Here is a 54,237-nt window from a genome sequence, read left to right as displayed (position 1 = left end):
ACGCCTTCACGGATTTTCGGGTGACGGTCACCGCTCTCTTTACCGGTTCCGCCCAGGGTGACGTTCTGCAGAATAGAAACATCATCTTCAATCACACAGGTTTCACCGATCACAATACCGGTCGCATGATCGAACATCACGCCCCGACCAATCTTGGCCGCTGGGTGAATATCAACCTGAAACACCTGACTGATACGGCTTTGCAGATAGAGCGCCATGGAGCGACGACCATGGCACCACATGCAGTGCGCCACACGATAGGCCTGTAGGGCATGAAAGCCTTTCAGATAGAGCAGCACTGTTGAAAGCTGCGTAATCGCGGGATCACGTTCACGAACGGCAACAATATCCTGACAGGTGGAACGGATAATCTGACACTCACTGGTGAACGCCTCTTCGATCAGTTCACGCAGACTGACCGCTGGCATCACATCATCTGCCAGTTTAACCGCCAGCAGATAGGACAGGGCGCTGGCAAAGTCGTTGTGACCGATAATGGTGCTGTGAAAATAACTCGCCAGAAAAGGTTCACGCTCCGCTTCCAGACGCGCTTCCTCTTGAATCTCGCGCCACAGAGCCTGTGAATCCAGTTGAACAGGTGCCATAACTCACCTCAAATCAGATATCCCGTCAGGGGAAGTAAAACGCTGATGGACCATCACCAAGCCAAAAACGGTTTAATGATTCAGAAATAAAAACAGGAAGCGGCCCAACAAGTGGTAACAGATGGCTATCGCTTAACGGGCATCGCTTCCTGCTGAAGGCTGATTCTAACGCTTAGCTCTTGAAGTCTTCAAAGAACTTTTTCACCGAATCAAACCAGCTATTGGTTTTGGGTGAATGGCGGCCTTCGGTATCTTCCATACTGCCCTGAAATTCCTTCAGCAGCTCTTTTTGGCGATCGGTCAGATTCACCGGCGTTTCCACCAGAACCTTACACATCAGATCGCCCTGAGCACCACCGCGAACCGGCTTAACGCCCTTACCGCGCAGACGGAACATCTTACCGGTCTGAGTTTCCGCAGGGATCTTCAGGTTTACACGGCCATCCAGCGTCGGCACTTCCAGCTCACCGCCTAAAGCCGCATCAACAAAGGATACCGGCACCTCGCAGTACAGATCACGACCATCACGCTCAAAAATCGCATGCTGACGCACACTGACCTGAACATAGAGATCGCCCGCCGGACCACCATTAGCACCCGCTTCGCCCTCACCGGACAGGCGGATACGATCACCGGTATCAACACCCGGCGGAATCTTAACGGACAGGGTTTTCTGTTCCTGAACACGACCATCGCCATGGCACTTACGGCATGGGTTTTTAATCTGCGTACCTCGACCGTGACAGGTTGGGCAGGTCTGCTGCACTGAGAAGAAGCCCTGCTGCATACGTACCTGACCGTGACCACCACAGGTGGAACAGGTGACAGGCGCAGAGTTATCTGCAGAGCCGGTTCCGTCACAGGAATCACACTCAACCAACGTCGGCACTTTAATGCTGACCGTGGTGCCATGTACCGCTTCTTCCAGATTCAGATCCAGACGATAACGCAGGTCGGAACCACGCTGCGGTGCATTCGGATCATGCTGACGACCACCGCCGCCACCAAAGATATCGCCGAATACATCGCCAAAAATATCACCGAAACCACCGGCACCGCCGCCGAAGCCGCCACCACCGTAGCCGGCCTGACCATCAACACCCGCATGACCATACTGGTCGTAGGCCGCACGCTTATCTGCGCTGGTCAGTACATCGTAAGCCTCGGTTGCTTCACGGAATTTTTCCGCTGCTTCTTCATCATCCGGGTTACGGTCCGGGTGGTATTTCATCGCCAGACGACGATAAGCCTTTTTAATAGCCTTCTCATCATCGCTCTTGGAAACACCCAGAACTTCGTAATAATCACGCTTTGACATTGCTAGCTAACCATAGGTTATGAAAGAGGGAAGGGTCTGAAAAAGGTTCGGATACAAGAACGCGGGAGAGTCTCCCGCGTTCCTGCATTCCTTAGCTTAAGGCGACTTATTTTTTGTCGTCTTTCACTTCTTCAAACTCAGCATCTACCACGTCGTCTGCTTTAGCAGAACCCTGTGCATCTGCCTGCTGGCTACCTTCACCCTGCTGTGCTTCAGCAGCTTGCTCGGCGTACAGTTTCTGCGCCAGCTCACCGGATGCTTCAGTCAGAGCGTTAGTCTTAGCTTTGATCTCTTCTGCGTCATCGCCTTTCAGCGCTTCTTCCAGATCTTTGATCGCCGCTTCGATCTTCTCTTTTTCTTCAGCAGTGGCTTTGTCGCCCGCTTCTTCCAGAGTTTTCTTGGTAGCGTGCAGCATGGTGTCACCCTGGTTACGGGTTTGTACCAGCTCTTCGAACTTCTTATCCGCTTCAGCGTTAGCTTCTGCGTCCTGAACCATCTGCTCTACCTCATCATCCGACAGACCGGAAGATGCTTTAATCACGATGGATTGCTCTTTACCGGTCGCCTTGTCTTTCGCGCTTACGTTCAGAATACCGTTCGCGTCGATGTCGAAGGTTACTTCGATCTGTGGTACACCGCGTGGAGCCGGTGGGATATCAGCCAGATCGAAACGGCCCAGAGATTTGTTCTGAGTCGCCTGCTTACGCTCACCCTGAACCACGTGAATAGTTACCGCAGTCTGATTGTCGTCAGCGGTTGAGAACACCTGAGATTTCTTAGTCGGAATCGTGGTGTTCTTATCGATAACCGGAGTCGCAACGCCACCCATAGTTTCGATACCCAGAGTCAGAGGGGTTACGTCCAGCAGCAGAACGTCTTTAACGTCACCGGCCAGTACACCACCCTGAATAGACGCACCGATGGCTACCGCTTCGTCAGGGTTAACATCTTTACGTGGCTCTTTACCGAAGAACTCAGCAACTTTCGCCTGAACCTGAGGCATACGGGTCTGACCGCCCACCAGGATTACGTCGTCGATCTCAGACGTGGACAGGCCAGCATCTTTCAGAGCGATTTCACATGGCGCAAGAGAGCGCTGTACCAGATCCTCAACCAGAGACTCCAGCTTCGCACGGGTCAGTTTTACGTTCAGGTGCTTAGGACCGGTCGCGTCTGCAGTGATGTACGGCAGGTTAACGTCAGTCTGCTGGCTGCTGGACAGTTCGATCTTCGCTTTCTCACCGGCTTCTTTCAGACGCTGCAGTGCCAGAGGATCGTTGTGCAGATCGATACCGGACTCTTTCTTGAACTCGTCTGCCAGATAGTTGATGACTGCCAGGTCGAAATCCTCACCACCCAGGAAGGTGTCACCGTTAGTCGCCAGTACTTCGAACTGGTGCTCGCCGTCTACCTCAGCGATTTCGATGATAGAGATATCGAAAGTACCACCACCCAGATCGTATACCGCTACAGTGCGGTCACCACGGGCTTTGTCCATACCGTATGCCAGTGCAGCAGCGGTTGGTTCGTTGATGATACGTTTTACGTCCAGACCTGCGATCTTGCCGGCGTCTTTAGTCGCCTGACGCTGAGAGTCGTTGAAGTATGCAGGAACAGTAATGACCGCTTCAGTCACTTCTTCACCCAGGTAGTCTTCTGCAGTTTTCTTCATTTTCTTCAGAACTTCTGCAGAGATCTGTGGTGGCGCTTTCTTGTCGCCTTTTACTTCAACCCAAGCGTCACCGTTGTCCGCTTTAACGATGGAGTAAGGCACCATTTTGATGTCTTTCTGTACAACATCGTCTTCAAACCGACGACCAATCAGACGCTTAACAGCGAACAGAGTGTTGTTCGGGTTAGTCACAGCCTGACGTTTAGCCGACTGACCAACCAGAATCTCGTTATCCTCAGTAAATGCGATAATCGATGGAGTGGTGCGATCGCCTTCAGCGTTCTCGATCACCTTAGCTTTTTCACCATCCATTACAGCAACACAAGAGTTGGTTGTACCTAAGTCAATACCAATAATACGGCCCATAATCTTCTCCGATCTTTCAATCTAATTCTGTAGACTTAGCGGCTTTAGCTGCGCTTTTCGCCACTTTTCTTTGCATTTAACTGCTATATGCGGCCTTTACATTTTCTTTCAAGGCCTGCCATTTAATTTTTTTGCAGATTTATAAAGCGCTATGCAGCCTTAGAAACCATTACCATTGCCGGGCGAACCAGGCGACCATTCAGCAGGTAACCTTTCTGCATAACTGCAATCACGGTATTCGGCTCTACTTCCGGATTAGGCACCATAGACATCGCTTCATGGAACTGCGGATCAAACGGCTCGCCCTGCGGGTTCAGCTGCTCAACATTGAATTTACCCAAGGTGCTGACAAACATACTCAGGGTCATTTCAACACCTTCGCGCAAGGCTTCCGGTGTTTCATTCTGATCAAAGGCTTCGACGGCACGCTCAAGACTGTCCAATACCGGCAGCAGCTCTTTAGTGAACTTCTCCAACGCAAACTTGTGCGCTTTCTCCACATCCTGCTCTGCTCGACGGCGGGCATTCTGAGCATCCGCATGAGCACGCAATACCTGATCTTTAGCCTGTGCCAGCTGCTCCTCAAGGGCAGCTACTTCGCTGGCAGCAGCATCAGACTCTGCGGCGTCATCTACCAGATCACCTTCAACAAGATTCTCCTGAGCAGCCTGCGCTTCTTCGGCGGTCTGCTGAGCCTGATCCAGCTCTTCCTGTGCGGTCTTTTTCTGCTCTTCAGTAGTCATTGCGTCTGTATCTCTCGCTTCAGATCTGTTATCACCAATTGCTTGGCTATATTGGGTTAGCCGCTTTTTTTTCAACCCTTTTTCAGGGCTAATTCCCTATAAACGGTGTTTTTGATTAAAAAAAGCGACTAAAGCGGGTTCCGCTACGCCTCAAGCAGCATGAATACGGCTACTCAGGTGATTCACAGCATTTGCCCCTTGCCGTAAAAATACTGTATAAATAGCCATGTTCGTTTTAGCGACCACAATTGCTAAGACAATATTTTCTCAAGCAACGCCTGAACAGCGAGACCTGAAACGTCTTTTTATTACCGGCAGAAACGACCGGCGCGAGGATGCATTGATGCTGACCTATTTAGCGATCACCAATCTGGCTATTGTTGAACATCTTGAACTGGATCTTCCTCCCGGTATGACCGTGATCACCGGTGAAACCGGTGCTGGCAAATCGATTCTGCTGGATGCTCTGGGTCTGGCCCTTGGGGATCGTGCTGATGCTGACAGCGTACGGCACAGTGCCGCCAAAGCAGAGATTCATGCACACTTTGATATCACCGCCCTTACTCAGGCAAAACACTGGCTTGAGAATCAGGAACTGACCGATGATGACCATGAATGCGAGTGCGTACTCCGCCGGGTAATCCATGCCAATGGTCGCTCCAAAGCCTGGATCAACGGCCAGCCCTGCTCCGCCCAACAGCTGAAACAGCTGGGTAGCCACCTGATTGATATCCATGGACAGCACGAACACCAATCTCTGCTGCGAAAGGAAACCCATCTGGTACTGCTGGATGAATTTGGTCATCTGACATCGGAAGTCGATAAGCAGCGCCTCATCTACAAAGAGTGGCAGCAGGTTCGTAAACAGCTGGAACAACTGAAAACCCAGGACAGCGAACAGCAGGCACGCCTTGAGCTGTTGCGCTATCAGGTGGAAGAACTGGAACAACTGGGTCTACAGGAAGGCGAGCTGCAGGAACTGGAAAATGAACAGCAGGAACTGGCGAATGCCGAAACCCTGATATCTGAAGGTCAGGCGACTTTGGATCTTTGCGATGGCGATGATGGCGGAGCCCGCCAGGCACTGAACCACGCCTGCCAGCGACTCAGTCAGATTCCCTCTCAGGACCCGCGCCTTGGGGATATCGGCCAGATGCTGAACGACGCCCTGATTCAGGTGGAAGAAGCCTCCCGGGAACTCAGCTTCTTTATAGAACGCTGTGAACTTGACCCGGAACGCCTGCAGTTTGTCGAAGAACGTCTTTCTGCTATTTACCAGCTTGCCCGGAAACACCACATCACGCCGGAAGAGCTGTACAGCCACAGCCTTGCCCTGCGTGATGAACTGGACAATATCGAAAGCGGCCCACAAAACATCGACCAGCTGGCAGAACAGCTGGATACCCTGACCACCCAATACCGTGAACATGCCGCAAAACTGAATCAGAAGCGCCATCGCTTTGGTCAGAAACTGAACAAGAGCATCAATGAACAGCTGGCTCAGCTAGGCATGAGCAACGCCCGTTTTGAGGTCGCAATTAAGAACAGTGAAAGCTTCCAGCCCACCGGCACCGATGATGTGGAATTTCTGATCAGTACCAACCCCGGCCAGCCAGCTAAGCCGATGATCAAGATCGCATCCGGTGGTGAACTGTCGCGAATCAGTCTCGCCATTCAGGTGGTCACCGCCCAGACATCGACCATCCCGACACTGGTCTTTGATGAGGTGGATGTCGGTATCAGTGGCGGCACTGCCGAGATTGTCGGCAAACTACTGCATAATCTGGCGAAGAAAGGTCAGATTCTGTCCGTGACTCACTTGCCTCAGGTCGCGGCACAAGGCGACCAACACCTGCATATCAGCAAGCACAGCACCAAAGACACCACAAAGTCTCAAATGAACTGGCTGGCGGATCCGGACAGAACCACAGAGCTGGCCCGAATGCTCGGCGGTGTCGATCTGACCGAACAAACATTGGCTCACGCTGCTGAGATGCTGGCAATAAGCAAAGAGAAAGCGCAGGCCTGACGGCTGTCGACACGACGCTTTCTAATGATTACCTTAGAAGCCCATCCGATAGCCTCAGCGATCGATACGATAGATTTTATCCGGATTAGGCTTGCTGCCCCACGGCAAGCCTGAGTTCTGCCAGCCGTTCTTAATCCGCATCCCCTTGTGCTCACCGTCTTTCAGTGAACCGCCCTGAAAACCGTTCACCACGTAGTGAGCATTTTTAAACCCCATCTCCCGTAGATATGCGGCACTAGGCAGGCCGCGCTCACTGCCGGAACGACACATAGTAATCACCGTTGCATTCTTATCCAACCCGCGAGTCTGTAACGCCTGTTCTACCTGGGCAGCAAAATCCGGATTACGGTACAAACGGAAACGTTTCTTCTGCTCATCCCACTGTGACCGATCCACCATCAGGTAAGGAATATTCAGATCCACCTCATCGGTAAAACCGACAAACATGATTTCGACCGGATCACGCACATCGATCAACAGAACCGGGGCACTCACATCCTTATTCATCTCATAGGCCTGAACAGGCGTCAGTCCTAATTCAGACGCCTGCAACCCACCCGAAAATACCAATGATGACGAAACGACAGCCAGAGCTGCCAGTATGTTTTTCATACTCAACCTCTTGTAGCGCGCCGCACCCAGTAGCAGGTGCGACAAAATGACTAAGCGGAAAGCTTGCGATTTCGATTCAAGCTTCCATAATCTAAATCTATTAAAACAAATTCTTATAAAGATATAACTAAATAAAATATAAACGTCAACGGAGGAGCTACAATGCCCCCATTGAAACACCGCACCCACAACCCCAAGCGTCGGCAATTTATTAAATGGGGACTGGGCACCGCTGCAGCTTCAGCCCTACCCTTTGGTATTGCCTTTGCCCGGCAAAAAACTCAGGCCCGGATTTTGATTCTGGGGGCCGGAGCAGCCGGAACCGCCATGGCCAACCGTCTGAATAATGCGCTATCCGGTGCTCGCATCACCATCGCGGGCAAGCGACCAAAGCATCACTACCAGCCAGGTTACACCCTGGTTGCCTCAGGGCTTTGGACTGCAGAACAGGTGATCACCCCTACGCAGGACTGGCTACCCTCTGCGGCCCACTGGATTCCATCAGATGCCGCGGAGTTCTTTCCGGATAAACGTGCCGTCAGGCTGGAAGACGGACAGATGATCCAGTATGACCTACTGGTGATCGCCACCGGTTGCCAGCTCAACTACGCCGATATTGAAGGTATGAGTCCGGATCTGGTCGGACAAAAGGGAATCGGCAGTGTCTACGCCGGTGCGGAAGCCGCTACAGCAACCAACCGCCAGATTGAATCCCTGATCGACGCTGGCGAGGGTCGCGCGATCTTTACCCTGAGCAATACCCCGATCAAATGTGCCGGGGCACCGCTGAAAATGACTTTCACTACACTTTCCCGACTGGAAGATACCGACAGAAGGGATAACTTTCAGGTCGATTTCTTCACGCCATACCCGAACAAAGTTTTCTCCGTACCGGTTTACAACGATTTTGTTCTTAACCGCTGGCAGGAGCAAAAAGTAGGATTTCATGATCAGCGCGTACTGACCGCGATTGATGCTGAAGCCAAAAAAGCCACCTTCACAACAACAGATGGCCAGCGTCAGCAGGAAGCCTATGACTTTATCCATGTGGTGCCACCAATGAGTGCGCCCGATGCGATCCGCCACAGTGAACTGGCCTGGCAGGAAGGCGGCATGGCTCATCAGTGGCTGGAGATCGATCAGTACAGTCTTCAACATCGTCGCTATCCCGAAATTTTCGGTGTCGGCGATGTGATCGGCACCCCCTTTGGCAAGACCGCAGCCAGTGTAAAGAAACAAGCTCCGGTTGCTGAGACCAACATTCTCAACTATCTGGCCGATCGTCCGCTAACCGCTGCATATGATGGCTACACGTCATGCCCACTGATCACTTCTGTCGGCAAAGCAATACTGGCTGAGTTTGGTTATGGCGGTGAACTCATGCCCTCTTTCTCCTTTATCGATCCGACAGAAGAGTCGTGGGCAGTCTGGGTAATGAAAGAAAAGATGCTGCAACCGGCGTACTACGCCATGCTGAACGGCCAGGTATAGGGAGCCCGATTATGACGTTTTCAGGTGTACTCACCATTATCATATACAGCCTTCAGCCTTACTGGCCGTTGCTGCTATTGCTGGCGGTTTTATTGATGGCCGCACAATGGGCCGGGCGAGGCAAGAAGGGCAGGGTGCCGGGGCTGGTATACGGCCTGAGTCTCAGTATCGGCATCGCTGCCGCTCTGCTGGCTCCGACATTAACACTGTCACAGCTCAGTTATGTACAGACCACCACCGATATCCTAGCACTGCTGGCGGTAGCCGTTGGTGCAGGCTTGTACGCAGGGCTTGTGCTGTCGCCACTGCTGAGAGCCCGCAACTAAAGCAACAGCAACGCTGAGCAGAAGCCTGCTTTCTTCTTAAGGAAGCAGGCTTTTTAACAGTGCGGGTATTGTAAAGGCAGCTTATCAGCTGTCTTTCTTTCGCACGTAGAGCACCAGAGAGTGGTCCACCAGCTCATAACCGTGCTCAGCGACAATCTCATGCTGACGACGCTCAATTTCAGGGTCAAAGAACTCAATCACCTCACCACTATCTACACAAACGATGTGATCATGGTGTTCATCTTTTGCCAACTCAAATACCGCATGGCCACCATCAAAGTTATGGCGAACCACAAGACCTGCAGACTCAAACTGAGTCAACACACGATACACAGTAGCAAGACCTACATCTTCTCCGGCCTCCAACAACGCTTTATAAACATCTTCAGCGCTCATATGGTGTGCATCGGCACTTTCCAGCAGTTGAAGAATCTTAATGCGCGGTAGGGTTACTTTTAGGCCTGCTTTTTTCAGTTCCTGATTTTCATCTGCCATGTTTTTTCGGTCTCGCTTCGCAGTCGGTGCTAATTTCCGGTATTATCCCAGACTTGCACAACAAGGTGAAAGATATTCTCATATGCAAAGACTGATCATTTTAGTCATCTTTTCGTCGATAGTCACACTTTCCGGCTGTATTTTCCCAGGTGTCTATAAAAAGGAACTTCAGCAAGGTCAGGTAATGACCGACGAGATGATCAATCAACTTCAACCCGGTCTCACGCGGGAACAGGTCGCCTTTGTCATGGGCAACCCACTGACCCCGTCCAGCCTGAATCAGAATCGCTGGGATTACATCTATTGGTCAAAATCTCCTCGGGATGAAGTCACCCAACAGCGTGTCTCTCTCAGGTTCGAAAACAATCGCCTGGCGGAGATAACCCGAACACCGTAACAGTTTACCGAATAACAAATGGCCCGATGGGAGAGATCCCATCGGGCCATTTTTTGTCAGTTTTTAAAGCCATCCGGCCCGGCTGAAAAGAATCAGTCTTTCTTCTGTTTAGCCGCCCGTTTAGCACGCACCTTCTTAGGATCAGCAACCAGCGCCCGATAGATCTCTACACGATCATTTTCCCTCAACACCTGCTCAGCGGGTTTCTTCGATATCTTACTGAAAACACCCAGCGATGCTGTCACAAGATCAATCTCCGGATAGTGCTTATCCAAACCAGACTTCTCGGCAGCCTGCAAAACCGTCGTGCCTTCCGGCACAAACAACTCAACAACTCTCTGCTCTTTTGGCAGAGCGTAAACCACCTCTACCCGAATCTGCTTAGCATCCATATTATCGACCATAGACCTCATCCGCCCGCTTACAGAATGCCTCAACCATCGTATTGGCCGCCTGATTAAAGACCCCACCGAGCGCCATACTAAGCAGCTTGCCGGCAAACTCAAACTCCATGGTCAGAGTGACCTTGCAGGCCTCTTCCGACAGGGCTTCAAATTTCCAGTCACCTTCCAGCTTTTTAAATGGCCCATCAACCAACTGCAAGTGAATATGATGTGGTGCTTCCAGCGTATTTCGGGTGGTAAAACTGTGCTTAATACCCGCCTTCGCAATCTCCAGCTTACCAACCATATGCACCTCTGAAGACTCTATCAGGGTCGCGTTGCTGCACCAGGGCAAAAATTTAGGGTAGGACTCGCAGTCATTTACCAGATCGTACATCTCACGGGCAGAATGCATAACCAGCGCGCTTCGGGTCACAGTTGTCATTTATGACACTCTCGCTTTCATCGTCTTGACCCTGCCCCAGAAAACCCAGAGCAGTGTAAAAAAGGTCAAATCAGTAGCAAAAACAGACAGCCGTCGGTACCGCTGCCCACTTAAAAGCAGAATTGTAGCATGATTTTGATTTTTAACGGTTTCGCCTGATAGCCCTTTGCCTGACTTGGATTTATAATGCTCGCTATGGCTAAGAAACAGAAAGCAAAATCTACCAGTCCAACCATCGCCCTGAATAAGCGCGCGCGTCACGAATTTCATGTCAATGAAAAGTTCGAGGCGGGCTTGTCTCTGGCTGGTTGGGAAGTGAAAAGCCTGCGTGCCGGTAAAGTCCAGATCACAGAGGGCTATGTCATCATGCACAAAGGTGAAGTCTGGTTGATGGGGGCGCATATCACCCCTTTAATCAGCGTATCAACCCACATACTTGCGGAACCAACCCGCAACCGTAAGCTCTTACTGCATAAGAAAGAGATCGCAAAGATCTTTGCTGCCACTCAGCAAAAAGGCCACACCTGTGTACCTCTGGCGCTGTACTGGAAAAACAACAAAGTTAAATGCGAGATCGCACTGGTAACCGGTAAGAAACTGCACGACAAACGTGCCACGGAAAAAGACCGTGACTGGGGTCGTCAGAAACAGCGTATTGTGCGCGAACACGCAGGCTAAGTTAGCCACCGCCTGATAATTAGGCAAACCCAGGGCAACTCTGTTAGAATGCCCGACTTCTTTGGGGGTGACATGGCTTCGACGCCGGTTTCAAACCCTGAGGTGCATGTCGAGAGGGTAACGTATCTCGTAAATCCAGCGTTACAATTTAATAGTCGCAAACGACGAAAACTACGCTCTAGCAGCTTAATGCTGCTCCCTCAGACGGAAGATGCCTGTATCTTCTAGACGAGGTATGAGCCCGCGAAACAGGCTCGAAGCAACGTCCGTCTCAGACCGCGCTTCTAAAACTTTTAGAGACTCGCGCTAGGTAATCCTGTTCGTTGGAGTGCCAAGCGTTAAACTAAAAGACGAAACTAAGCATGTAGAGCCGATGGCAGAGGACTGGCGGACGGGGGTTCGACTCCCCCCACCTCCACCAATCAAGTCGTTGATTTGCTTGAAGTTTTAAGCAAGTTAACAGAAAAACTCTCCACATACTTTCCACACAGTATGACGGAGACACAAAAAAGCCACCCGCAAAGGTGGCTTTTTTTTGTGCCTAGGATTTATTAAATCAGGCCACTAACTGCATCCGCAATGGTAAAACCCAACTCGGTATTTTCTACGCCTACCGCACCCAGTACGCAGACGACTACGCCTCGAAGGGCCCACTTTTTCCAGTTGATCTTTTTCACGTCTTTTTCTCCAGCTGTTCAATTCTGTAATCCATCACGGGCAGCACCGTTGTAATGCCCTGCAACGTGACAGTGTTCCAGCCCATGACGCCCAGTAACACGGCCAACATGATGCTATTCAGGTTATTGCTTGTTTGAGTGCTCACCGACTACATCCAAAGTGTTTTAGGTGACGATTCCCCAGTTGCAGCGGCGGCTCTGCGAACCATAAAGCTCACGGCCAACACTCCCACTGCAGCGCCAAGGGCTGCGCCTATCATGGCGTGTTTCATCAGTCATACTCCGGTTCTGGTAGCAGGCCAGTTAATACAGCGTTCTTCCACCTGGCGTATTGGGCGTCATTCATGAGCTTGTTTACGTGGCGGTGTTTTTTATCGAAGGCATCCATTCCGATGCTTTCCACTGCATCACCGGCTTTTTCGATTTGATAGCCCCACCATGACAGGCTGTCTTCTACGTGTTCAGCTGTGGCGTCTACCAACTGGGTAGATTTGCGATAGAGCCAGTAAGCGCCAAAGCCAGCCAACACCAGAAGGGTGGCAAACTGTTTGTTGTTGAGTAAGCCCATATCACGCCACATCGCCCCAAATCTGGGAAACATAGTTACGGGTTTCCAGTGGTGCCGATGCCAACCACTCATCCCCGTGGTTACGCTGAGCTTTTCTCACATTACCCGGCCCCCAGTTGTAAGCAGCCAAAGCAGTTTCCCAGTCGCCAAACTGATTACGCAGCTGTGCCAGATAGTTGGCGGCATAGTGAATGCTGTGGACAGGATCGAGCGGTTTCGCTTCCGGATGCCATCGCGGGATGATCTGAGCAATACCCGTTGCTCCTGCACGGCTTTTTGTCTCACCGGTGATGATGTCACGACGGTATCGGCTTTCCTGATACAGCAAGCGGGCCATCAGGTACTGAGGCATACCGTGCTGATATTCAGCTTTCATAATTTCCGGCAGATAAGGTTCTGCTGCAGCTGGTGGTGTCCAGCGTTGACGATTTGTCATCAGTAAAGCTCCCAGCCCGACAAAGGCTAACAGAATGATTCTCTTCATATTCAGAGTGTGTGCCGATCAGAAAACACGGCTTTAAAACCATCTTTCTGATAAGCCCTGCCCCCCAACTGGCGAACCGTTAAATAACTAAGCCACTTATAAACACCTGGCCAGAACATCCAGCGCAGAGTTACAAAGCCTTCTGAATTCACATAGCAGGTGTAGATGTATTCGTTACTTTCATTGAAAGCACGATTGCCCCAGCCTTCACGAATGTCTTCATAGAAATTCAGATCATTGGTTGAAGGCGGCATGTCTTGAGATCGATCTGCCTTGGTATCCAGATCAAGGTAGATCGTTGCTGCCAGTGCTTCCGCTTCAAAATACGGCTCTGAATCAACGCTGATGACAACGCCGGGCATATCGATAATGAACAGCCCGCCATCATCCGGACGCAGTGGCGTTACGTGGTGAACAAACCCTTTAACAACCCCATTTTCTGGGCTTAACACCTTTGCGGTTACATCGGTCTGATAAGCAACTGAAACCGGTACAGTACCTGATACAGCACTTGCAAGCTGTTTCAGGTCACCCAAAACAGACTGATCCCCAACGGCCAACAAGCTGTTCACTATCGTACCCACTCAATAAATTGAACTTTGTCCCCTGCGGTATCTGCAGTGGCATTAACCATACCTGTAAAACGCTCCAGCGTTACCCGTTGGCCAGCTGATAACGTGTGCCCACCCGTAACGGTTAGCGCCCCGGTGTTGGTGTCCGGTGCGATCACCACCGCATCACGACGATTAGCATTGACTGCCAGAGATGAACTATCACCGGCATTGGTCAATGTGGCTTGCGGATGCTCGGTTACTGATGACGCTAAAAGCTCTTTGGTCTGCACGGTGTTAGTCACTTCTGCCGACCATGCCCCGGCCTGAGTGACCGCCACATTTCCGGCAATAGCTGCTGTGATCTGGTTTAGGATTTCGACCTGGGAACCCGACACATCAACAGCACCCGAAATACCCACGTCAGAGCCGGTAACATCGACCAGGCCAGAAATACCAATTTCAGACCCCGATACATCCACCAAGCCTACGATTTCTGCGGCTAGCTGATTGATGACCTCGACACGCGAACCAGAAACATCAACAGCACTATCAATCTTTGCACTAATTTCGTTGATCATTTCCGTCTTAACGATACCTGAAATGATGGCTTCTACTTTCTCGGCAACCTGTTCAAACCGACCATAACCGCACAACAGCACAACCTGTTGATCTGTATTGCTTTCAACAGACAGGGACTGATAACCGCCATCCGGATAAACCACATTTCCGGATTCCAGCTGATATACGCGTCCGGTGTTTGTTGTTACCGTGACAAAACCACTAACCCGGGATGCGGCAATAAAATGCCCGCCTGCCGCCCGATCCTGCGAAATACCCGCAGTCAGAGAAAAAGCCTGACGCATTATTTCTTCCCCTTAAACAACACCACAATGACAACCAAACCGGTCACCCCTGCCAGCGCATACATGATTTTGGTCATACTGTTCGCCACAATCGCCTGACCGTTGTTCGCGGTCTGTTCTGCAAGGCTGGCAGCGTTCGCCATCGCTTTTTCAGAAAGTGTCGCCTGAGCCTGCATTGCGCCCATGCTGGCAGATTCGGCTTGCTTCATGGCCTGGGATAACACCTTGTTGGTCTGTTCCTGGCTGGCATTGGCAAAACTCAAACTCCGATAAATTGAGTTTTCCGCCATATTTTCAGCGGTGTTGAGGGTTTCCCGTGCGGTTTCGCTGGATCGCTCAAACATCCCCCCTGCGGTATCCAGTAGCTGAGAGGTATTAGCAGCACTGGCATAAATCGCTGTGCGGGCCGTGGCCCCAGCCTCTGCCGTGGCCCCGTGATCTGTAGAAATATTGGTAACCCGGTTGCCATCACCGGCAATCACGTTTTGCCCGTTAATCCCCTGAAGATTGGTGTTCTCGATGTTGTTATAGGTCTTATTACTTGATTTCGACTTACTGCCCATATCACCCGCCTACCTCGATCTTATAAACCCGTTCTGCTTCATAGCCTGCAAAGCCATAACGCTGATACAGTCGTTGTACTGCTGGGTTTTCACAGTGATAGCGGATGCTTTCAAACTCTTGCTGTTTAGCAGCCTCAATCAAAGCAGGCCCCGCATCTTTCATGCCCCGACCCTGAACACAGACAATCACAAGCTCTTTGCCCGTTACGGTTGATTCACCACGGGCCACAACCAGTAAATCGGTCTGATCAGATTCAAGACGATAGAGATCTGCCTCACCCGCTTTAACCTGATCCCTGATCAGGGGCAGGTCTGCACCTGCCGCCTGAGCAATGTCCCGGTCTGTCTGCGCGGTCCAGTTCAGTGCTGTAATCTTCATTTCTTCACCGCCAGTACCAGTAACAGACCTACGACCAGCACCCCGCCACCAATTAGCAGAGGCACACCCAAACTGCTGGCAGATGCCGCCTTAACCGCAGGGGGCGGGTTGTAATCACCAAAGCTAAAACCGCCCAAGCTATTAGTACCGCCCTGGTTACTGGCAGTACTTCCCCAGTCTGCAGCAAAGCCCCCGCCACCCGTTGAAATACCCGGAATCATCTATTTCCCCTTAACAAGAACCAGCATGACACCCACAACAGCCAGAGCCCCCAGCGCAATACCGGCATAGACCAGCGTTTTATCCTGTTTGGGTGGCTGCAGCTGTGGATCAGGGGTTGGGCCTGAATGCAGGCCCGTACCGTCACCGTCTTCACCGTGGTTCGGCTGCTTAAATGTTTCGGGGTTGCTTGAGACTGAATCGTTGGCATCAACGCCCAAATGACGATCAACTTCGCGCTCAACCAGCCCTTCCGTTAACCGTCCGAACTGATCCATGACGTTTCCGCCGAACTCGCCTAAATCAAACATTCCCGCTCCCCCGGTTTACTGCTGTTCAACTTCCACGTAGTCCACCAGCACCGGAATGACACCGGGCGGCTTTGTCGCGTCATGGCGGATATACACTTTGAACTGCAGTTCGGTATCCGCTGACATGGTGCGGAACAGATCCATCTTGCCGAAACCGTTAACCAGTGGATCGAAGCAGAAGATGCCCGGCTGCGGCTTTCGGTTGGCTTCCAACTGATCGTATTTATTATCGGAATCAGAAATTTCGATAATGTCGGTGCCATCACGCTGCACGATGATTCGTTCAATATCCGCGCACTCAAAAAACATGCGACGAATTCGACGGCCCGCACTCTGAGGGAAATCGGCATAGATGTTTTCACCCAGCGCGTGGGCCTGCATTTGCAGCGTCTGCGCACGACGCATCTGTGTGCGGACTTTCTTATGCTGGGAATTATCCGGCAGAGTGATAAAGGCGCTGGAGCGCTCGGCACGGCCTTTAACTGCAATTTCTGCGACACCTGCAAACTCAATTTCCAGAACCCAGCTATCGGCTGGACTGGTAACAAGCTCGGTGAAGTCCTGACCTTCATCCGTGCGGCACTCCATTTCAGAGAACGGAATGATCACACGGTTAGCGGTTTCACCGGTCAGCGTTGCGGCATCATCAACAAAGCTGCCCAGGTACTTCTGCAGATACAGCAGCTGCGAACCTTTCCAGCTCTGTTTCTCAACACCGTGATTCAGCAAACGCACACGACGAATCTTGTCATGTGTCGCATTGGTGATCAGATGAACACGGTGATAGGTAGGGCCACCGGTGATTTTCACGGTAGCTTTCTGCTCTTCGTTGGAAATATCGAAGGGCAGCATAGGTTTCCAGAACTTACGCATTATTTGCCACCCTTCACGATTTCTGCGGCTGCTTTACCGGCCTTGCCGCCAAAGCGTTTCATGGCGTAGATACCCACACCGATCAGCACCGTAGCTACAACGGCAGATACCACAATGCGGGTATCAATGTTGCGCTTTGCAGCTTCTTTGACTTCCTGAACTTTACTCATGGTGTACTTTCACCCGTTGCGATTGATTGAGTAGACGGGAGAAAGCGTAAGTGGTGGGCAAGGTCGGTTGTAAAGAGGGGGTGACCTATAGGTTAGATTTAAACCTATAGGTCAGATTTAGCGGTTTTCAGGCTAATTTTTTGCGGGCTGGCGTCTTTTTTTGAATATTTTTTTCGGGTCTTTCCAGGTTACTTTGACCTTGGTTTTCTCTCCTCTTTCTATTTTGAAGAAGGTCAACTCTTCCATTCTAGGGAGCTCTTTAGGGTCTACCGGGAAGAAATTAGCCAAATACTTAGCATCGTGTTCTGCCTGCAGACCTATATAGACCTCTTTCGTTTGAGTTAATAGAGACTTAGGGATTTCCTGACAACGCTGTGTACAAGACACAATGATTGCCCCGTACTTCCTGCCTCTACGAATGATCCGCCCCAACTGCGGTGGTGGGCGACCAGCTCCCATTTCTAAATCAGCCGCTTCTTCAATCACCACATAGGTATCTTTCCGACCATCCAGAATTGCCCATACGGCACTACACCACCATAAGAAAATATCCAGTTCATCCGCCCCGCTCCAACCTATACGAAACGGCTTCCCGCTTTTATGCGCGTTATTCAGCGCCATTAAAAACTTCTTCTGATCATTAAATCGTATGCAATCGTGGTCTTTATCTACATCCCAGAAAACAGCCCTAACCCCTTTCGCTGGGATAATGTCGTACATCGCCTGGGACTTACCGCCACCCGTAGTGGCGGTAACACAAACATGACGACGACGGAGACTCGTATTCTCATTAATCGCCATCAGTGCCGGTTCCCTGTTCTTCGGGCTCTTCATCGTTGGCGGCTGCTTCTGCAGCTTTGGCCGCTTCAATTTTGGCCTGTTTTTCCAGATCAATCAGAGCCGTGACGGTTGGGGCCAGATACATACCGGCAGCAATGGCCCAGTCGTATTTCTCCAGCATCTCCATTACCCAAGGCGGCATCTCTCCGTCGAGCTTTTCTGCCAGAGGCATAAAGGCATCAACCCCTGCCTCTTTATGCTCGTCTGGCATGGCGGCAACTGCGTTAGGGGTTAACCAGCGCGTCCCCATCGTCCACCAAAACGTGCCGTTAATACCGGCTGCAAATTTGCGGTTCTTAATCGCTTTGGCTTCCAGCTCTGAGGCGGTCAGTTTGGCCTGCTCTTTGACCTGCTCCGGGGTTGGCTGATCAAGCTCGCCCATCATGTCATCCAGGGTGAACTCTTGGTCTGATTGACCCTCTAAACCTTCGTGTTCAGTGGCTTCCAGCTCTGTTACTGCTTCATTGTTCTTAGACATCGTTGTGACCTTAGTTAGATTGCCAATCGAATACCGGTTACAGCCCCGGCAACCACCACCAGACCTAAAAGAAACTTACCGAACCCGGAACCGCTGCCCTCTTCCACAAGTTGGCGGTTTTGCTGGGGTTCGGTAGGTTCCTCAACCTGCTGGGGTTCTGGGTCTGTGACCTGTTCTTTTTTTTCGGCTTCCGGATGCTCAGAAGCTGAGGCTTCCGGCTGTAGGTCTGAAACCTGCGCCTTAGCCTGCATTTCAAGGTCTTTTGGGTGTGGCTGGTAATCTTCACCCACCACCAGCGAACCCACAGGGACCATGTTTTTGCGCCAATAGGACTGAATCCAATCCCCTGTTTGTTGGTTCAACCCGCAGCCATCGTTGCGGCTGGTGCCGCAACGCTTCTGCAGGTAATTACCCTTGCGCTTGGTTTTCTCGATGTAGGCTCTGCGCCCACATTCACAGACGATTTCCCCTACAATTTCAGCCATTGCGTTCTACCTCTCTGGCCACTAATTCACGGGTGATCTGAAACTGAAACTCACCCGCCTTTTTCAAAAGCCCCGGCTTCTGAAAAGTGCTTGCGGTTTCAATCCGGTATTTCAGCTGAGTAAGTTCATCAACAAACCGGGTCAGGTCTTTATCACTCAGTCGGTTTTGGTTCTGGCTCACTTTTCTTTATCTCCTTCCAATCGTTGTATCCGAAGATCAGCGCAGCCATGACGGCACCGATCAGTAATGCGGATTCATGCTCATGCCCTTTCACGTTCAGCCCGATCTGAACGCCCAACAGAAACAAACCGAACTGAATAAAAAAGCTCAGTGCTTCGCTGATAATGTGTTTTGCTGCGTTCACTGTTTTACCCTCCTACACTTTTGCGCTAATTCAACCAACCACTTCGCCAGCTCTGGCGGGGTGTGCTCCCGTTCTGCTTTGGTGATTTCTGGACGCCACCCTAAATCCCCCTTATGAAGTCGAGAACCGTCTGCCCGCCGGCCGGGAGAACCGCAAACAAAGTGCGCATCGCCCAGGAGCAACGGAATTTCCGGAATATCGCTAGGCTCACAACCCACGATGTATAGAAAAGTGGGCTTCTCTGCCCTATGCCCCCACCACGATTGAAATATTGGCAACGTCCAGCCCCCGAATTGATCCCGTTCGCCTGGCTGCGGTAACCCCGCCGCCGGACAAGTAAAAAGCGTGGATCTCTTCGGGTGCTCTAACACCCCGCCATTTTTTCGGACGGCATCAACGGCAAAGTAAGCTAACTCCTTTTCGCCTGGACGGGGGTTAGCCAACTTCCGCAGCTGGCCCCAAGCTCTACAAGGCGGATGCGCGATAACAGGAACCCCGCCCGTCCAGTTCAAAGCGTCTCTTTCTGAGTCCCAAACATCACAACCCGGGATGCGTTTGTAATTGCTATCTGACCGGGCAAACAAAACGGCAACATCACGCATACCCAAGATCTCCCCATAGTTCAGCGGCCATTTGTCCGGCCAGACTGGTGCTGTAATCGTCTGTTTTTGGTGTATCGCCAAAGTCGTGCAGCTGGCCGGACTCCCAACCCGCCCACAGGCGTTCGACCAATTCTTTTGCAAGGTCGGTTTCGGATTCCGGATCAGGTGTTTGTGGCTTCGGCCTGAGTGCTTCTTTCTGTTCTTCCGTTAAATTCGGGAGCGGCCCGTACCAGTGTTCCCACTCTTCACGGAATCTCAGGTTCTCTTCATGGGCTTCCTGATGTACCTGGACCCATGTATTCACGATTTCTTCTGCGGTTGGCTCCGGTGTGCCCGGTGCGGGATTGAGTAGCGTCGAGTTATTGACACAAGTCCGAGGCGCTTCGCTTAACTGCAACTGACTAATCGTCCAGCGGTGGAACTTGGTCAGAATCTGAAAGTTAGAAAGCTGCAGGCCGAACGTACCCTCTACCGCTTCACCGTAGCGGCCAATCTGGTAACGCCCTGCCTCAATGTCGTATTTGTCCATCTTCCAGAGCTGCAGTCGGTAATCAGCTCTGCGAAGGGCCACACCGCCCTGGCTTTGTAGGTAGCCGAAAAAATCCCCGGCATCCGCTGCAGCCCTGGCACGGGCTAGAAGTGCTTTGGTGTCATCAGAGGCGTTTTGTGATTTCTGCCAGTTTTGAACGTGCTCTTCCCGCTCTGCATCCAGCTTGCGAAGTTCGCGGTAAACACCCACGGGCGGGCATTTGCAGAAGTTAAATTGACGGATGCCATGGACTCCGGCCCATGCTGCGACCCGGTGACAGGTGACGCTGGCCAGCTCCCCGTAATCATCCAGCCCGACCTGTCCGGCCATGCGGGTGGTGATGTTTTTGGAAATGTATTTGATGATGTAGCCGATCACAGAGCCCACGCCCTTTTTCCCGGCACGGATGGCCCGTTCTTCATCTTCCGGACGATACCAAAGGCGTTCCATAGCAAAGCGGTGTTCGGCTGCGCCCTTCTCCCCGCCTGCTTGCTCCAAGGTGCACACGCCACGATAGCGGGGCACTTTGGTTTCAATCTGGCGTTTTGAGCAGGGGTGAATCCCGAAGGCGTATTCCTGAAAGATGCGGGTCATCTTCCGGAACTGATGGGGCTTGCAGAACACAATGCCGTGACGGTGCGGTGTGCCATCGTGATGCGGCTCACTGATCCACATGCCGTACCAGTGAATCCCAGCACGGTTCCACGCAGAATAAACCCGCTGCCAGACTTTATTCAGGTATTGGTGGGCTTCACGCACGGTTGAACCGTCCCACTTTTTGTTCTTCCGGAAAGGTTTTTTCTTGATAGGGTGAAAGCGAGACGGGCAGGTCAGCGTAAAAAAACCGGCTGCATCACCGTGATAACTGGCCCATGCCTCTAACCCCTTAACCCGCACGATCATTTCAGCGTGACGGTTCTCAGGATTACTCAGGCCCAGCTCTGCCAGTTCGGCAAGGGTGTATTCGTCACCATCTTGGTTGACGGCCTGCATCAGCTCTAACAGGGTTTGATTACGGTGCTGATCACTGCAGCGACGGGCAAAGGTGACATTGGAGACGTACAGCCCATCATAAACATGAGTCTTTTCCAGCTCCCGCATCACCTCTTCAACCAAGCGGTTAGATTCTGTGCGGATTTTCTTACGCCACCACATTGGGTCCTGCAGCTTTTTAACGGCAGTGGTCATGGCGGTTTCTTTGTTATCCACCAGAGGGAATTCAAAGCCCATGCGTCTGCATTGCTCAATCCCGACGCTGACCGCGTTATCAAAGCTGTGGCGCTCTGCCTCAACGATAGAATCCGCCAACACACCCGCATACTGACATTTTTCTTCATCAGTAGCCGTGGCGTGGATACCACCGGCCCCGGCTGATTTAAGGGAGAGATCGAACGGGGTTTCATCCGGCTTGGCTTCTTCCAAGACGTCATCAGGAATAGGGGAAGCCCCGATCTGCAACTGACGATCAAGGCCAAAGATAAAGCGGTTACCGGCAGAGACATCATCCTCTGCCAGCTTTTTAAACTGCGCCACAATGTACTTATTCAGACAGGAATGCTTACGGACAAGGTTCTCTCGCTTGTCTTTAATCCAGTCGGGGCCGTAGTCATAGAGGGACAGTAGAACGGCCATGATTTAGCCCTGCAGCGATTCGGCTAAATCCAGCGCATCATTCAGGTGCTGCTGGCCCAGAACCAAACTATCAATCTCAACCTGCAGGCGCTTTTTCTCTGCCGTCCAGATGCGGAATTCCCGCTTGATCTGGTTTTCCAGTTTGTTGATTTCAACAATGGCCTGTTTGGTGTCCCGCGCCCACAACTGGCGCTGAATGACGTTTACCCGTTCCAGCACGGCCTTCAGGTGTAGGTCATCAATCTTTTGCTGAAATTCCACAGGCGGTACGTGGGCACTATTGGCAAGTTGCTGTTGTCCTAACATCGGTCACATCCTTGTTTAGTAGGGGTTGGCTTCGAGGGTTTTAGAGACTTCCTGCAGGACGTTTACAAAAACATCACCACGGGGGACGGGCTGGTAGCGGGCAATCGTGCCTTTGTAGAGGCGGCTTTTTACGTCCGCTTCAGGAATGCCCGTGCGCTCCGACCACTGTTCAGCTGTGCAATACGGGGCGGTAACAGAGATGCTGATTCCGTCCAAATCCAATGAAAATGACGCTCTGCTCATGGCGTTAATCCCTCATCTGTGGGCGGTTTTCCGCCCCTGTGGTATCGTCTGTGTTCGTGTGTGTTCGTTTGTTGCTATCTGTTGGAGAAAACTCCAACTTGAGCCGAGAATATAGGAGAGTTCTCCATCATGTCAACCATGATCGGTGAGAAGATTCGCGCCATCAGAGAATGTGAGGGGCTATCACGCCCTAAGTTTTGTGAGGCAACAGGTGTAAACAAAGAAACATTAGTGACTGCAGAAAATGGCAGGTACGAACCCAAAGTGGGCTTAGTTGAGCAGGTTTGTGCAGCGTTTCCGCAATACACGCTTTGGCTAATGACGGGGCAGGTGAACCCCGAGGGCGGGCAGATTTCGCCTGAGATCAAGCTGCAAGCGGATCAACTCAAAACTGGGTAATTGCAGCAAAAGTGCTATTTCGCTGGTTCCTGCGTATCGGCAGGGAAAGGATTAGTTAGAGCTTATATTCTTGTAGGAAAAAGCTGATTTATCAGGGAGTTGGATAATATGCTAGAGAAAGCCGTTACGCTGAGTGACTTCATAAGCCAAGTAAAAGAAGAACTTGAGGTTTCGATCAAGAAGGGGGAAAGCGACCCTTTCTTTATTCTTAAAGATGTTGAGCTTGAAGTCAGCTTCACCATGGAAGGCAAGGCCGGAGGTAAAGCAAACCTCGTTGTCGTCGATATCAATGGCGAAGTTAAAGCGCATAAAACCCATAAAGTTAAGGTTACGCTTACGCCATTTGTAACCAATCCTAATTCCTCAGGTGGAATAAAAACCAAAGCTGTTAACCCTTCAGCGGGTAATCGACCTTCTAATACCCCTGATATAAATGAAAAAGGGAATAAAGGAATAAGTAGAGCCATAGTTGCCAGCAATAAAAAGCCTGATTTCAAAACGGGTAGAGGAAAGCAAGGCACAACCAAAGCAAAGAGATAAGTTGAGCCATTTTATTACCCACTTTTATTGTGTGAACTGGCAACCCATCACAAGGAGATGAATAGATGGAATTAAAAGAACTTTACGAAAAATGGAAGGCCATGGAGCCAACCACAGAATGGATTGGTGAGCCGCCCTGGCAAAAACTGATCACGTACAACCCGGCTAAGGCCATTACCACTGAGTTATTTTCAGCTTATCTGCAAAAGGTAGGCGTTGATACCTGTAACGCCTGTAATCAAGAAGCCCTGGTTATCCCGTCAGAAGTTAACGGCTTTGCTATGCAGTATGCCACTGCTATCGAAAATACCATCGAACCAGATCCGTCAGATGTTCTGCGCGCGATGGAAAGCAGCACTACTGCCCGGGCCTATCAAGCTAGCTCACGTCACTACGCTACCGATTGCCTGAACTGTGGAAACAGAATGTTCTTCCGGAAAGAGTTTGTCGAAAAGAAAATTGAAGAGTTTGTAGGACAGGATTCCACAGATGAGAACAAATAAGGTCGTACGAGGTTATTTTCCAGAATTCGACACTCCCCCTGAATTATTAGAAGTTGCCAAGCATAGTAAAAGCTACGAAGCTGGGGCTAAATTAGCCTCTATGCTCAATAAAAGCAGGCAGAACAATCAGACCGGAGACACCGAAATGAGCCACGTTACCCGTGATGAGTTCCACGAATTAAAACTCGATATTGAAAAGTCTCGTGGGGAGATCAGGTCAGAAATGGCGTCTATGTCCGCCAAAATGGATAACATCCCGACGCAGTTGGAGCTTATGCGCTCCAATGTAAAGAACGACACCCACGAAATGATGAAAAGCGAGAACCGCTTCCTTATCACCGTATTACTCACCGCAGCACCACTCATCACCAGCGCAGTTGTTTGGCTCGTTCAGAATTTTCCAGCCAAATAAAAAACCACCCCGAGGGGTGGTTTCTGTAACCTCTGCAAAGATCAGCGAATCACTTTAACCCTGCCCACCTGAACAGCCTCTTTTAACTTAGCAGCAGCCTTCTGGAACTGTTCAGCCTTTATCCGCTTTAGTTCTGCTTTACGCTCCTGATTCATACTGCCCCCGTTGGTATCCGGTAAAACATCATCCTACGATATACAGGCGAAAAAAAACCACCCCGAGGGGTGTTTTTTTTTATTGTGCTGGCTCTAACTTACCATCCAGCCTTAAAAAGGTTACTACCTTAATCTCTCTGAATATCCAGTTAGGAACAAACCTAATATTAACAACAGTATTTCTTACCAATACCGCTGATTTAAACAGCGCTCTAATCAGATATCCAATTAAAAACAAAACCGACAAAGGAATCAAAACAGACAACAATATAGCTAACAATATTGCCGACTGAACTCCAACTACTGACAGTGTAACAATTGGATTCAAAAAGAACTGTTTTTTAAAGTAATATTTAGCAAAAATCAAGTTCATCGCCTTCCATTGCTTATCGGAAAATGACTGTTTAATTTTCTTATGTTCTTTTTTAATAAACCGTATCCGAAATATTGAGCTAATCCCAAATAAAAAGTAAGAAATAATATCAAAACGTTTGCTTGATACTTCAGACAACCTATGAAGATAATCAATCATTTCCAAGTTATCCGGATATTGACGAATCAACTCATCCGATTCTTTTAACATTTCAGCATGGGTGGCTTGTGCCTTCTTATCCATAAGAATGAGTAAGGCTAAATAGGCAACACCGCCCACAGCTACAAACAGCGTTAAATCTGTCATTCTGTCACCTCACCTGCTTTGGTTAATTCCTGATAGGCTTCAAGCTTAGCTTCCGCTTTCACGGCTCTATCTCTCAATCGAAGCCCTGCCTTCTTATACTGCTTAACCTTTAACTTCAGTTCTTGAATCTCTGCTTTCGCTGCAGACTGGCCCAGTTTTCGGCCAAAATAATAGCTCGCGGCAATTACGCATAAGATGACGACCCAAAAGACTATATCTATATTTTTATCTGCGTAATCCAAGAGTGTATGCAGAAATCTCTCTGCTGCTCCACCTAGAGAAGTCCGTAGCGGGTCTTCTTTAAAGGCTGCATCGTACCCGCTCTGACTAACCTCCATTAATCGTGCATCCTAAACTGTCAGTTCTAAACGGGGACAAAAACAGGCAGCGCGGGGAACTCCCTGCCTGCCTGCGTCTCATATCATATCGTATGATATGATTCCGTCGCTTATTTTGCACATTTTTTTGTGCTCATTTTTCCCTGTCTCTTTTCGTTTGTGTGTTTTTACCATCAAAAGTTCAGCTCAAAAAAGTGCATCTTTTTTCAGTAACTCAATAAGTTAGAAGAAAAAATGGCGATCAAAAAATACCAAGACCAGTGGAAGGTAGACTTTAGAATAGGTGGCCGGAACGGCAAGCGGATTACCCGGGTGTTTCCCACGAAGGGCGAGTGTGAACGCTTCCAGCGTTGGGCAATAGCCCAACACGATTCAGGTAAACCGTGGGATGACTCGGGCAAGCAAGATAAGCGCACCTTATCTGACCTGATTAACCTGTGGTTTGACCAGCACGGCCAGTACCTGAAAGACGGTGAACGCAGGCGCTCTAAACTGCGCCTGCTGTGTGACGATATGCAAAACCCTGTTGCCCGTTCAATGACTGCAAAGCTGTGGCACCAGTACCGCAGCAAGCGCACTGCAGCGGGCATTTCCCCTAAGACGCTGAATAATGAGCTGGGTTATCTGCAAAGCCTGTTTACCAGGCTGCATAAGTCTGGCGATATCGAATACCCCACGCCTTTAACCCATGCTGAACCTCTGCGAATTGCAGAGCGGGAACTGAGCTACCTAACCGATAGCCAGATAGATACGCTGCTGGCCAGTCTGCAGCAGGCCGAAAACCAACACGTTGAGCTGATTACCTTGGTGTGCCTGGCAACAGGGGCGCGTTGGGGTGAAGCAGAAGGGTTAACCCGGCAGCGGGTGCATCAGGGTATGGTGACCTTTACGGATACCAAGAATGGCCGGAATCGTTCTGTTCCTGTTCCCCAGTGGCTATATGATCGACTGCAGGCCCATAACCCTAACCGATCGGCACTGTTCAGCAGCTCGATAGGCGCTTTCCGCAGAGCGTTAGCCCGTACTGATATAGAACTGCCCAAGGGACAGGCCGCACACGTTTTGCGCCATACCTTCGCCAGCCACTTTATGATGAATGGCGGGAGTATTCTCACCCTGCAGCGAATACTCGGACACGCAGATATCAAGATGACCATGCGTTACGCGCACCTGGCACCGGATCACCTGCAGGATGCCACCCGCTTTAACCCGCTGAGTGGCAAGTCTCCACATTCTTTCCACACAGACGACAAAAAACGGGCATAAACGATCACAGCCAGAACTTTAAGTGATTGATATTGCTCGGAAAGCCCTATTACTGCGTTGTGGGATTGGGGTTCGACTCCCCCCACCTCCACCAAACAACGGTCTTAAACGACCTCAACTAAGCCCGGAATACCTGATAAACACAGGGTTCCGGGCTTTTTTGTGCCTGTTTGCTGTCTTATCTGGTATGTAACATTCTTATCCCTTATTGCGTTTATAGATACACCGGAAGTAACATCAGATCGAAACCACGGATTATGGTGTTACTAAAATGGCTAGAGTTACCAAACCCCTGACGAACACTGAAGTTAAGCAGGCAAAACCCCGCGACAAGGAATACACCCTGTCTGACGGTGATGGGCTGGCACTCAGAGTAAAGCCCAACGGCTCAAAGCTCTGGCTGTTCAACTACACCCGCCCTTTCTTAAAGTCCCGTACCAATATCGGCTTGGGCAACTTCCCGGATGTATCTCTGGCAGATGCCCGCAAAAAAGCCACAGAAGCACGGCGATTGCTCGCTGATGATATAGACCCCAAACAGCACCGGGACGAACAGCGCCAGCAATCCGCACAAGCCTACGCCAATACCTTTCAGGCCGTGGCTGAACAATGGCTTGAGGTTAAACGCAAAAAAGTAACTGAAGGTTATGCCACCGACATAACCCGGTCGTTTGAGCTTCACATATTCCCGAAGTTTGGAGCTATGCCTATTCATCTGCTGAAAGCGCCTACTGCTATCAAAGCGATAAACCCAGTAGCGGCAAAGGGCAGTTTGGAAACGGTAAAACGGCTATGCCAACGTCTGAATGAAGTCATGTTTTTTGCGGTCAATAGCGGGATTATTGAAAGCAATCCCTTAGCTCAGATCGGCACAATGTTTGAAGCACCGCAAAAGAAAAACCATCCCACCATCAAGCCGGACGAACTGCCTAAGTTTATGCGGGACTTAGCCAGCGCCAGCATTAAAAGAACCACCCGCTGCCTGATCGAATGGCAGTTACATACGATGGTCAGACCGAATGAGGCCGCAGGTGCTCGCTGGGATGAGATAGATTTTGATAACCGAATCTGGACGATCCCGGCTATCAGGATGAAAAAGAAGCTGGAGCATAAAGTCCCCCTATCCGACCAATGCCTAGCTTTGCTGGAAACGATGAAACCCATCAGCCAGCACAGTGAGTATATTTTCCCCGGTGATCGCAACCCCAAAAAACCCAGCAACCCCAGCACCGCGAATATGGCAATTAAACGCATGGGGTACGGCGGATTGCTCGTTTCCCACGGACTCAGGGCGTTAGCCAGTACCACCCTGAATGAACAGGGTTTTGATTTTGATGTGGTCGAATCCGCACTTGCCCACGTTGAAAAGAATGATGTTCGCAGAGCCTACAACCGGGCGGAATATATCGAACGCAGACGCAAGCTAATGGAGTGGTGGAGTCAGCATATAGAGCAGGCCGCTATGGGTAATTTGAGCATGGCAAGCGGACATAAAATGCTGAGGGTGGTTTAAAAATATGACTGTTAAGGATGAGTTTAACCAGCACCACGATGAAATCAGGGCACGAATGCCGAAGAAAGAAAAAATGAAATTTGATGGTGGACGCAAAAGGCTTGATACAAATAAGCCTCGCTTTCAGGAAGCTATGGAGCAACTAACCGAGTTATATCAGATCAATAATCCAGACGGCTTCGATTCCGATCCCCGTTATATTTGTCAAAAAATCCAAATTGAGGTTGGGCACTTAACTCATGAAAGAGGCTTTGATAGCCATTGCGCTAACCAAGTTTATGATTACTACACAGGTAAAGCCCGATCAAAAAACAATGCTTTGATAATCAAGTACATTCAGGTTTTATTTGCTGAACGCAGCTTGGAGTTAACCCCAACGCTACTGGATATCGTGGAAGAAGTAGCACTTCGGGAGTGGTCGGAAAGCACCTTCGACAAACCTAATTTTGTTGAGAAAAAAGCATTAAAAAATGAGGCATATAAGATAATACTAAACCTTATTTATGCGGGAGATTCGCTTGAGGATGCCGCCAGCAAAGCCGCTTACCACATTAGCCATAACCTTTGCGATGGTCATGAACCTTACAAGGCATCATCACTGATGAGAGGATATGAAGAATACTTTAGAAAAAGGAAAAAAGATAAGTTCGGGAACGAGCTGCCCAGTCAAGAAGACGTGTATTTTGGAGGATGGGACAAATTTCAAGATCAAAGCGATAAGGATTACTGGGCAAAGGCAAGAGAAACAATGCCTCTTGCTTCACCTGAGTTAACTGGTGTCCGTTGGCGTTAGGAAAATATAAGTTTCAAAAATTCCCCCATTAAAATCAGAGCAAGGTATTAAATCTCTATCTGTCGAAAATGATAGATAAGAGGTTCTTTATGATCCATACCACGCAATACCTTACTGACCGCACTTTAGCCGCTCGCTATGAAGTGGCTCGCTCAACTATCTGGCGCTGGCTTAAAGAAGGCCAGTTGCCCAAGCCCGTCAAGCTCGCAGGTTCTACCCGCTGGCGCTTGTCTGATCTCGAAAAATGGGAACAGGAGGCGCAGGCATGAATATGAAGCGTCCGGCTTTTCCTCAAAGCAAGCATTCTCGTTTTATTCTGGCAATGCTTTTGGCTGAAATGACCTGTCACCAATACAGCTATCACTATAAATCTGGTTATCCAATCGCTGATTTTAGAAAGCGCCTGAGCGATGTTAGAAAAGCGGGCTGGGTTACAGACAAATCAACAAGACAGCAGGTGAAAGACAAAGACGGCGTTATCCGGGTTTGTGATTTGCATTGGATTGATAACGACTGGCTTTTGGGTTTATTCGCCCTTTATCCCGATATGCAAAAGCGTTGTGCTTTGCTTATTGAGAAAGAATTATCAGCAAAGGCTAACCCGTTGTCTGAAATGGATTTTTTAGCCAATGAAGCTTAATAAGACAAAGCGACCGATTTTCACCCCCTGTTTTTTCAGTGTGGAATCAGGCGCAGCCCGCACCGGGCGGGAGCTGGGGCATTTTGCCCCGGCTGCAATCAGGCGGGTAATTCATAATATCTATAGTAGTGGTTTAGTAGTCCCAAGGATGGGTAAAGGCATTGCTATCAATCGTGCTGCCGATGAAGCGACAAACCGAATCTGAATATCTGGAGATGGGCGGTAATGTGTACAGGGTAAACGCAGGCAAAGGAATGCCAATTTACCCAGAGATACTTTACCGAACCTATGAACAGATCGAAGCGATGCTAAGTCATTATTCCCGTGTGTTGCTGGTGCGGGTCGATATTCGCTACCACAGTGCCGAACAAACAAACCGGGTTATGACGAAGTTCTGCGGCAAATTTAAAAAACGGCTCAATACCAAAGCCTATGACTATCTCAATCGGTTTGCATACCTCTGGGTAAGAGAGCAAAAAACCAGTGTAGCACCGCATTATCATTTGGTGCTGATGCTGGACGGACGAAAGTTTCAAAAGTCCCACAGCATTATCGAGCTGATAGAGGATATTTGCTGGCGCTTTGGATGGCCTGACCCTATCCCTCCGAAGAACCCTTACTACCTGCTGAGGCGGTCAGAGGTTGGCGGTCAGGCAATGTCTGATGCGTTGTACCGGATCAGCTACCTAGCCAAAGTAAACACCAAAGACAAACGACCCAACACCACCCATGACTACGGCACAAGCCGGATCAAGCCACGTACAAATCAGAATACAGAGGTCACACCATGAGCAGTTTAGAGTTATACCAACGTGCGGCACTGTCTGCCCGGATCAATAACGCAGACGACAAAGCGGACGAACTGATTCACGCTGCCTTTGATCCTGCGACCCCTGACTATCTGCGGGCTGAATTGCAGCAGATGCTACACAGCACCGTTGCTGAAATGTTCCCCGACCTGAAGCCTACCGTCTGCGATGACAACGGCGATCCGTATTACAGTGTGGTTGATATTGCTAAGGCTCTGGGAATTAGCCCGGAAGAGGTACAGGAAACCGCTGCTGAAATGTTTGGTGAATGCCGGACACCGCCGGATAGTATCAACACCTTACAGTAATCGCCTGTTAGCAGGGTGGTATCAGGGATCAAAGCGCCATTATCAGGCGCTTTTCTTGTTTATGGGGAGGCAAAAGAATAAGCTGTATTTATAAACAGTATCGACCAAAGTGAAAGAAAGAGGGCGCAGAACGTGCCAGAACGCGAACAGGGGCGATTTAAGCCGGGGGTTAGTGGCAACCCAAAGGGTAGACCCAGAAAAGCCACGGCAGAGCTAGAAAAGGCACTTAGAAAGCACGGTGCTGATTTAGCGGATAAACTCGTTGCGCTGGCGTTAGAGGGTGATACCACTGCGTTAAAAATCTGTATCGACCGGATTCATGCCCCGCTCAAACCGCAGAGCGCACCCGTACAGCTTGAATTACCTGAAGGCGCAAGTATGGCTGATACCGGACGGGCAATATTGGATGCTGTTGCTAGTGGTGAACTTCCAACAGATCAAGCAAGCCAGATGCTCAACGGCTTAGGTGCTCTGGTGCGTGTTGTCGAGCTGGAGGAACTGGAGCAGCGGATTCAGGCATTGGAGAATCAGGCGCAATGAGAGCAGGCATAGAAAAACGTCTCGCGATGCTTGAACAGGTAAAGCGTCACACCATCCCGGACAGGTCAAAGTTGAACCCAGATAGAATTGCCCGGATTGCAGACCATCTTGTATCTGATGCCGTGATCTCTATGGATGAACTGAAACCGATGTTACGGGCTGCTTATGACCACTAAGGCGATAGAAAAGCGTCTGGCAACACTGGAACAGGTGCGTCAGAGTGAAACCGAGAAGGTTACAAAGATTCTGATAATGAACGGCACTAGCGGTAAAGTTGGTGCGGTAATTCATGTAGGCGGTGAACCGGGTCGAACACCGGAAGATTTATCTGACATCATTACGCCCTGAAAACTGATTACCCGAGCATAATTTTTTTGTGTTTAGCCAAAGAATAATGATTTTTCCCTAGTCACTACTGGTATGAAAAACCGATTTAGTCACACCGGAAGTTACACCACACAAAATCACTAGAAAACAAAACCTTTAAAAACAAAAGGATAGATGCTCGTTTAAACTTCCCCCACCACATCGAAGGCCCAACTGGGAACAGCTGGGCCTTTTTTGTTTTTGTACGGCTAAATGAGCCTTTCATGTGATAGCCTTTGCGCTCAATAATTCGAGAATATGGTTAATCACTTTGCTGCAAGTGGGTCAACTCAAAACTGGTTAATCATAATTTCGCTGACTCCCAAGCATCGGCGTGGCTTTTTAGCCAACCACCTTCACTTTATCTGCTTTTACCGCCTCTTTAAACTTAGCCGCAGCCTTCTTTCAGACGTTTCGGCTCAGCCTTACGGCCCTGATTCATATTGCCCCTGAGTCTCTGCAAAACTTCATCTTGCGATATACAGACGAAAAAAAACCACCCCGTGAGGTGGTTTTTAGTTTGATGGTTAGCGGCTAACTCTGCCTGACAGGGCTGTATTTTTTAACCTGTACTCCATCGCTGACTGTGAGACACCAAAATCTCTACACAGGTCATAAAAGCTAGAACCATTTTCTATTTCCTGCTCAAGGAGATATTTCGGCATTAAAAGCTGGGCTGCAAAGTTATTAGCTTCAGCCTCTTCGCGTGGGCCTATCTTTGTATTATGGAAGTTACCCATTGCGGTACTCCTAAAGGCCTTGTTGTCATCAACACCATCGCCAATCAAATCTTTATGCAGCAAAAAGTGGCCGATCTCATGAGCAATAGTAAAACGTCTACGCTGCTCGCCATGCGTCTTGTTCACGGTAATCTTGAATTGATCAACCATAAAACCCTTTGGCCGAGGAATGCGCTCCAACTGACCTGAAATTTCAGGATCTAATTCGCCATTTTCACACATAACCCCCATGCTTTTTGCAATCGCAACAACATCAACAGGCGGAGCAGTGGCGTGTGCACGTCGAATAATACCCAGATCATAATCCGCTATCATCATTCAGCCCTCCTTTTGGTCAGCTGTAGGTTTGCCACCTTCTTCTTCATTGAAGTCGGGGGTGTAGTTATCTGTATTATGGATCGTAAGGGCGTCTTGCCTATTAAGCTCTTCCGTAATTAACTGCATAACCTGAGGCGTTATCTTTACCGCAACATCGTCAGCCACTTTTTTCTCAAGCTCTGGGAACTTCGCAATGACCACATCAATAGCGGCTTTAGCTGCAACTTCTTCTGCAGCTTTAATTCCTGCCTCTTTAGCATCAGCACGGGCTTTTTCTCTTATCGAGAGAAAGCCAAACAGGCCACCGAAAGCCATCACTACTGCAATTAAGCTGACTGCCACAGTTACAAAATCAAGTCGACCAAGCTGGTAAGCTGCACTGATGGAGTCTTCATACTCGGTCAGGTTTATACAGCGATTATCTTGCTGAGTATTTTTGCATTTAGGGTGCACTAACACGTATACACCCTGAATATTCAGCCAGCCAGTCTCTGGACTAGGGATCTTGATCCCTTCGGACTCCCTGAAGTGTACAGTCGGCGAGAGAGCGACAATCAGCATAACAATTACGGCAATGCTTGCGACTGTGTAGGCTAAAAATGACAGAAATTTTTTAATTACACTAACCATTGCCAGCTCCTTGGCGTAGCTAAATGGCAGCAAATTGTAAAGCACAGCACCACTTTAATATAGTATGAAATGATATGATATGGTATCAAATGACTACAGATGACCACTCAAACCCCATAGACGACAACGGGTGTCCACTTAGGTTTACAGCCAGAAAATGGACTCCGGTTGGAAAGTAGGCTTCCGTATTGTTGGCCGAAACCGTAAGCGGATTACCCGGGTATTTCCCACAAAGGGTGAGTGTGAACGCTTCCAGCGTTGGGCAATGGCTCAACATGATTCAGGTAAACTGTGGGACGACTCGGGCAAGCAGGATAAGCGCACCTTATCTGACCTGATAAACCTGTGGTTTGAACAGCTCGGCCAGTACCTGAAAGACGGTGAACGCAGGCGCTCTAAACTGCACCTGCCTGAAGACATGCGAAACTGTTTGACCCGCTACCTCCGGCTATAAACCTGCAGCACGGTCGCAGCGATTTCCAGCATTGGGGTGGCGACTCCAACATCTTTGCCCCGGGCGACCATATCACCGACGAGGTGATCACCTTCGATTGGCAGGCCGTTACGCATGTCGCGGTACATAGAGGAGTTAAAGCTGGATTTCGGGTTGGTGAGGATACGCTGGAAACCTTGTATAGAATCCTCAGACAGCGGATGACCGGAAGCTGTGGCAACCTGGCAGCATTCCTCAAAGATCTGCAGGGCGATCTCGCCGCCGCGATCACTCTTCATATATTCCCCCACATTACCCTGCAGCAGGCAGTTCACCGCGCCTAAGCCTGCCATGCGACAGAACTTATCCCACATCTGCCCCATGATGTCGTCGGTCTGCTCAACCGTAAGACCGGACTGCTGAAACAGCTGAACAATCTCAGACACGGCAGCCTGTTGTGAAGGCTCGCGGGCCGCAACGGTGATGCTGTTATAGCCACTGGCGACGTTAACCTGCCAAGGGGTTTTCAGGGTAGCGACGGTTTTAGCGATACCACCCAGCACCTTCTCTGCGCCAAAAGCGCTATCCAGAAAGTCCAGATGGCGTAAGCCGTTCAACAGGGGAAGAATCAAAGCCTGGTCACCCACAGCAGGGGTGATATCCCCGATCACCTGTGACAGACCATAGGCTTTATTGGTGAGGATAATCAGATCAAAGGCCGGAGCCGATGAAAGTTCTGGCTGGGTCAGACAGTGAGGTGTCAGTCTGATGGCGGATTCCGGCAGGCAAACTTCCAGGGGCTGCTGACTCAGCTCTTCAGCTCGTTTCGGACGCACCAGATACGAGAGCGACACGCCCTGCTGTTGCAGCTGACTACCAAATAAAACGCCTACGGCACCTGCGCCCACCACCAGAACCTTCATGACTGCTCCTGTCCGCTGTAAAAAGTCAGGTCACAGTGTAATCGGCCAGAGTCGCAGATGCAGCTTTAAGGATCTGTCGCAGGAGAGGAATTATCGATCCGTGACACCCATAGCACCGTTACCGAGGGGGACTTCCATAAAGTTATCTTCCTGACGGAGGGGCTGACCGACCATCTCGTCGTAGGCGCTTTGCTGACGCAGCACCATCTGACGAACCGGCAGACCTTCAAACAAGGCCTGAAGGCTGAGCTTGTTATGGCTACGAAGCAGGGTGCCCTGCTCATCGGTAAGATACAGCTCCTGCCCTTCGATGATGGCAGAAACCTGATAAAGCGCGCAGTCCAGTGAGTGAATAATAACTTTCTCAATGTCCGGCTGCTGTTGCAGAGTTTTAAGGCTGATGGTCATAAGAGGCTCCGGTTCAGCTAAGCGGTTTGTACAATCGGCTTTCCACCTTGTACGAACTGCGTAGCCAACCGGTGCAGGCTCTATGTTAAGAGAAGACGGTCAGATGAGATTTCCGTGTTACAAAGAAGGTTCAACTTTCGGCAACGTCACCCGGAAATGACTGCCCTTGCCTTCGACGGAACTGATGAGTTCTACCTGTCCACCCATGACGTGACAAAGCTCTCGTACAATACTCAGGCCGAGTCCCGTACCGCCATGGCTGCGGTTAACAAACTCGGTCGCCTGACGGAAAGCCTCAAAGACATGCTTATGTGCCTGCTCGGGAATCCCTTCCCCCTCATCTATCACATCAAAAACCACCGTTTTTTCTGACTCGCTCACAGCAAGCTCTACACTACCGTGCGGAGTAAACTTGATGGCGTTCTCCACCAGATTATTCAGAACCTGACGCAACCGTGTATCGTCGATATAAAGATAGGAATCGGGATTAATACTGTCGGTATTCAAATTCAACTGCACGCCTTTTTTCGAGGCAAAGCTTCGGTGACTACTGATAAAGCTATTCAGCCAGTTTTCCAGCGCAATCTCGTGCGGGGTCAGCATAAGCTGACCAGCATCCATTTTGGCCAGATCCAGAATATCATCGACCAGTCGTAACAGATGCCTGCCGCTCTGATGAATAATATCGGCATATTCACGGGTTTCTTCATCTTTCTCATCCAGCTGGAGAATCTCGGCAAAACCCATAATGCCGTTGAGTGGAGTGCGTAATTCATGTGACATTCGGGCAAGAAAGTCACTCTTCATCTGGCTGGCTTTCTCAGCATCCTGACGTGCTTTATCAGAAACCTGAAATGAGGCTTCAACACTATCAGCCATACCGTTAAGGGCATGGCTCAGCTGCCCCAGCTCATCATTACGCTTTACTTCAAAGCGGTAACTGTAATCACCCCGCTCCATCTTATTCAGGCCTGACATAAAGTAGCGCACCAGACCTGTAATCATAGAGGCCATCCAAACCGCGATAATCACGACAACAATCACCATGAGGATGGTCGATACTGTCAGATCCATCGCCACATCCGCCATGATTTGATTAATCAGCTGGCTAAGTTCCTTCTGTCGCTCGGCGAGAATGCCGGTGAACTCTTCCAGCTTCGCATCCATACGGGCAGCTGTTTCTTTCGCAGGCTGCTGGAAGTCATCAATATTTGCACCGATGGTAACAAAGCCAAATCCACGGGGCGTATCACCATAATGACCGGTGTAATAGGGAATAGTAGCCGCTGTGGTTAGCTTCCAAACACCGGTCCAGTAAATCAGGAATGAGCCGGAGCCCCCCAGATGAGTGAGGTCATTCCAGCCTTTACACTGAGGTGCGAAATTCAAATAACGACAATCAAGCCCCAGCTGCCCCTGCTTAATCAGCTCTACAGCGGGCTTTTTACTGCGACTTTGCTGGTCGAAGGTCGGGATCGTACTCAGGTACTGCTGCAGAGGTTGATTACTTTGCTGCCAGCCTTGGTAGATAGAACCTTCAAGCCAAGGCACAGCGCGCTCACCGGTATCAGGATCAAAACCAACAATCGAATGATGTCGGGGGTGGGCAATATTCCGGTCTTTGTAATCCCACATAAAGGCATAGTTACCACTACTGGCATCCGCAATAACCTCGTAGCGCTTGTCAGTAGGCTTCAGGTTATCAGTAAAAGCGAGGATATGATCATGATTCAGCGCCAGCGTGATATAGCCAACTTTTTTGCCATTGCGGATCACAGGCGTCGCCCAGCGAATAATGCCCTGGAATTTTTTACCTACAGGGTTTTCCCGACCGGCATAGGCTTCTTCTTCAGGCTCAAAGGGAATATTACGCTTCTCGGCAGCTTTCGGCGTTGCCGGACCAAGAATACGGGATGGCACATAGGGCCCAATGACGTCAGAAACATAAATTTCACCCGGCCGAAGCTTTTTAAGGTCTTGAAAATAGCGCTCAGCTTTAGCATAGGTATTTTCTGGTTTGGATATATCCTGAAGCCCGGAAGGCAGAAGATCTGAGGTTTGTACTTTGATACGCTCACGACCATCAAGGCCGACAAAAGTGATCTCGTGATAAAGAGGAATCACCTGACTGGGAAGGACCGCTTCGGGAGGACGATAATGAAAGTCCTGCTTATTCTCTTGGTTGGAAGACTGCACACTGGCATCTGCAGGCTGCGGTGGATTTACCGGCAACCATTGGCTGCCATCTTCTGATAACTGCCAATCCCCGGTCGCGGTTACCCGTGCTTTGCGGTTCATGATAAAACGCTGTAAATCAGCTTCATCTAAGGGCAAAGAAGCCGCCAATTTAAGATCTTCATCCCGCTGATACAGAAAGCGGGCAACATTTCGGGCTGTGTCTGTTGTCAGTCGCTCTAACTCTTCCCGGGCCCGGTCATTCAGCGCTCGCTCTGCACCCTCGCTGAAGGTATTCCCCATATCTTCAACGGTATAACGGACCTCATCGCTCAGCAGGTGCGTTTCATCATTCAGACGCTCACCCAGATAAACCACACCTTGCCAGGCCAAAAGCGCCAACAAAACCAACGGGATTACTTTGATCAGCAGAAACAAAGCGACCAACTTCGCTCGAATTCCAAGCCTTACAGAGGCACCTGCCATTCACCCTGCTCCTAATGTTATTTTTTGTAATCTTAACTCAGAATGTCAGATTTTCCCTGTCTGCATGTCAATTTTTACCTCAATTACCCTTAATATTCACGGATTATTCAGAAAGTATCAGAACCATGATTGCGCGCAAAAGCAGACAGACGGACAAAAAATACCCCGTGGGGCAAATAACACGGGGTATTTTTCGAGCATCAAATCAGAGCGCAGCGAACAATGACCGATAAAAGACTATGAATTTATCAGTACTGCAGCCAGAAATAGCCTCTATCCCAACAGCAGCCAAATCTGAGTCAGAACCGGCAGGATACCCATCACTAAGCCCACTGCCGCCATTACCAAAGTACTACCAACACCAATTGTTTCATAATCATGAGATTCTGCATGTGCCATTTTGGTCACTCCTCTTGCAATAAGAATCAGCGCTTGGCGCTTTCAACCTATGTATTGCAATGGCAGTGCCAAAGTCAGCAATGAAGCGTCAAACCGCTTGTAACCCTATGATTATAAAGGTTAAGCCCTCCCCTAATAGGGAACTCTTACCTCAAAAGCATGTAACGACAGACGTCTTTATGACAAAAAAGACAGTCATATCTGTCAAAAAACAAAGCACTGTAGGTTCTGACAATAAAAAACCGGCCATATGACCGGTTTCATCTCAACGTCAGCAGCGGGCTAACCTAACCATTAAGCAGCACAGATCGCCTCACCATGATTATGTACTTCGATCAGGCTGCGGTGCAGACTTTGTACCGCCAGATCATAATCATCATTTGAAACGATAAACTGGATATCGACCTGACGCATCGACTGCTGCAAGGCAAGCACACTGATGTTTGCCTGAGCCAGAGCATTAACAGTACGGGCCAATATACCCGGAACCTGCATATCACTACCGATCGCTGAAACAATAGCAACCTTCTTCAGACTCATCTCGCAGCCTGGGAACTGCTCCTGAATCGCATTCTGCAAACGCTTAATCGTTTTCAGGTTAGACGCCATATAGTGAGTCAGAGTGTTGGCATTGTTGTCTTTGGAGATCAAAGGCACTTTAAAGCGCTCAATAATCCCCAACAGCTCTCGGCCGTAGCGGCTCATACTACCCATCATGTCCTGATCAAAGAACTCCAGAGCGTAGACGTTCTGACGACCCGCAATAATCTCAACACAGGGTTTTTCACTAACGTATTCAGCAGTAATCAGGGTGCCCGCATGGTCGGGCTCAAAGGTATTCATCACACGCAGTGGTAAACATTGCTGACGCAGACCTTTTGCAGCTTTCGGGTGAATCGCTTCCATACCCAAGTTCGCCAGCTGATCAGCAACATCATAGTTAGTACGGCCAATTGGAACAGCGTTGTCCACCCCCACCAGGCGTGGGTCAGCACTACTAAGATGGTATTCTTTGTGAATAATGGCTTCACGAGCTTCAGTCAATACCGCAACACGGCTGAACACCATCTCGCTGTAGCCCCGGTCAAAGGTCTGCATCAGACCTTCGGTGCAGTGTGCATAACCTGTCGCAATCGGCAGACAATTCGCCAGATCCAAATCTTTAAATGCTGTGGTAATTCGCTCATCCAGAGACAGATGTTTTTCTGAATTCCAACCCGTCAAATCGACAAAAACAGCATTAATTCCATCGCGTTTCAGCAGCTGCGCCATATTCCAGGCGCTGTGGGCCTCACCCAGACTCGCCATCATCTCACGGACAGTCATCAGGTGATCACTCAGGTCAAAGTGACCATGCTGACAGACACTTTCCAGATCATTCAGGGTTTGTTCTGCCTCGTCCAGACGATCACCAATAAAGCTGTCTGCCAACTGTCGCAGTGGGGTCTCTCCGAACAACTCGTAGTTAATGGACATCAGCTTTGCGCGTAACCGTGACATTTTATCCCGCCAGACGCTGCCATCTTCAGCACCGGAAAATGAGGCGTAAACTCCAGCCTTGTCTGACTTCTTATGCTCCAGCAGCAGGTCGGTTACACCACCGTACGCAGATACCACAAAAATTCGCTGATAGCCTTCCCGGGCGGCTTGCTTGTGAAAAATGATGTTATCTCGTACTGCGGCGTAATCACTCATCGACGTGCCGCCGATCTTCTCTACCGTATGGCTTTTCATTGTTTAGGTTCAGCTTCCTGACCCGCAAAGGTCATAACAAAAGCAGCTGCCTCCTTAAAATGTTTTCAGTTTGCAGACTTTCGATGTCTACGCGAATCGAAAAAGATTATATCCCTAAACATATCATTTGTTAAACAAGACCATTGAATGATGAGTTCTACTGCAATAATTCAGCAATAATCGTAAAATCATGCAACATAAAGACACAGAGTGATAGTTTACCTTTTATTTAGACGTCCTAGATTATATAGTTCACTAACTATATTCATGCACCGCTGTACAACTGTGAGACTTAAATCAATGAATGATCAATGGGTCAGTTTTTCCCTGGCGGGCGAAAAATATGCCCACCCCGTATCCAGCATCAAGGAAGTGCTGCTCTATCAGGAGCCTTCACCAGTACCCGGCGCGCCCTGTGATGTCGATGGTATTCTGAATATTCGCGGTGAAGTGCTGACCGTTATCTCGGCCAGAAAGCTGATGAACCTTCCGGATGATCCGCAAGCAGAAGACAGCCGCATCTTATCTATTGAGACCAATGACGGCCTGTGCGGGATTGTAGTAGACAATGTGGAAGCGATTGTGGGCTTTGAACAGGCGAATATCGATCCACCACCTAACCCGGATACTAAAGGTGTTATTCAAGGCACGATTCATCGGGAAGGTGAGCTATTTATCGTGGCAAACTTTCTGCCCCACTGTGAAGGTGTTGCCCGGGAAATGTGATCGCTTCGCTCATCGGCCTAGCGAGCGGTTTCAGACATCCTGAAACGATAATGCCATGCCATAACGAATGACCGCAGAGCCATGAAAATTGCGAAGGAAAACCACAAGCCCTGATTCTCCCAATCGGTGAAAAGCCATTCTGCCAACAGAAAAGTGCAGAATGAAATCAGCATACCGTTCCGCATCACATCGCTACGCATCATTCCAATATAAACCCCGTCCAACAGATAACTGGCTGCAGCCAAGAGAGGGATCAGCACCGCCCAGTGCAAATATTCCTCTGCCCTCTGACGGACTTCCGGCAGGTCCGTTAGCATCGCAATCAGACCATCACCCCACAACCCGTAAAACAGACTAATCAAACCAACAGTCAGCCCGCTCAGGATAGCACCAGCCACGACGATTCGATTGCGACGCAGAACATCTTGAGCACCTTCTGCCTGTCCGACCAGAGCCTCTGCCGCATGGGCATAACCATCTAAAGCATAGGACGCCACCATAATCAGCTGCATCAGAATTGCATTGGCCGCCAGAGTTTCACTGCCAAAGGCAGCACCCTGCGAAGTAAAATAAGCCATACTGCCCAGCAGCAACCAGGTGCGAACCATCAACTGATGATTAACCCGAAACAGCACCCGAAACTCTTCAACCATCAGAGGCTGCCAACGCCAACCGGGCTGCAACTGACGAATACGCTTCAGCGCCAGCCAGCATCCGACCACAAGCACACTGTAATCGGCAATCAGGGAAGCAAAGGCCACCCCCCGAACCTGCCAACCTAGCCCAATAACAAAAAGTAGATCCAGAAAAATATTAATACCGTTACCCAGTAAGAGCATCTGCAGGGCAAAGCGACTGTTTTTCTGCGCCAGAAACCAGCCCATCAGAACATAGTTGATCAGCACCGCGGGGGCCGACCAGATACGAACACCGGCATACAGCACCGCCTGCTCTCTAGCCGACCCGGAATCCGCCAACAGCGCCAGCCCTGCGGGAACCAGCCAGAACTGAAACAGCAGTAACAGCGTGGCGATACCCAGTGCCATCGCCACGCCCTGTTGCAACAAACGTATTACGGCCGCCCACTCTCCCGCTCCGGCAGCCTGAGCGACCGCTCCGGTCGTCCCCATGCGCAAAAAACCAAAGCCCCAGAAAAGAAAACTGAATAACGCGGCACCCAGAGTGACACCGGCAAGATAAGAGGCATCATCCAGATGTCCCACGACAGCGGTATCTACTAATCCCAGCAGGGGCACACTAATGTTAGAGACAATAATCGGCAGAGCGAGCGCGAAGATCTGCTTATAAAATGGCGACACGTTCACGGCAACTCCGACAGAACAATACAGCTAAGAAGGACGCTTCAGAAAAAGCATCGGACTCAAAGGGGCATTCAGATATCATCAGTGAAGAATAAACGGAAAACATCAGGCAAAAAAAATGCAGCACCAAAGTGCTGCATTTTTCTGATCGCTGAACGACAGAATTACCCCAGAGAAGCCTGGATAATTTTGTATTTTTCCATCAGCTCGTCCTGAGACTCTACATGCTCAGGGTTACCCGGAATACACTCTACCGGACAAACCAGAACACACTGAGGCTCGTCATAATGACCAACGCACTCAGTACACAGGTTTGGATCAATCTCATAGATTTCATCACCCTGAGAGATTGCACCATTAGGACATTCTGGTTCACATACATCACAGTTGATGCATTCGTCGGTAATCATCAAAGCCATAACGCTTACCTCATCAAAAAGCTATCTTGCTTAGTCGTTTTTAAAGTGTTCTTTCAGAGCCTGATTGACGGTCGGATGCACAAACTTGCTTACGTCGCCATTCAGACAGGCAATCTCTCTCACCAAAGTAGATGAGATAAATGAGTTACGCTCTTCCGGGGTCAGAAAAATACTCTCCACATCGGGAGACATCGCCCGGTTCAGGTTAGCAAGCTGCAACTCATACTCAAAATCAGATACTGCACGCAGGCCGCGAATAATAACGCGAGCCTGATGTTGCTCAAGAAACTCAGTCAACAGGCAGTCAAAACCACAAACCACGACATTGCTGTACTGAGATAGAACAGACTCAGCCAGTGCAACACGCTGCTCCAGAGGCAATAAAGGCTTCTTGCGCGGACTGGCCGCAATTCCCAGAATAACCTTGTCAAAAATCCTGCTGGCACGCTCTACCAAATCGGCATGACCGTTGGTAATAGGGTCAAACGTTCCGGGATAAACTACCGTCGTCATCGCATTTTCCTGATTATGCGCGGATTTCAGAGAGGCAGAATGTTAAACAAATTGCCTCACCGGTACAAACTTCTCTCGCTATAAGGTTATAGCTAATTTAAAGCAGTCAAAAGTAACAGGCTGTAATAGCATTATACTCTTTGTGGGTATCACAGATTGCTTACTGGTCGTTGCCGCAATATGACAGCAGCGTTCAGACAGCTTTTACGTGACAGCCCAAACAGATTTATTACTCTAATAGTGCTATATTCGCAAACACTGTTACGAGAGTAATATAATATGTAAAGACCCATATTGCTGTGCTCACCGACAATTCTTTAGCGACAGGATGAACCTGCTGATAAAGAATCCAGGAGCCCTGAGAACGCAGGCTTACCCGCCCAACCAGAAGACGGGAAGACTTGTTATTACTGATCACAGCATTTAATAAAAGCGATCCCCCGAGAATTGACCGTGAAAACAAAAGAAAAAATTGTTCAGGCATCTTTAGAGCTATTTAATCTCCACGGAGAACGCTCAATAACAACTAACCATATCGCCGCCCATATTAAAATCTCTCCGGGCAACCTTTACTACCACTACCGCAATAAGTCCGACATTATTGCGCGTATTTTTGACCAGTATGAGAAAGCAGTAGACGAGTTATTCGATCTGCCGACTGATCGCGACATCACACCAGAAGACAGAGCACAGCTGACCGAAACATTGCTGGACCTGATCTGGGAATACCGTTTTATGCACCGGGACCTTCTCGGCATGCTGACCAATGACGCTGAGCTTAAAGAGCGTTACAAGACCTTTGCTGCCAAGGGAATCAAAAGCACAGAAATGGTCTATCGCAGAATGTGCGAAAGCGGCTTTATGGATATCCCCGAAGAACAAATTAAACCTTTATCATTGAACATCTGGATTCTGGTGACCAGCTGGACCACTTATCTGGGGACTGCATTGGGTATTTCAGAAGACCAACTCACTCGTGAACAGATGAGTCAGGTCGTCTACCAGGCCACCTATCTTGAGATGCCTTTCCTCACGGAAGCTACTAAAGAAGAAACTCAGCACCTGCTGGCCACCTATGGGCCTTCTGCTCAGTAGCCTGCAAACAAGATCACTCAGCCAAAACCGTCTCTACTTTTCGGTAGAGACGGCAGATTACCTGGCCCGCTTTTTTTTCTTTTTCCAGCTGCCATGACGTGGGAATTTCGGCAAAATCAAAATTCTTTTCCGCCTCCAGATAGATTAGCGCTCCATCGGCTATACGCTTCCGGGATTCCAGCTGCTGGCAAACCGGGCCTAACAATCCCTTTCCAAAGGGCGGATCAAGAAACACCAGATCAAAAACATCATCGCAGCTTGCAAGCCAGCTCAGAGCCTCTCCCTGAAACACCTCGGCCTGAGAACAGTTAAGCGTCTTCAGGTTTTCCTGCATCTGGCGAACAACACCCGGATGGTTATCCACAAAAACTGCACTTTTAGCCCCTCGGGACAAAGCCTCCAACCCTAACGCCCCACTACCAGCAAACAGATCCAGTGTACGACGACTGTAAAGATCAAAGCTCAGCCAGTTAAACAGTGTTTCACGCATACGATCCCCGGTAGGTCGCAACCCTTCACCGTCCGGGAACGGTAGCTTACGACCCCGCCACTCTCCAGCGATAATACGGAGCTGGTTCCGCCCGGAAGCCGCCGCAGAAGCACCAGTACGTCCAGTATTTTTTACTGAAGAAGAGCGGGATGAGGGGCGACGAGATCTTGGCATAGGGCTTTCCAAAACACAGGGTTAATCGACAAAGAGCCTTAAGCATAAAAGATAGCGCTCAAAGCGCCGTGGATTGTACCCCCCGTGGGCGACAAGTGGTAGGATAGTCCACCATAAGAGGTAGGGTATCGCCTGCCATTTTCCGTGTTAAAGAGACAGAATTTATCCCATGTTTGGATTCTTCAAGCGTAACAAGAAGCAACCGGACCAGCCGGATGCACCTCTGGAACAGACTCCGGAGACCAACACTGCCGAGACCGAGACTGACGAAGCCTCGCTCTCGCCGGCAAACACTGATAACCCCCTTTCTCAGGCAGACCGTGAACAACCTCAGGAAGTGAGCGCTGAAACACCGACATCCGATGCCACTGCCCAGCAGGATGCTGAAACCCTATCAGAGATAACCCAGGAAACGCCTGCGGAAGCAAAACCAGCGGAACCTGTTGGTGAAACAACGATTGACGCGCCGACTGAAGAACCTGCTCTGAGCGCTGAAACAGCCCGTGCAGAAGCGAAACCTGAAAAAGTGGGCTTCTTCGGTCGTATCAAACAGGGTCTGGGGCGTACCCGCGCTAACCTGAGCGAAGGACTGGCCAGCCTTTTCCTCGGCAAAAAACAGATTGATGATGATCTGCTGGAAGAGATCGAAACCCAGCTGTTAGTGGCCGATATTGGTGTTGAAGCAACATCCGAAATCATCGACCGTTTGACAGATAAGGTTTCCCGCAAACAACTGACCGATGCTCAGGCGTTGTACGAAGCGCTCCAGGCAGAGCTGAGAACTATGCTGGAACCTGCCAACAAACCGCTGGAAATCGATGCTCAAAAAACGCCTTACGTCATTCTGATGGTTGGTGTAAACGGTGTGGGTAAAACCACCACCATCGGTAAACTCGCTAAGAAATTCCAGAGCGAAGGCAAAAGCGTCATGCTCGCAGCCGGTGATACATTCCGTGCAGCGGCAGTTGAGCAGCTGCAGGTTTGGGGCGAACGTAACAGTGTGCCGGTCATCGCCCAACATACCGGGGCTGACAGCGCCTCCGTTATTTTTGATGCGATCCAGGCGGCCAAAGCCCGTAATGTCGATGTCCTGATTGCTGATACCGCAGGCCGACTGCAGAACAAGAGCAACCTGATGGAAGAGCTGAAGAAAGTCACCCGGGTTATGAAAAAACTGGATGATTCAGCGCCCCACGAAACCATGTTGGTAGTCGATGCAGGCACCGGCCAAAACGCCTTGTCTCAGGCCAACCTGTTTGACGAAGCCGTTGGTCTGACCGGCATTACGCTGACCAAGCTGGACGGCACTGCCAAGGGCGGTATTGTTTTTGCCCTTGCGCAACAGATGCAGATTCCGATCCGCTTTATCGGGGTGGGCGAACAGGTTGATGACCTGCGTCCGTTTGATGCCGACCAGTTTACCAAGGCCTTATTTGATCAGAACGAGAACTGATCCGGTGACCTCCGCAGCCAAGCGCTGCGGAAAGACGACTTTGATTCAACCCGGATGCCTCTGCAAGCCTGAAGAAGTCTGCATGAGCGCCTCCCAGAACTTTCAACGCAGGATGCCATGATCCGCTTCGATAACGTCAGTAAACGCTACGAGAACGGGCATGAAGCCCTCAAACAACTCAATCTGTCGGTAGAAAAAGGCGAGATGTGCTTTCTTACCGGCCACTCCGGTGCCGGTAAAAGTACACTGCTGAAACTGATTATGCGGATGGAGAAAGCGTCTCAGGGTCAGGTCTTCATCAACGGTCAGAACCTTTCCCGCATGAACAGCAGCCAGGTTCCTTACCTGCGGCGAAACATCGGCGTGGTTTTCCAGAACCACCAGCTGCTGTTTGATCGCTCAGTATTCGACAATGTGGCATTGCCGCTGATGATTGAAGGCGCTGATCCCGCAGATATTGGTCGCCGGGTGCGCGCGGCTCTGGACAAAGTCGGTCTGCTGAAGAAAGAGAAACTCAATCCGATTATGCTCTCTGGTGGTGAACAGCAACGCGTCGGTATTGCACGGGCCGTGGTTAATAAGCCTCCACTCCTTCTGGCAGATGAGCCTACCGGTAACCTTGATCCTCAGCTATCTGCTGAAATCATGCACCTTTTTGAACAGTTCAATGAAGTAGGCGTTACGGTGATGATTGCCAGTCACGATCTGAGCCTGATCGCCCGAATGGGACATCGGGTACTAACCCTGAGTGACGGGCAACTGATCACTGACGGAGGTACGCTATGAGCCAGGTAGGAAAACCTCACAACCGGGGTGCGTCACCGCGCGGAGCCAGCGGAGCTACTCCACTACAGAGTTCCCGACGGGGTGTAACACCAACCAGCCCCAAAACCGCCACCGCAAACCGCTCAACTGAAGCGCGTAAAGCACCGGTTAAGCGCCAGAGCTCGGAAGGGGCCAGCGAGCATAAGGTTCAGACCAACCAGAAGATGAGCAGCTGGCTGCGGCACCATCGACTGATGGCAACAGACAGTCTGTGGCGAGTGGTAAGAACGCCGTTTGCCAGCCTGATGACTTGGGCTGTTCTTGCTATTGCCATGGCGCTTCCGGCCAGCCTTTATATCTTCCTTAATAACGCTCAAATGGTTACCAGTAACTGGGATGGGGCCGCTCAGATGTCTCTGTTCCTGAAGATAGAGGTTTCTGAACAAAATGCTGAATCTCTCGCTGACTCCCTGCGCCAGCGCGACGATATCGCCTCCGTGCAATATATCTCCCGCGAGCAAGCCTTAGGCGAATTCAAAGAATTTTCCGGTTTTGGTGAAGCACTGGACTATCTGGATGGCAACCCACTACCCAGTGTTCTGGTGGTTCGCCCAGCCGCAGGCCGGGTTAACCAGCAAGAACAACTGCTGAATGAGCTACAAAGCCTTCAGGAGGTCGATGAAGCGCAACTGGATCTGGCTTGGGTAAAACGCCTCTACTACATCATGGAGCTGGCACAACGCGCGGTTAGCGCTCTGGCCATATTACTGGGCATTGCAGTGCTTCTGGTTGTTGGCAATACCATCCGACTGGCTATCGAAAATCGTCGTGATGAGATTGTGATCGTTAAACTGGTGGGCGGTACTAATGCATTTGTTCGACGTCCCTTCCTCTATACCGGTATCTGGTATGGATTAGGAGGAGGCATTATGGCCTGGATGATCATCAACCTCAGTCTGATCTGGCTGGCGGGACCGGTTCGGGCACTGGCAAGCGTCTACTCCAGTAGTTTTGAGCTGGTCGGACTCGGAATGTCCGACTCAATTCTGCTGATTCTATCCGGCACACTACTGGGATGGCTGGGAGCCTGGGTAGCGGTTGGTCGTCACCTGGGTGATATTGAACCTCGCTGATCAACATCTACCAGCGCCTTCAGTATCAGCCATTAAACTGATCTGAAGGATGATAAAAACAGTAAGATGATCACCTAAATGCTTCATGATCAATTAAATCGGTGCCGCCTGACCCGGCACCGTCATCTGAAGCTTGCAAAAACTGCAGGAGATTTTATATTAATCCCCTGATTGAACTTTTGGCTTAGCCGCAAATCACAAAGATCAGTACTATTAACGATGGGCATTTCTTTCCGTTGGTAATAAATCGCTGCTTCTTCGAGGTAATATGAATACTAGCCTGCAAACTATCGACCACCTGTCTCCCGGACAGGACCTAAATGCTTATATTCAGATTGCTAACAGCATTCCTGTTCTTTCTGTGGAGCGCGAGCAGCAACTCGCCCGCCAACTGCATGAAGAGGGTGATCTTGATGCTGCTCGTCAGCTGGTTATGTCTCACCTTCGTTTCGTGGTGCATATCGCCAAGAGCTATTCCGGCTACGGCCTGCCCCAGGCCGACCTGATTCAGGAAGGGAATGTTGGCCTGATGAAAGCAGTCAAACGCTTTGATCCTAATGTTGGCGTTCGTCTGGTTTCCTTCGCAGTGCACTGGATCAAAGCAGAGATTCATGAGTATGTGCTGCGCAATTGGCGTATTGTTAAAGTTGCCACTACAAAAGCTCAGCGCAAACTATTCTTCAACCTGCGCAGTGCTAAAAAAGGCCTCGGCTGGCTAAACAACGACGAAGTTAACGCCATCGCTCAAGACCTGGACGTTAAACCTCAGACTGTTCGTCAAATGGAAAGCCGCCTGAGCGCTCATGATGCAGCATTTGACGGCTATACCGATGATGACGATGACAGCTCATATCAGGCCCCGGCCTATTATCTTGAGGACCATCGTTATAATCCGGCTACCGAGCTTGAGGATGAAAACTGGGCTGCTGACGCCTCCTCCCGTCTGCAATATGCGATGTCACAGCTGGACGAGCGTAGCCAGGCTATTCTGCAGCAACGGTGGCTGACCGATAACAAAGCAACCCTGCATGAGCTGGCTGACGTTTATGGCGTATCTGCTGAGCGTATTCGACAGCTGGAAAAAAACGCGATGAACAAGGTACGCAAACTGATGGAAGAAGCGACTGAAGCCTGATGCCATTCCTGTTTGTCTAAAAGGCTGCCTCGGCAGCCTTTTTTATTTCCTCTACAGGTCTTTCTGAAAAAAGCCCAAGCCTGCTGTTTTCGGTTACACTCAAACCCATTGTATGTACGACATAGGCACTAAAGATCTACAGCCATATTTTCATCTGGGTTTATTCGTGAAGCCGTTACCTGTTAAAACGATCCCATAAAAGCTGTCTCACATTTGCCTATATAATTAGAGTAAGCTAATATTCAGAAAACCTAATTTTAGGCCCCGTCAGATGCGGGCTTAGCAGGAGAACGATTCATGTCTAACCATCAACTAAAACCCTGGCTTTCAGCCGTCTGCCTGCTCGGGGCATTATCTCTGCCCGCACATGCACTGGAGTCGGTAACGCTTCAACCTAAGGCGGTCAGCCAGTCAATTAAGCTCGATGGCATTGTTGAAGCCGTACGCAAAAGTACTGTTGCAGCTCAGACTGCCGGTACTGTCACGGCGATCTATTACGATGTGGACGACAAGGTTAAGCCAGGTTCTGTCATTGTTGAGATCAGCGATACAGAACAACAGGCACGTCTTGAGCAATCTCAGGCGGCAGCCCGTGCTGCACTGGCAAACCTGCGTGATGCTGAGCAGGCTTTTAAGCGCATTGATGAGATTTATCGCAAAGAGCTGGCCTCCAAAGCTCAATACGATCAGGCCAGAAACCAGCTTGATGGCGCAAAAGCTAACTACCGGCAGGCCCGTGCGGCCCTTAAAGAAGCAGAAAAACAGATGTCATATACCAAGGTGATTGCACCTTATGGTGGCGTCGTGATTCAGCGCTTTGTTGAGATTGGAGAAGTTGTTGCTCCCGGTTCACCGCTGATGACAGGTATCGATTTGGACCAGATGCGGGTCAATATCAATCTTCCGCAGCACTATGCCGCAACAGTACGCCAGCATCAGCTCGCTGAGATAGCTTTGCCTGATGGCAAAGTCGTACCCGCCAAGGATCTTACGATCTTTCCGTATGCCGATGCCCAGACTCATAATTTTAAGGTACGTGTCCATCTGCCTGAGCGTCAGGCTGGCCTCTATCCCGGCATGATGGTCAAGGTCTCGCTCCCTATCCAAACTGGTGAAGCATTAACAATCCCTGTGTCTGCACTGGTGACCCGTAGCGAGTTACGCGCTGTTTATGTCCTGGACAATCAGGACAAACCACGCCTGCGTCAGGTTCGCACCGGCTATGAGAAAAACGGTGAAATCGAGATTCTTTCCGGCCTTCAGACTGGCGACAAAGTTGCACTCGACCCCAATGAAGCCCTGAAACTGATTAATGCTGAGAGGGTTGAACAAGATGCGTGATAATCATGCTCCTGAGCACAAGCCCCTGGGCATCTCAGGGCGTACAGCCAAGGCTTTCCAAAGCACAGAGATTACTCCTCTGCTGGCGATCGTCGGCATGCTGCTGGGTCTGCTAGCGATTCTGATCACCCCGAAAGAGGAAGAGCCTCAGATCGATGTGACCTTTGCTAACGTCTTTATTCCTTTCTCCGGTGCATCTCCCGTGGAGGTTGAGCAGCTGGTTTCCACACCTGCCGAGCAGGTGTTGAGTGAGATTGAAGGCGTTGAGCACACCATGTCCGTTTCCCGGGCCGGTATGGCGGTAATGACGGTTCAGTTTGAAGTCGGCATCACCCGCCAACAGGCAATCGTACGCCTGTACAACCAGGTGTTCTCTAATATGGATTGGCTTCCGCCCAATTTAGGGGTTGGACAACCCTTGATCAAACCAATGGGCATCGACGATGTACCGATTATGTCGCTGACACTCTGGTCAGACGATGATCAGATCGGCAGTCACGAGCTGAAAAAAATCGCCCACAATCTGGAAGTTGAGCTGAAACGCGTCAAAGGTACTCGCGACATCTACACCTTGGGCGGCCCAGACACGACCGTTCAGGTTGCGCTGGATCCTGCACGCCTATCCGGCTTTAACATCAGCCTAGATGACCTGCGTAATGCACTGCAATCCGGTAACAGTACGGGTGCTGAGAGTAAAATCGTCAGCAACAACACAGTGATCCCGGTACAGGCAGGCGACTTCCTTTCAACAGTAGAAGACGTAAAGCGTCTTGTAGTTGGGCTGAATAAAGGTGCACCAGTTTATCTGGAAGATGTCGCTGACGTTACTTTGGGTGCCGATGTCCCTGAGCAAAGTGTCTTTATGGGTACTGGCCCTGCATTCTCCGATCAGGGCGAAACCGGAATCTACCCTGCGGTAACCATGGCGATTGCCAAACAACCTGGCCAGAACGCCATCGATATCACCGAGAGCGTCAACAAGCGCATTGAACAGCTTGAAAATATCGCCATCCCTGAAGGCGTTCATCTGACCGTAACCCGTGACTATGGTGAAACCGCTAACAACAAATCCAATACTCTGATCTCAAAACTGATCTTTGCCACCGGTGCTGTTGTGGTGCTGGTACTGGCCGCACTGGGTTTCCGTCAGGCGCTGATTGTGGGTCTGGCTATCGTCATCACCCTGATGATCACCCTGTTCGCATCCTGGGCTTACGGCTTTACACTGAACCGGGTATCTCTGTTCGCGCTCATCTTCTCCATCGGTATTCTGGTGGATGATGCCATCGTGGTCGTAGAGAACATCCACCGGCATCTGAGCATGGGCGGCAAGTCGATGCGGGAAGCGATTCCACTAGCGGTTGATGAGGTCGGTGGCCCAACCATTCTGGCAACCTTCACCGTTATCGCGGCACTGATGCCAATGGCTTTTGTAACCGGACTAATGGGCCCTTATATGAGCCCGATTCCGATCAACGCCAGTATGGGGATGCTGATCTCGCTGGTGATCGCCTTTGTAGTAACCCCATGGCTGGCATTCAAACTGCTGAAGCATGAGGAACAGGAGCATTGCGCAGAAGCTGAGCACGATGTTACCAACACAAAGATGCTGACCTTCTTCCGCAAGATGGTCGGTCCTTTCCTGGGCGGTAAGCAGGGCCGTAAAAAGCGCATGGCACTGGGTGCCGGCATCATGGCGCTCATGATGGCCTCTGTCGCGTTACCAGCTACCTTGGCTGTTGTCCTGAAAATGCTGCCCTTTGATAACAAATCGGAAGTTCAGGTGATTGTGGATATGCCGGAAGGCACTCCGGTTGAACAGACGCAACGGGTACTGCTGGAGCTGGGTGAATATCTGCAGACGATTCCTGAAGTGACCCATTATCAGACCTACGCAGGCACCGCTGCACCGATCAACTTCAACGGTTTGGTGCGTCAGTATTATCTTCGTGCCGACCCTCACTCCGGTGATATACAGGTCAACTTTGTCGATAAAGGTGACCGTGATCGCAAGAGCCATGAGATTGCCCTTTCGATACGTGAGCCACTGCAAGAGATCGGAAAACGCTACAACGCCAACGTGAAAGTGGTTGAAGTGCCACCGGGACCACCCGTAATCGCACCAATTGTGGCAGAGGTTTATGGACCCAGTCAGCAAGCGATGACAGAAACTGCTAAAGCTCTGCGTGCCCGCTTGGAACAGACCGATGGTATCGTTGATGTTGACGACATGATCGAAGCCCCGGCTAAGAAATACCTGCTGCAGATCGACCGCCAGAAAGCATCCCTACTGGGTGTGCCTCAGTCAGGCATTGTCAAAGCCATTACAGCGGCACTGGGTGGCGAAGATATCAGCTATCTGCATGAGAGCCATCAGAAATATGCCCTACCGATCCGGCTTGAACTGAACGAAGCGGATAAAAGTAATCTGCTGCAGTTCCTGACCCTGAAAGTACGCAGCATGAATGGTGAGCTGGTTGCTTTGTCTGAAGTGGTAAATCTGGTTGATGCCCAATGGGAGAAAACCATTTATCACAAAGACCTGCTGCCAGTGACTTTTGTTACTGCGGATATGGCTGGTGACTTGGACAGCCCGCTATATGGCATGTTTGACCTGATTGGCCAGCTCGGTGACGAGCCTTTGTTTAAAGATACGCCGCTGGAGCAGTTCTTTATTCAACAGCCGGAATGGCCTCTGGTGCCATCAGTGAAGTGGGATGGTGAGTGGCAGGTCACTTACGAGACATTCCGCGATATGGGTATCGCCTATGGTGTCGGTATGATCCTGATCTACATGTTAGTAGTGGCTCAGTTCCGCTCCTACCGCGTACCTCTGATCATTATGACGCCAATTCCACTGACGGTAATCGGTGTTATGCCAGGTCATGCTCTGCTGGGCGCTCAGTTTACGGCAACCTCCATGATCGGCATGATCGCCTTGGCGGGCATTATCGTGCGGAACTCTATCTTGCTGGTGGACTTTATAAACCAGCAGCTGGAAGAGGGTATATCCTTTGAAGAAGCGGTAATCCAGTCCGGGGCCGTACGAGCCAAGCCGATTATTCTAACCGCTCTGGCGGCGATGATAGGGGCACTCTTTATTCTGGATGACCCTATCTTCAATGGTCTGGCCATTGCCCTGATTTTCGGTCTGACAGTATCAACCCTGCTGACTCTGATCGTGATTCCTGTGATGTACTATGCTTTTGCACCACAGCGTATCAAGGATCTGGACCAGACCGTTAGCAAAGCATAAAGGCAGCCCGGCCTGAAGCCGGGCAAAAGCCGCAAACAAAAACGCCGCAGCGGTGAAGTGACCCCCAATAGTTGGACACCCAACATTGGGGGTTCTTTTTTATGGCAAAGTACAGTCGTTCACTCAAAATAGCGCTGGCTCAGAAGTGCATCAATGGCACTCCAGCCACACAACTCAGCCGTGAGCACGGCATCTCAAAAAGCCAGA

The 54,237-nt window shown here is 50.1% G+C and carries 69 protein-coding genes and 1 other RNA gene (1 of these 70 only partly in view); 28 read left to right on the top strand and 42 right to left on the bottom strand.

Annotation, left to right across the window (positions count from 1 at the left end):
- From cysE to grpE, 4 genes are all read right to left on the bottom strand, one after another.
- Positions 1–605, bottom strand: partial view of a serine O-acetyltransferase gene (cysE, locus tag AC4GL5_RS08345; RefSeq protein WP_490382320.1) — the 5' portion only. 199 nt of this gene lie to the left of the window's left edge; only the first 605 of its 804 coding nucleotides appear in the window; it begins with the start codon at positions 603–605; the stop codon falls past the left edge of the window.
- Positions 606–777: 172 nt separating this feature from the next.
- Positions 778–1,923 carry a molecular chaperone DnaJ gene (gene dnaJ, locus AC4GL5_RS08340; protein ID WP_490382319.1) on the bottom strand — a complete coding sequence of 382 codons (1,146 nt, stop codon included), beginning with the start codon at positions 1,921–1,923 and terminating at the stop codon, positions 778–780.
- Positions 1,924–2,029: 106 nt separating this feature from the next.
- Positions 2,030–3,961, bottom strand: coding sequence for a molecular chaperone DnaK (gene dnaK / locus AC4GL5_RS08335; protein ID WP_490382318.1), 1,932 nt, complete (start codon positions 3,959–3,961; stop codon positions 2,030–2,032).
- A gap of 149 nt (positions 3,962–4,110) precedes the next feature.
- The gene (gene grpE, locus AC4GL5_RS08330; RefSeq protein ID WP_490382317.1) at positions 4,111–4,704 is read right to left on the bottom strand and encodes a nucleotide exchange factor GrpE; all 594 of its coding nucleotides are present in this window, start codon (positions 4,702–4,704) and stop codon (positions 4,111–4,113) included.
- 343 nt (positions 4,705–5,047) lie between these two features.
- On the opposite strand from grpE, the gene recN reads away from it, so the two are divergent.
- Positions 5,048–6,733 (top strand): DNA repair protein RecN, encoded by a 1,686-nt coding sequence (gene recN, locus AC4GL5_RS08325; RefSeq protein WP_490382316.1) that lies wholly within the window; start codon positions 5,048–5,050, stop codon positions 6,731–6,733.
- Positions 6,734–6,787: 54 nt separating this feature from the next.
- On the opposite strand, the gene AC4GL5_RS08320 is transcribed toward recN, so the two are convergent.
- Positions 6,788–7,345, bottom strand: a complete 558-nt coding sequence (locus AC4GL5_RS08320) for a rhodanese-like domain-containing protein (RefSeq protein ID WP_490382315.1) — start codon at positions 7,343–7,345, stop codon at positions 6,788–6,790.
- Between the two features lie 162 nt (positions 7,346–7,507).
- Between AC4GL5_RS08320 and AC4GL5_RS08315 the strand changes: the two genes are divergently transcribed.
- Positions 7,508–8,836, top strand: coding sequence for an NAD(P)/FAD-dependent oxidoreductase (locus AC4GL5_RS08315; protein WP_490382314.1), 1,329 nt, complete (start codon positions 7,508–7,510; stop codon positions 8,834–8,836).
- 11 nt (positions 8,837–8,847) lie between these two features.
- Positions 8,848–9,162: a hypothetical protein gene (locus AC4GL5_RS08310; protein WP_490382313.1), complete on the top strand. Its 315-nt coding sequence runs from the start codon at positions 8,848–8,850 to the stop codon at positions 9,160–9,162.
- A gap of 84 nt (positions 9,163–9,246) precedes the next feature.
- Here AC4GL5_RS08310 and fur read toward each other — a convergent pair whose 3' ends face one another.
- Positions 9,247–9,657, bottom strand: a complete 411-nt coding sequence (fur, locus tag AC4GL5_RS08305) for a ferric iron uptake transcriptional regulator (RefSeq protein ID WP_490382312.1) — start codon at positions 9,655–9,657, stop codon at positions 9,247–9,249.
- Positions 9,658–9,739: 82 nt separating this feature from the next.
- Here fur and AC4GL5_RS08300 point away from each other — a divergent pair, with 82 nt between their 5' ends.
- Entirely contained in the window at positions 9,740–10,054 is a 315-nt protein-coding gene (locus AC4GL5_RS08300; RefSeq protein WP_490382311.1) for an outer membrane protein assembly factor BamE, read from the top strand.
- A gap of 92 nt (positions 10,055–10,146) precedes the next feature.
- Here AC4GL5_RS08300 and AC4GL5_RS08295 read toward each other — a convergent pair whose 3' ends face one another.
- A complete protein-coding gene (locus AC4GL5_RS08295) occupies positions 10,147–10,458 on the bottom strand; it encodes an RnfH family protein (RefSeq protein ID WP_490382310.1) in 312 nt (103 codons plus the stop codon).
- Positions 10,448–10,882, bottom strand: coding sequence for a type II toxin-antitoxin system RatA family toxin (locus tag AC4GL5_RS08290; RefSeq protein ID WP_490382309.1), 435 nt, complete (start codon positions 10,880–10,882; stop codon positions 10,448–10,450). Before AC4GL5_RS08290 ends, AC4GL5_RS08295 begins: the two co-directional genes overlap by 11 nt.
- 195 nt (positions 10,883–11,077) lie before the next feature.
- Here AC4GL5_RS08290 and smpB point away from each other — a divergent pair, with 195 nt between their 5' ends.
- Together smpB and ssrA are read left to right on the top strand one after the other, a co-directional pair.
- On the top strand, positions 11,078–11,560 hold the full coding sequence (gene smpB, locus AC4GL5_RS08285) for an SsrA-binding protein SmpB (protein WP_490382308.1): 483 nt from the start codon (positions 11,078–11,080) through the stop codon (positions 11,558–11,560).
- A gap of 63 nt (positions 11,561–11,623) precedes the next feature.
- Positions 11,624–11,981: a transfer-messenger RNA gene (ssrA, locus tag AC4GL5_RS08280) on the top strand.
- 130 nt (positions 11,982–12,111) lie between these two features.
- Here ssrA and AC4GL5_RS08275 read toward each other — a convergent pair.
- The 21 genes from AC4GL5_RS08275 to AC4GL5_RS08175 all read right to left on the bottom strand — a co-directional run bounded on the left by AC4GL5_RS08275 (position 12,112) and on the right by AC4GL5_RS08175 (position 22,701).
- Positions 12,112–12,237 carry a hypothetical protein gene (locus AC4GL5_RS08275; RefSeq protein ID WP_490382307.1) on the bottom strand — a complete coding sequence of 42 codons (126 nt, stop codon included), beginning with the start codon at positions 12,235–12,237 and terminating at the stop codon, positions 12,112–12,114.
- Positions 12,234–12,383, bottom strand: coding sequence for a hypothetical protein (locus AC4GL5_RS08270; protein WP_490382306.1), 150 nt, complete (start codon positions 12,381–12,383; stop codon positions 12,234–12,236). Before AC4GL5_RS08270 ends, AC4GL5_RS08275 begins: the two co-directional genes overlap by 4 nt.
- A 3-nt stretch (positions 12,384–12,386) precedes the next feature.
- On the bottom strand, positions 12,387–12,509 hold the full coding sequence (locus tag AC4GL5_RS08265) for a hypothetical protein (RefSeq protein WP_490382305.1): 123 nt from the start codon (positions 12,507–12,509) through the stop codon (positions 12,387–12,389).
- Positions 12,509–12,838: a hypothetical protein gene (locus AC4GL5_RS08260; protein ID WP_490382304.1), complete on the bottom strand. Its 330-nt coding sequence runs from the start codon at positions 12,836–12,838 to the stop codon at positions 12,509–12,511. Before AC4GL5_RS08260 ends, AC4GL5_RS08265 begins: the two co-directional genes overlap by 1 nt.
- Positions 12,807–13,241: a lytic transglycosylase domain-containing protein gene (locus AC4GL5_RS08255; RefSeq protein WP_490382303.1), complete on the bottom strand. Its 435-nt coding sequence runs from the start codon at positions 13,239–13,241 to the stop codon at positions 12,807–12,809. Before AC4GL5_RS08255 ends, AC4GL5_RS08260 begins: the two co-directional genes overlap by 32 nt.
- A 50-nt stretch (positions 13,242–13,291) precedes the next feature.
- Complete coding sequence (locus AC4GL5_RS08250) at positions 13,292–13,861, bottom strand: hypothetical protein (protein WP_490382302.1); 570 nt, start codon at positions 13,859–13,861, stop codon at positions 13,292–13,294.
- Positions 13,861–14,706 (bottom strand): hypothetical protein, encoded by an 846-nt coding sequence (locus AC4GL5_RS08245; protein ID WP_490382301.1) that lies wholly within the window; start codon positions 14,704–14,706, stop codon positions 13,861–13,863. The genes AC4GL5_RS08250 and AC4GL5_RS08245 overlap by 1 nt, the downstream gene beginning before the upstream one ends.
- The gene (locus AC4GL5_RS08240) at positions 14,706–15,269 is read right to left on the bottom strand and encodes a hypothetical protein (protein WP_490382300.1); all 564 of its coding nucleotides are present in this window, start codon (positions 15,267–15,269) and stop codon (positions 14,706–14,708) included. The genes AC4GL5_RS08245 and AC4GL5_RS08240 overlap by 1 nt, the downstream gene beginning before the upstream one ends.
- A gap of 1 nt (position 15,270) precedes the next feature.
- Positions 15,271–15,648, bottom strand: a complete 378-nt coding sequence (locus AC4GL5_RS08235) for a hypothetical protein (protein WP_490382299.1) — start codon at positions 15,646–15,648, stop codon at positions 15,271–15,273.
- The gene (locus AC4GL5_RS08230; protein WP_490382298.1) at positions 15,645–15,869 is read right to left on the bottom strand and encodes a hypothetical protein; all 225 of its coding nucleotides are present in this window, start codon (positions 15,867–15,869) and stop codon (positions 15,645–15,647) included. Before AC4GL5_RS08230 ends, AC4GL5_RS08235 begins: the two co-directional genes overlap by 4 nt.
- Entirely contained in the window at positions 15,870–16,178 is a 309-nt protein-coding gene (locus AC4GL5_RS08225; protein ID WP_490382297.1) for a hypothetical protein, read from the bottom strand.
- A gap of 15 nt (positions 16,179–16,193) precedes the next feature.
- Positions 16,194–17,051 carry a major capsid protein P2 gene (locus AC4GL5_RS08220; protein WP_490382296.1) on the bottom strand — a complete coding sequence of 286 codons (858 nt, stop codon included), beginning with the start codon at positions 17,049–17,051 and terminating at the stop codon, positions 16,194–16,196.
- Positions 17,051–17,221, bottom strand: coding sequence for a hypothetical protein (locus AC4GL5_RS08215; RefSeq protein ID WP_490382295.1), 171 nt, complete (start codon positions 17,219–17,221; stop codon positions 17,051–17,053). Before AC4GL5_RS08215 ends, AC4GL5_RS08220 begins: the two co-directional genes overlap by 1 nt.
- A 132-nt stretch (positions 17,222–17,353) precedes the next feature.
- Entirely contained in the window at positions 17,354–18,022 is a 669-nt protein-coding gene (locus AC4GL5_RS08210) for a hypothetical protein (protein WP_490382294.1), read from the bottom strand.
- On the bottom strand, positions 18,012–18,539 hold the full coding sequence (locus tag AC4GL5_RS08205) for a hypothetical protein (protein ID WP_490382293.1): 528 nt from the start codon (positions 18,537–18,539) through the stop codon (positions 18,012–18,014). Before AC4GL5_RS08205 ends, AC4GL5_RS08210 begins: the two co-directional genes overlap by 11 nt.
- Positions 18,540–18,553: 14 nt before the next feature.
- On the bottom strand, positions 18,554–19,024 hold the full coding sequence (locus AC4GL5_RS08200; protein ID WP_490382292.1) for a hypothetical protein: 471 nt from the start codon (positions 19,022–19,024) through the stop codon (positions 18,554–18,556).
- On the bottom strand, positions 19,017–19,205 hold the full coding sequence (locus AC4GL5_RS08195) for a hypothetical protein (RefSeq protein ID WP_490382291.1): 189 nt from the start codon (positions 19,203–19,205) through the stop codon (positions 19,017–19,019). The genes AC4GL5_RS08200 and AC4GL5_RS08195 overlap by 8 nt, the downstream gene beginning before the upstream one ends.
- The gene (locus tag AC4GL5_RS08190) at positions 19,177–19,389 is read right to left on the bottom strand and encodes a hypothetical protein (protein WP_490382290.1); all 213 of its coding nucleotides are present in this window, start codon (positions 19,387–19,389) and stop codon (positions 19,177–19,179) included. Before AC4GL5_RS08190 ends, AC4GL5_RS08195 begins: the two co-directional genes overlap by 29 nt.
- 594 nt (positions 19,390–19,983) lie before the next feature.
- The gene (locus AC4GL5_RS08185) at positions 19,984–22,152 is read right to left on the bottom strand and encodes a replication endonuclease (protein ID WP_490382289.1); all 2,169 of its coding nucleotides are present in this window, start codon (positions 22,150–22,152) and stop codon (positions 19,984–19,986) included.
- A gap of 3 nt (positions 22,153–22,155) precedes the next feature.
- On the bottom strand, positions 22,156–22,458 hold the full coding sequence (locus AC4GL5_RS08180) for a hypothetical protein (RefSeq protein WP_490382288.1): 303 nt from the start codon (positions 22,456–22,458) through the stop codon (positions 22,156–22,158).
- A gap of 15 nt (positions 22,459–22,473) precedes the next feature.
- Positions 22,474–22,701: a hypothetical protein gene (locus AC4GL5_RS08175; RefSeq protein ID WP_490382287.1), complete on the bottom strand. Its 228-nt coding sequence runs from the start codon at positions 22,699–22,701 to the stop codon at positions 22,474–22,476.
- A gap of 129 nt (positions 22,702–22,830) precedes the next feature.
- On the opposite strand from AC4GL5_RS08175, the gene AC4GL5_RS08170 reads away from it, so the two are divergent.
- The 4 genes from AC4GL5_RS08170 to AC4GL5_RS08155 all read left to right on the top strand — a co-directional run bounded on the left by AC4GL5_RS08170 (position 22,831) and on the right by AC4GL5_RS08155 (position 24,555).
- Complete coding sequence (locus AC4GL5_RS08170; RefSeq protein WP_490382286.1) at positions 22,831–23,100, top strand: helix-turn-helix transcriptional regulator; 270 nt, start codon at positions 22,831–22,833, stop codon at positions 23,098–23,100.
- Positions 23,101–23,208: 108 nt separating this feature from the next.
- Positions 23,209–23,640, top strand: coding sequence for a trypco2 family protein (locus AC4GL5_RS08165; RefSeq protein WP_490382285.1), 432 nt, complete (start codon positions 23,209–23,211; stop codon positions 23,638–23,640).
- A gap of 65 nt (positions 23,641–23,705) precedes the next feature.
- Complete coding sequence (locus tag AC4GL5_RS08160) at positions 23,706–24,143, top strand: hypothetical protein (RefSeq protein ID WP_490382284.1); 438 nt, start codon at positions 23,706–23,708, stop codon at positions 24,141–24,143.
- Positions 24,130–24,555 (top strand): hypothetical protein, encoded by a 426-nt coding sequence (locus tag AC4GL5_RS08155; RefSeq protein WP_490382283.1) that lies wholly within the window; start codon positions 24,130–24,132, stop codon positions 24,553–24,555. The genes AC4GL5_RS08160 and AC4GL5_RS08155 overlap by 14 nt, the downstream gene beginning before the upstream one ends.
- 234 nt (positions 24,556–24,789) lie before the next feature.
- On the opposite strand, the gene AC4GL5_RS08150 is transcribed toward AC4GL5_RS08155, so the two are convergent.
- The gene (locus AC4GL5_RS08150; protein ID WP_490382282.1) at positions 24,790–25,389 is read right to left on the bottom strand and encodes a hypothetical protein; all 600 of its coding nucleotides are present in this window, start codon (positions 25,387–25,389) and stop codon (positions 24,790–24,792) included.
- Positions 25,386–25,727, bottom strand: coding sequence for a hypothetical protein (locus tag AC4GL5_RS08145; RefSeq protein ID WP_490382281.1), 342 nt, complete (start codon positions 25,725–25,727; stop codon positions 25,386–25,388). Before AC4GL5_RS08145 ends, AC4GL5_RS08150 begins: the two co-directional genes overlap by 4 nt.
- Before the next feature lie 234 nt (positions 25,728–25,961).
- On the opposite strand from AC4GL5_RS08145, the gene AC4GL5_RS08140 reads away from it, so the two are divergent.
- The 9 genes from AC4GL5_RS08140 (at position 25,962) to AC4GL5_RS08100 (ending at position 31,944) form a co-directional block, all read left to right on the top strand.
- Complete coding sequence (locus AC4GL5_RS08140; protein WP_490382280.1) at positions 25,962–26,993, top strand: phage integrase; 1,032 nt, start codon at positions 25,962–25,964, stop codon at positions 26,991–26,993.
- A gap of 271 nt (positions 26,994–27,264) precedes the next feature.
- Complete coding sequence (locus tag AC4GL5_RS08135; protein ID WP_490382279.1) at positions 27,265–28,506, top strand: integrase domain-containing protein; 1,242 nt, start codon at positions 27,265–27,267, stop codon at positions 28,504–28,506.
- 4 nt (positions 28,507–28,510) lie between these two features.
- Positions 28,511–29,299, top strand: a complete 789-nt coding sequence (locus AC4GL5_RS08130; protein WP_490382278.1) for a hypothetical protein — start codon at positions 28,511–28,513, stop codon at positions 29,297–29,299.
- Between the two features lie 89 nt (positions 29,300–29,388).
- On the top strand, positions 29,389–29,568 hold the full coding sequence (locus AC4GL5_RS08125) for a helix-turn-helix transcriptional regulator (RefSeq protein ID WP_490382277.1): 180 nt from the start codon (positions 29,389–29,391) through the stop codon (positions 29,566–29,568).
- The gene (locus AC4GL5_RS08120) at positions 29,565–29,939 is read left to right on the top strand and encodes a hypothetical protein (protein WP_490382276.1); all 375 of its coding nucleotides are present in this window, start codon (positions 29,565–29,567) and stop codon (positions 29,937–29,939) included. The genes AC4GL5_RS08125 and AC4GL5_RS08120 overlap by 4 nt, the downstream gene beginning before the upstream one ends.
- Before the next feature lie 161 nt (positions 29,940–30,100).
- Positions 30,101–30,730: a YagK/YfjJ domain-containing protein gene (locus tag AC4GL5_RS08115; protein ID WP_490382275.1), complete on the top strand. Its 630-nt coding sequence runs from the start codon at positions 30,101–30,103 to the stop codon at positions 30,728–30,730.
- Positions 30,727–31,056, top strand: a complete 330-nt coding sequence (locus AC4GL5_RS08110) for a hypothetical protein (RefSeq protein ID WP_490382274.1) — start codon at positions 30,727–30,729, stop codon at positions 31,054–31,056. The genes AC4GL5_RS08115 and AC4GL5_RS08110 overlap by 4 nt, the downstream gene beginning before the upstream one ends.
- A 132-nt stretch (positions 31,057–31,188) precedes the next feature.
- Positions 31,189–31,596 carry a DUF5681 domain-containing protein gene (locus AC4GL5_RS08105; RefSeq protein ID WP_490382273.1) on the top strand — a complete coding sequence of 136 codons (408 nt, stop codon included), beginning with the start codon at positions 31,189–31,191 and terminating at the stop codon, positions 31,594–31,596.
- A 165-nt stretch (positions 31,597–31,761) separates the two neighbouring features.
- Positions 31,762–31,944: a hypothetical protein gene (locus tag AC4GL5_RS08100; RefSeq protein ID WP_490382272.1), complete on the top strand. Its 183-nt coding sequence runs from the start codon at positions 31,762–31,764 to the stop codon at positions 31,942–31,944.
- Between the two features lie 545 nt (positions 31,945–32,489).
- Here the strand turns inward: AC4GL5_RS08100 and AC4GL5_RS08095 are convergent.
- Both AC4GL5_RS08095 and AC4GL5_RS08090 read right to left on the bottom strand, forming a co-directional pair.
- Positions 32,490–33,020, bottom strand: a complete 531-nt coding sequence (locus AC4GL5_RS08095; RefSeq protein ID WP_490382271.1) for an ImmA/IrrE family metallo-endopeptidase — start codon at positions 33,018–33,020, stop codon at positions 32,490–32,492.
- Positions 33,021–33,650: a hypothetical protein gene (locus AC4GL5_RS08090; protein ID WP_490382270.1), complete on the bottom strand. Its 630-nt coding sequence runs from the start codon at positions 33,648–33,650 to the stop codon at positions 33,021–33,023. It lies immediately after the preceding gene.
- A gap of 157 nt (positions 33,651–33,807) precedes the next feature.
- Here AC4GL5_RS08090 and AC4GL5_RS08085 point away from each other — a divergent pair, with 157 nt between their 5' ends.
- Positions 33,808–34,104 carry a phage integrase gene (locus tag AC4GL5_RS08085; protein ID WP_490382269.1) on the top strand — a complete coding sequence of 99 codons (297 nt, stop codon included), beginning with the start codon at positions 33,808–33,810 and terminating at the stop codon, positions 34,102–34,104.
- On the opposite strand, the gene AC4GL5_RS08080 is transcribed toward AC4GL5_RS08085, so the two are convergent.
- The 5 genes from AC4GL5_RS08080 to AC4GL5_RS08060 all read right to left on the bottom strand — a co-directional run bounded on the left by AC4GL5_RS08080 (position 34,089) and on the right by AC4GL5_RS08060 (position 40,208).
- Positions 34,089–35,006 (bottom strand): ketopantoate reductase family protein, encoded by a 918-nt coding sequence (locus AC4GL5_RS08080; protein ID WP_490382268.1) that lies wholly within the window; start codon positions 35,004–35,006, stop codon positions 34,089–34,091. The two genes, AC4GL5_RS08085 and AC4GL5_RS08080, sit on opposite strands and share 16 nt — an antisense overlap.
- A 90-nt stretch (positions 35,007–35,096) precedes the next feature.
- Positions 35,097–35,414: a DUF6482 family protein gene (locus tag AC4GL5_RS08075; RefSeq protein WP_490382267.1), complete on the bottom strand. Its 318-nt coding sequence runs from the start codon at positions 35,412–35,414 to the stop codon at positions 35,097–35,099.
- A gap of 117 nt (positions 35,415–35,531) precedes the next feature.
- Positions 35,532–38,075 (bottom strand): HAMP domain-containing sensor histidine kinase, encoded by a 2,544-nt coding sequence (locus AC4GL5_RS08070; protein ID WP_490382266.1) that lies wholly within the window; start codon positions 38,073–38,075, stop codon positions 35,532–35,534.
- Positions 38,076–38,348: 273 nt separating this feature from the next.
- Positions 38,349–38,474, bottom strand: a complete 126-nt coding sequence (locus AC4GL5_RS08065) for a hypothetical protein (protein WP_490382265.1) — start codon at positions 38,472–38,474, stop codon at positions 38,349–38,351.
- A gap of 294 nt (positions 38,475–38,768) precedes the next feature.
- Complete coding sequence (locus tag AC4GL5_RS08060; protein ID WP_490382264.1) at positions 38,769–40,208, bottom strand: aspartate kinase; 1,440 nt, start codon at positions 40,206–40,208, stop codon at positions 38,769–38,771.
- 300 nt (positions 40,209–40,508) lie between these two features.
- On the opposite strand from AC4GL5_RS08060, the gene AC4GL5_RS08055 reads away from it, so the two are divergent.
- The gene (locus AC4GL5_RS08055; RefSeq protein WP_490382263.1) at positions 40,509–40,934 is read left to right on the top strand and encodes a chemotaxis protein CheW; all 426 of its coding nucleotides are present in this window, start codon (positions 40,509–40,511) and stop codon (positions 40,932–40,934) included.
- Positions 40,935–40,951: 17 nt separating this feature from the next.
- Here AC4GL5_RS08055 and AC4GL5_RS08050 read toward each other — a convergent pair whose 3' ends face one another.
- The 3 genes from AC4GL5_RS08050 to coaD form a co-directional block, all read right to left on the bottom strand.
- Positions 40,952–42,259, bottom strand: a complete 1,308-nt coding sequence (locus AC4GL5_RS08050) for an MATE family efflux transporter (RefSeq protein WP_490382262.1) — start codon at positions 42,257–42,259, stop codon at positions 40,952–40,954.
- A 161-nt stretch (positions 42,260–42,420) separates the two neighbouring features.
- Positions 42,421–42,675, bottom strand: a complete 255-nt coding sequence (locus tag AC4GL5_RS08045) for a YfhL family 4Fe-4S dicluster ferredoxin (protein WP_490382261.1) — start codon at positions 42,673–42,675, stop codon at positions 42,421–42,423.
- 30 nt (positions 42,676–42,705) lie between these two features.
- A complete protein-coding gene (coaD, locus tag AC4GL5_RS08040; RefSeq protein WP_490382260.1) occupies positions 42,706–43,188 on the bottom strand; it encodes a pantetheine-phosphate adenylyltransferase in 483 nt (160 codons plus the stop codon).
- 453 nt (positions 43,189–43,641) lie between these two features.
- On the opposite strand from coaD, the gene AC4GL5_RS08035 reads away from it, so the two are divergent.
- Positions 43,642–44,283, top strand: a complete 642-nt coding sequence (locus tag AC4GL5_RS08035) for a TetR/AcrR family transcriptional regulator (RefSeq protein ID WP_490382259.1) — start codon at positions 43,642–43,644, stop codon at positions 44,281–44,283.
- Between the two features lie 13 nt (positions 44,284–44,296).
- Here the strand turns inward: AC4GL5_RS08035 and rsmD are convergent, their stop codons facing one another.
- On the bottom strand, positions 44,297–44,947 hold the full coding sequence (gene rsmD / locus AC4GL5_RS08030) for a 16S rRNA (guanine(966)-N(2))-methyltransferase RsmD (protein ID WP_490382258.1): 651 nt from the start codon (positions 44,945–44,947) through the stop codon (positions 44,297–44,299).
- A gap of 169 nt (positions 44,948–45,116) precedes the next feature.
- Between rsmD and ftsY the strand changes: the two genes are divergently transcribed.
- The 6 genes from ftsY (at position 45,117) to AC4GL5_RS08000 (ending at position 54,030) form a co-directional block, all read left to right on the top strand.
- Positions 45,117–46,400, top strand: a complete 1,284-nt coding sequence (gene ftsY / locus AC4GL5_RS08025) for a signal recognition particle-docking protein FtsY (protein ID WP_490382257.1) — start codon at positions 45,117–45,119, stop codon at positions 46,398–46,400.
- Positions 46,401–46,517: 117 nt separating this feature from the next.
- Positions 46,518–47,186 carry a cell division ATP-binding protein FtsE gene (gene ftsE / locus AC4GL5_RS08020; RefSeq protein ID WP_490382256.1) on the top strand — a complete coding sequence of 223 codons (669 nt, stop codon included), beginning with the start codon at positions 46,518–46,520 and terminating at the stop codon, positions 47,184–47,186.
- Entirely contained in the window at positions 47,183–48,298 is a 1,116-nt protein-coding gene (gene ftsX, locus AC4GL5_RS08015) for a permease-like cell division protein FtsX (protein WP_490382255.1), read from the top strand. The genes ftsE and ftsX overlap by 4 nt, the downstream gene beginning before the upstream one ends.
- 268 nt (positions 48,299–48,566) lie before the next feature.
- Positions 48,567–49,433, top strand: a complete 867-nt coding sequence (gene rpoH, locus AC4GL5_RS08010; protein WP_490382254.1) for an RNA polymerase sigma factor RpoH — start codon at positions 48,567–48,569, stop codon at positions 49,431–49,433.
- 297 nt (positions 49,434–49,730) lie between these two features.
- Positions 49,731–50,774, top strand: coding sequence for an efflux RND transporter periplasmic adaptor subunit (locus AC4GL5_RS08005; RefSeq protein ID WP_490382253.1), 1,044 nt, complete (start codon positions 49,731–49,733; stop codon positions 50,772–50,774).
- Positions 50,767–54,030, top strand: coding sequence for an efflux RND transporter permease subunit (locus AC4GL5_RS08000; RefSeq protein WP_490382252.1), 3,264 nt, complete (start codon positions 50,767–50,769; stop codon positions 54,028–54,030). Before AC4GL5_RS08005 ends, AC4GL5_RS08000 begins: the two co-directional genes overlap by 8 nt.
- Positions 54,031–54,237 lie beyond the last annotated feature (207 nt).

The organism is Oceanospirillum sp. (assembly GCF_982874595.1).
The sequence above is the reverse complement of the archived record's forward strand: the minus strand, read 5'-3'. Positions and strand labels throughout refer to the sequence as shown.

Bases quoted from the DNA above. Each gene is read 5' to 3' on its own strand.
- AC4GL5_RS08260 (WP_490382304.1), bottom strand. From the start codon at position 12,838: ATGTTTCCCAGATTTGGGGCGATGTGGCGTGATATGGGCTTACTCAAC.
- AC4GL5_RS08170 (WP_490382286.1), top strand. From the start codon at position 22,831: ATGTCAACCATGATCGGTGAGAAGATTCGCGCCATCAGAGAATGTGAG.
- AC4GL5_RS08200 (WP_490382292.1), bottom strand. From the start codon at position 19,024: ATGGCTGAAATTGTAGGGGAAATCGTCTGTGAATGTGGGCGCAGAGCC.
- smpB (WP_490382308.1), top strand. From the start codon at position 11,078: ATGGCTAAGAAACAGAAAGCAAAATCTACCAGTCCAACCATCGCCCTG.
- grpE (WP_490382317.1), bottom strand. From the start codon at position 4,704: ATGACTACTGAAGAGCAGAAAAAGACCGCACAGGAAGAGCTGGATCAG.
- AC4GL5_RS08265 (WP_490382305.1), bottom strand. From the start codon at position 12,509: ATGAAACACGCCATGATAGGCGCAGCCCTTGGCGCTGCAGTGGGAGTG.
- AC4GL5_RS08085 (WP_490382269.1), top strand. From the start codon at position 33,808: ATGGACTCCGGTTGGAAAGTAGGCTTCCGTATTGTTGGCCGAAACCGT.
- AC4GL5_RS08210 (WP_490382294.1), bottom strand. From the start codon at position 18,022: ATGGCGATTAATGAGAATACGAGTCTCCGTCGTCGTCATGTTTGTGTT.
- AC4GL5_RS08060 (WP_490382264.1), bottom strand. From the start codon at position 40,208: ATGAAAAGCCATACGGTAGAGAAGATCGGCGGCACGTCGATGAGTGAT.
- rpoH (WP_490382254.1), top strand. From the start codon at position 48,567: ATGAATACTAGCCTGCAAACTATCGACCACCTGTCTCCCGGACAGGAC.
- dnaK (WP_490382318.1), bottom strand. From the start codon at position 3,961: ATGGGCCGTATTATTGGTATTGACTTAGGTACAACCAACTCTTGTGTT.
- AC4GL5_RS08055 (WP_490382263.1), top strand. From the start codon at position 40,509: ATGAATGATCAATGGGTCAGTTTTTCCCTGGCGGGCGAAAAATATGCC.
- AC4GL5_RS08235 (WP_490382299.1), bottom strand. From the start codon at position 15,648: ATGAAGATTACAGCACTGAACTGGACCGCGCAGACAGACCGGGACATT.
- AC4GL5_RS08180 (WP_490382288.1), bottom strand. From the start codon at position 22,458: ATGTTAGGACAACAGCAACTTGCCAATAGTGCCCACGTACCGCCTGTG.
- AC4GL5_RS08215 (WP_490382295.1), bottom strand. From the start codon at position 17,221: ATGAGTAAAGTTCAGGAAGTCAAAGAAGCTGCAAAGCGCAACATTGAT.
- AC4GL5_RS08110 (WP_490382274.1), top strand. From the start codon at position 30,727: ATGAGCAGTTTAGAGTTATACCAACGTGCGGCACTGTCTGCCCGGATC.
- coaD (WP_490382260.1), bottom strand. From the start codon at position 43,188: ATGACGACGGTAGTTTATCCCGGAACGTTTGACCCTATTACCAACGGT.
- AC4GL5_RS08310 (WP_490382313.1), top strand. From the start codon at position 8,848: ATGACGTTTTCAGGTGTACTCACCATTATCATATACAGCCTTCAGCCT.
- AC4GL5_RS08130 (WP_490382278.1), top strand. From the start codon at position 28,511: ATGACTGTTAAGGATGAGTTTAACCAGCACCACGATGAAATCAGGGCA.
- AC4GL5_RS08090 (WP_490382270.1), bottom strand. From the start codon at position 33,650: ATGGTTAGTGTAATTAAAAAATTTCTGTCATTTTTAGCCTACACAGTC.
- fur (WP_490382312.1), bottom strand. From the start codon at position 9,657: ATGGCAGATGAAAATCAGGAACTGAAAAAAGCAGGCCTAAAAGTAACC.
- AC4GL5_RS08240 (WP_490382300.1), bottom strand. From the start codon at position 15,269: ATGGGCAGTAAGTCGAAATCAAGTAATAAGACCTATAACAACATCGAG.
- AC4GL5_RS08005 (WP_490382253.1), top strand. From the start codon at position 49,731: ATGTCTAACCATCAACTAAAACCCTGGCTTTCAGCCGTCTGCCTGCTC.
- AC4GL5_RS08230 (WP_490382298.1), bottom strand. From the start codon at position 15,869: ATGATTCCGGGTATTTCAACGGGTGGCGGGGGCTTTGCTGCAGACTGG.
- AC4GL5_RS08125 (WP_490382277.1), top strand. From the start codon at position 29,389: ATGATCCATACCACGCAATACCTTACTGACCGCACTTTAGCCGCTCGC.
- AC4GL5_RS08095 (WP_490382271.1), bottom strand. From the start codon at position 33,020: ATGATGATAGCGGATTATGATCTGGGTATTATTCGACGTGCACACGCC.
- AC4GL5_RS08075 (WP_490382267.1), bottom strand. From the start codon at position 35,414: ATGACCATCAGCCTTAAAACTCTGCAACAGCAGCCGGACATTGAGAAA.
- AC4GL5_RS08100 (WP_490382272.1), top strand. From the start codon at position 31,762: ATGACCACTAAGGCGATAGAAAAGCGTCTGGCAACACTGGAACAGGTG.
- AC4GL5_RS08320 (WP_490382315.1), bottom strand. From the start codon at position 7,345: ATGAAAAACATACTGGCAGCTCTGGCTGTCGTTTCGTCATCATTGGTA.
- dnaJ (WP_490382319.1), bottom strand. From the start codon at position 1,923: ATGTCAAAGCGTGATTATTACGAAGTTCTGGGTGTTTCCAAGAGCGAT.
- AC4GL5_RS08245 (WP_490382301.1), bottom strand. From the start codon at position 14,706: ATGCGTCAGGCTTTTTCTCTGACTGCGGGTATTTCGCAGGATCGGGCG.
- AC4GL5_RS08080 (WP_490382268.1), bottom strand. From the start codon at position 35,006: ATGAAGGTTCTGGTGGTGGGCGCAGGTGCCGTAGGCGTTTTATTTGGT.
- AC4GL5_RS08070 (WP_490382266.1), bottom strand. From the start codon at position 38,075: ATGGCAGGTGCCTCTGTAAGGCTTGGAATTCGAGCGAAGTTGGTCGCT.
- AC4GL5_RS08145 (WP_490382281.1), bottom strand. From the start codon at position 25,727: ATGGAGGTTAGTCAGAGCGGGTACGATGCAGCCTTTAAAGAAGACCCG.
- AC4GL5_RS08045 (WP_490382261.1), bottom strand. From the start codon at position 42,675: ATGGCTTTGATGATTACCGACGAATGCATCAACTGTGATGTATGTGAA.
- rsmD (WP_490382258.1), bottom strand. From the start codon at position 44,947: ATGCCAAGATCTCGTCGCCCCTCATCCCGCTCTTCTTCAGTAAAAAAT.
- AC4GL5_RS08205 (WP_490382293.1), bottom strand. From the start codon at position 18,539: ATGTCTAAGAACAATGAAGCAGTAACAGAGCTGGAAGCCACTGAACAC.
- AC4GL5_RS08135 (WP_490382279.1), top strand. From the start codon at position 27,265: ATGGCTAGAGTTACCAAACCCCTGACGAACACTGAAGTTAAGCAGGCA.
- AC4GL5_RS08175 (WP_490382287.1), bottom strand. From the start codon at position 22,701: ATGAGCAGAGCGTCATTTTCATTGGATTTGGACGGAATCAGCATCTCT.
- AC4GL5_RS08220 (WP_490382296.1), bottom strand. From the start codon at position 17,051: ATGCGTAAGTTCTGGAAACCTATGCTGCCCTTCGATATTTCCAACGAA.
- AC4GL5_RS08255 (WP_490382303.1), bottom strand. From the start codon at position 13,241: ATGACAAATCGTCAACGCTGGACACCACCAGCTGCAGCAGAACCTTAT.
- AC4GL5_RS08150 (WP_490382282.1), bottom strand. From the start codon at position 25,389: ATGACAGATTTAACGCTGTTTGTAGCTGTGGGCGGTGTTGCCTATTTA.
- ftsX (WP_490382255.1), top strand. From the start codon at position 47,183: ATGAGCCAGGTAGGAAAACCTCACAACCGGGGTGCGTCACCGCGCGGA.
- ftsY (WP_490382257.1), top strand. From the start codon at position 45,117: ATGTTTGGATTCTTCAAGCGTAACAAGAAGCAACCGGACCAGCCGGAT.
- AC4GL5_RS08065 (WP_490382265.1), bottom strand. From the start codon at position 38,474: ATGGCACATGCAGAATCTCATGATTATGAAACAATTGGTGTTGGTAGT.
- AC4GL5_RS08155 (WP_490382283.1), top strand. From the start codon at position 24,130: ATGAGAACAAATAAGGTCGTACGAGGTTATTTTCCAGAATTCGACACT.
- AC4GL5_RS08120 (WP_490382276.1), top strand. From the start codon at position 29,565: ATGAATATGAAGCGTCCGGCTTTTCCTCAAAGCAAGCATTCTCGTTTT.
- AC4GL5_RS08000 (WP_490382252.1), top strand. From the start codon at position 50,767: ATGCGTGATAATCATGCTCCTGAGCACAAGCCCCTGGGCATCTCAGGG.
- AC4GL5_RS08225 (WP_490382297.1), bottom strand. From the start codon at position 16,178: ATGTTTGATTTAGGCGAGTTCGGCGGAAACGTCATGGATCAGTTCGGA.
- recN (WP_490382316.1), top strand. From the start codon at position 5,048: ATGCTGACCTATTTAGCGATCACCAATCTGGCTATTGTTGAACATCTT.
- ftsE (WP_490382256.1), top strand. From the start codon at position 46,518: ATGATCCGCTTCGATAACGTCAGTAAACGCTACGAGAACGGGCATGAA.
- AC4GL5_RS08295 (WP_490382310.1), bottom strand. From the start codon at position 10,458: ATGGTCGATAATATGGATGCTAAGCAGATTCGGGTAGAGGTGGTTTAC.
- AC4GL5_RS08165 (WP_490382285.1), top strand. From the start codon at position 23,209: ATGCTAGAGAAAGCCGTTACGCTGAGTGACTTCATAAGCCAAGTAAAA.
- AC4GL5_RS08300 (WP_490382311.1), top strand. From the start codon at position 9,740: ATGCAAAGACTGATCATTTTAGTCATCTTTTCGTCGATAGTCACACTT.
- AC4GL5_RS08315 (WP_490382314.1), top strand. From the start codon at position 7,508: ATGCCCCCATTGAAACACCGCACCCACAACCCCAAGCGTCGGCAATTT.
- AC4GL5_RS08140 (WP_490382280.1), top strand. From the start codon at position 25,962: ATGGCGATCAAAAAATACCAAGACCAGTGGAAGGTAGACTTTAGAATA.
- AC4GL5_RS08185 (WP_490382289.1), bottom strand. From the start codon at position 22,152: ATGGCCGTTCTACTGTCCCTCTATGACTACGGCCCCGACTGGATTAAA.
- AC4GL5_RS08160 (WP_490382284.1), top strand. From the start codon at position 23,706: ATGGAATTAAAAGAACTTTACGAAAAATGGAAGGCCATGGAGCCAACC.
- AC4GL5_RS08290 (WP_490382309.1), bottom strand. From the start codon at position 10,882: ATGACAACTGTGACCCGAAGCGCGCTGGTTATGCATTCTGCCCGTGAG.